52 protein-coding genes (2 of these 52 running past the window's edge) are annotated in these 57,671 nt (G+C 34.2%); 36 read left to right on the top strand and 16 right to left on the bottom strand.

Annotated features, from left to right (window positions below):
• The 14 genes from BUE22_RS08110 to BUE22_RS08045 all read right to left on the bottom strand — a co-directional run.
• Nucleotides 1-158, bottom strand: the start of a protein-coding gene (locus tag BUE22_RS08110) for an OsmC family protein (protein ID WP_073394525.1). 307 nt of this gene lie to the left of the window's left edge; 158 of the gene's 465 nt are visible here — the first part of the coding sequence; its start codon is at nt 156-158; its stop codon lies beyond the left edge, outside the window.
• An 81-nt stretch (nt 159-239) separates the two neighbouring features.
• Complete coding sequence (locus BUE22_RS08105; RefSeq protein ID WP_073394524.1) at nt 240-1,118, bottom strand: alpha/beta fold hydrolase; 879 nt, start codon at nt 1,116-1,118, stop codon at nt 240-242.
• Between the two features lie 173 nt (nt 1,119-1,291).
• Nucleotides 1,292-2,476, bottom strand: coding sequence for an aldose epimerase family protein (locus BUE22_RS08100; protein WP_073394523.1), 1,185 nt, complete (start codon nt 2,474-2,476; stop codon nt 1,292-1,294).
• 112 nt (nt 2,477-2,588) lie between these two features.
• Nucleotides 2,589-4,097 (bottom strand): L-arabinose isomerase, encoded by a 1,509-nt coding sequence (gene araA, locus BUE22_RS08095; protein WP_042564806.1) that lies wholly within the window; start codon nt 4,095-4,097, stop codon nt 2,589-2,591.
• 86 nt (nt 4,098-4,183) lie between these two features.
• Nucleotides 4,184-4,885 (bottom strand): L-ribulose-5-phosphate 4-epimerase, encoded by a 702-nt coding sequence (locus BUE22_RS08090; RefSeq protein ID WP_073394522.1) that lies wholly within the window; start codon nt 4,883-4,885, stop codon nt 4,184-4,186.
• Complete coding sequence (locus tag BUE22_RS08085; RefSeq protein ID WP_073394521.1) at nt 4,869-6,560, bottom strand: ribulokinase; 1,692 nt, start codon at nt 6,558-6,560, stop codon at nt 4,869-4,871. Before BUE22_RS08085 ends, BUE22_RS08090 begins: the two co-directional genes overlap by 17 nt.
• 167 nt (nt 6,561-6,727) lie before the next feature.
• The gene (locus BUE22_RS08080) at nt 6,728-8,713 is read right to left on the bottom strand and encodes an alpha-L-arabinofuranosidase C-terminal domain-containing protein (RefSeq protein ID WP_073394520.1); all 1,986 of its coding nucleotides are present in this window, start codon (nt 8,711-8,713) and stop codon (nt 6,728-6,730) included.
• Between the two features lie 312 nt (nt 8,714-9,025).
• Complete coding sequence (locus BUE22_RS08075) at nt 9,026-10,006, bottom strand: arabinan endo-1,5-alpha-L-arabinosidase (RefSeq protein WP_089075970.1); 981 nt, start codon at nt 10,004-10,006, stop codon at nt 9,026-9,028.
• Nucleotides 10,007-10,058: 52 nt separating this feature from the next.
• Nucleotides 10,059-11,027 carry a glycoside hydrolase family 43 protein gene (locus tag BUE22_RS08070; RefSeq protein WP_084540243.1) on the bottom strand — a complete coding sequence of 323 codons (969 nt, stop codon included), beginning with the start codon at nt 11,025-11,027 and terminating at the stop codon, nt 10,059-10,061.
• A gap of 341 nt (nt 11,028-11,368) precedes the next feature.
• On the bottom strand, nt 11,369-12,991 hold the full coding sequence (locus tag BUE22_RS08065) for an arabinan endo-1,5-alpha-L-arabinosidase (RefSeq protein WP_073394519.1): 1,623 nt from the start codon (nt 12,989-12,991) through the stop codon (nt 11,369-11,371).
• Between the two features lie 12 nt (nt 12,992-13,003).
• Nucleotides 13,004-14,551 (bottom strand): alpha-N-arabinofuranosidase, encoded by a 1,548-nt coding sequence (locus BUE22_RS08060; RefSeq protein WP_073394518.1) that lies wholly within the window; start codon nt 14,549-14,551, stop codon nt 13,004-13,006.
• Between the two features lie 66 nt (nt 14,552-14,617).
• The gene (locus BUE22_RS08055) at nt 14,618-15,619 is read right to left on the bottom strand and encodes an arabinan endo-1,5-alpha-L-arabinosidase (protein WP_084540236.1); all 1,002 of its coding nucleotides are present in this window, start codon (nt 15,617-15,619) and stop codon (nt 14,618-14,620) included.
• Nucleotides 15,620-15,702: 83 nt separating this feature from the next.
• Nucleotides 15,703-17,262: a RagB/SusD family nutrient uptake outer membrane protein gene (locus BUE22_RS08050; protein WP_073394517.1), complete on the bottom strand. Its 1,560-nt coding sequence runs from the start codon at nt 17,260-17,262 to the stop codon at nt 15,703-15,705.
• 30 nt (nt 17,263-17,292) lie between these two features.
• Nucleotides 17,293-20,346, bottom strand: coding sequence for a SusC/RagA family TonB-linked outer membrane protein (locus BUE22_RS08045; protein WP_073394516.1), 3,054 nt, complete (start codon nt 20,344-20,346; stop codon nt 17,293-17,295).
• A 571-nt stretch (nt 20,347-20,917) separates the two neighbouring features.
• Here BUE22_RS08045 and BUE22_RS08040 point away from each other — a divergent pair.
• On the top strand, nt 20,918-21,607 hold the full coding sequence (locus BUE22_RS08040) for an NUDIX hydrolase (RefSeq protein WP_042564814.1): 690 nt from the start codon (nt 20,918-20,920) through the stop codon (nt 21,605-21,607).
• Nucleotides 21,608-21,952: 345 nt separating this feature from the next.
• Here BUE22_RS08040 and BUE22_RS08035 read toward each other — a convergent pair whose 3' ends face one another.
• Nucleotides 21,953-22,951: a GntR family transcriptional regulator gene (locus BUE22_RS08035; protein WP_073394515.1), complete on the bottom strand. Its 999-nt coding sequence runs from the start codon at nt 22,949-22,951 to the stop codon at nt 21,953-21,955.
• Between the two features lie 101 nt (nt 22,952-23,052).
• Here BUE22_RS08035 and BUE22_RS08030 point away from each other — a divergent pair, with 101 nt between their 5' ends.
• The 5 genes from BUE22_RS08030 to BUE22_RS08010 all read left to right on the top strand — a co-directional run bounded on the left by BUE22_RS08030 (nt 23,053) and on the right by BUE22_RS08010 (nt 28,789).
• Nucleotides 23,053-24,108, top strand: a complete 1,056-nt coding sequence (locus BUE22_RS08030) for an aldose epimerase family protein (protein WP_073394514.1) — start codon at nt 23,053-23,055, stop codon at nt 24,106-24,108.
• A 34-nt stretch (nt 24,109-24,142) separates the two neighbouring features.
• Entirely contained in the window at nt 24,143-25,303 is a 1,161-nt protein-coding gene (gene galK / locus BUE22_RS08025) for a galactokinase (protein WP_073394513.1), read from the top strand.
• A 10-nt stretch (nt 25,304-25,313) separates the two neighbouring features.
• Entirely contained in the window at nt 25,314-26,387 is a 1,074-nt protein-coding gene (locus BUE22_RS08020; protein WP_073394512.1) for a UDP-glucose--hexose-1-phosphate uridylyltransferase, read from the top strand.
• A 252-nt stretch (nt 26,388-26,639) separates the two neighbouring features.
• Complete coding sequence (locus tag BUE22_RS08015; RefSeq protein WP_073394511.1) at nt 26,640-28,325, top strand: sodium/sugar symporter; 1,686 nt, start codon at nt 26,640-26,642, stop codon at nt 28,323-28,325.
• 125 nt (nt 28,326-28,450) lie between these two features.
• A complete protein-coding gene (locus tag BUE22_RS08010) occupies nt 28,451-28,789 on the top strand; it encodes an L-rhamnose mutarotase (protein WP_073394510.1) in 339 nt (112 codons plus the stop codon).
• Nucleotides 28,790-28,799: 10 nt separating this feature from the next.
• Here the strand turns inward: BUE22_RS08010 and BUE22_RS08005 are convergent, their stop codons facing one another.
• Nucleotides 28,800-30,062: an NAD(P)/FAD-dependent oxidoreductase gene (locus tag BUE22_RS08005; RefSeq protein ID WP_073394509.1), complete on the bottom strand. Its 1,263-nt coding sequence runs from the start codon at nt 30,060-30,062 to the stop codon at nt 28,800-28,802.
• 101 nt (nt 30,063-30,163) lie between these two features.
• On the opposite strand from BUE22_RS08005, the gene BUE22_RS08000 reads away from it, so the two are divergent.
• The 30 genes from BUE22_RS08000 to BUE22_RS07855 all read left to right on the top strand — a co-directional run.
• Entirely contained in the window at nt 30,164-31,684 is a 1,521-nt protein-coding gene (locus BUE22_RS08000; protein WP_073394508.1) for a flexirubin biosynthesis tyrosine ammonia-lyase FlxA, read from the top strand.
• Nucleotides 31,685-31,719: 35 nt separating this feature from the next.
• The gene (locus BUE22_RS07995; RefSeq protein WP_073394507.1) at nt 31,720-32,952 is read left to right on the top strand and encodes a WG repeat-containing protein; all 1,233 of its coding nucleotides are present in this window, start codon (nt 31,720-31,722) and stop codon (nt 32,950-32,952) included.
• A gap of 36 nt (nt 32,953-32,988) precedes the next feature.
• On the top strand, nt 32,989-33,720 hold the full coding sequence (gene fabG / locus BUE22_RS07990) for a flexirubin biosynthesis SDR family reductase FlxB (RefSeq protein WP_073394506.1): 732 nt from the start codon (nt 32,989-32,991) through the stop codon (nt 33,718-33,720).
• A gap of 190 nt (nt 33,721-33,910) precedes the next feature.
• Nucleotides 33,911-35,134 (top strand): beta-ketoacyl-[acyl-carrier-protein] synthase family protein, encoded by a 1,224-nt coding sequence (locus BUE22_RS07985; RefSeq protein WP_073394505.1) that lies wholly within the window; start codon nt 33,911-33,913, stop codon nt 35,132-35,134.
• 4 nt (nt 35,135-35,138) lie between these two features.
• Nucleotides 35,139-35,393, top strand: coding sequence for an acyl carrier protein (locus BUE22_RS07980; RefSeq protein ID WP_042564825.1), 255 nt, complete (start codon nt 35,139-35,141; stop codon nt 35,391-35,393).
• Nucleotides 35,393-36,277, top strand: a complete 885-nt coding sequence (locus BUE22_RS07975) for an LpxL/LpxP family acyltransferase (protein WP_073394504.1) — start codon at nt 35,393-35,395, stop codon at nt 36,275-36,277. The genes BUE22_RS07980 and BUE22_RS07975 overlap by 1 nt, the downstream gene beginning before the upstream one ends.
• Before the next feature lie 185 nt (nt 36,278-36,462).
• Nucleotides 36,463-38,106 carry a phytoene desaturase family protein gene (locus BUE22_RS07970; RefSeq protein WP_073394503.1) on the top strand — a complete coding sequence of 548 codons (1,644 nt, stop codon included), beginning with the start codon at nt 36,463-36,465 and terminating at the stop codon, nt 38,104-38,106.
• Nucleotides 38,107-38,151: 45 nt separating this feature from the next.
• Nucleotides 38,152-39,054 (top strand): NADPH-dependent FMN reductase family protein, encoded by a 903-nt coding sequence (locus BUE22_RS07965; RefSeq protein ID WP_073394502.1) that lies wholly within the window; start codon nt 38,152-38,154, stop codon nt 39,052-39,054.
• 16 nt (nt 39,055-39,070) lie between these two features.
• The gene (locus BUE22_RS07960) at nt 39,071-40,204 is read left to right on the top strand and encodes a dialkylresorcinol biosynthesis protein DarB (RefSeq protein WP_073394501.1); all 1,134 of its coding nucleotides are present in this window, start codon (nt 39,071-39,073) and stop codon (nt 40,202-40,204) included.
• Nucleotides 40,204-40,635: a hotdog family protein gene (locus tag BUE22_RS07955; RefSeq protein WP_073394500.1), complete on the top strand. Its 432-nt coding sequence runs from the start codon at nt 40,204-40,206 to the stop codon at nt 40,633-40,635. Before BUE22_RS07960 ends, BUE22_RS07955 begins: the two co-directional genes overlap by 1 nt.
• Before the next feature lie 7 nt (nt 40,636-40,642).
• The gene (locus BUE22_RS07950; RefSeq protein ID WP_073394499.1) at nt 40,643-41,104 is read left to right on the top strand and encodes a hotdog family protein; all 462 of its coding nucleotides are present in this window, start codon (nt 40,643-40,645) and stop codon (nt 41,102-41,104) included.
• Between the two features lie 188 nt (nt 41,105-41,292).
• Complete coding sequence (locus tag BUE22_RS07945) at nt 41,293-41,697, top strand: flexirubin biosynthesis protein DarG (RefSeq protein ID WP_042564833.1); 405 nt, start codon at nt 41,293-41,295, stop codon at nt 41,695-41,697.
• Nucleotides 41,697-42,695, top strand: a complete 999-nt coding sequence (locus tag BUE22_RS07940) for a BtrH-related acyltransferase DarH (RefSeq protein ID WP_073394498.1) — start codon at nt 41,697-41,699, stop codon at nt 42,693-42,695. Before BUE22_RS07945 ends, BUE22_RS07940 begins: the two co-directional genes overlap by 1 nt.
• A gap of 60 nt (nt 42,696-42,755) precedes the next feature.
• A complete protein-coding gene (locus BUE22_RS07935; protein WP_073395014.1) occupies nt 42,756-43,454 on the top strand; it encodes an ABC transporter ATP-binding protein in 699 nt (232 codons plus the stop codon).
• Entirely contained in the window at nt 43,444-44,727 is a 1,284-nt protein-coding gene (locus BUE22_RS07930) for an ABC transporter permease (RefSeq protein WP_073394497.1), read from the top strand. Before BUE22_RS07935 ends, BUE22_RS07930 begins: the two co-directional genes overlap by 11 nt.
• Nucleotides 44,702-45,151 (top strand): acyl-CoA thioesterase, encoded by a 450-nt coding sequence (locus BUE22_RS07925; protein WP_042564836.1) that lies wholly within the window; start codon nt 44,702-44,704, stop codon nt 45,149-45,151. The genes BUE22_RS07930 and BUE22_RS07925 overlap by 26 nt, the downstream gene beginning before the upstream one ends.
• A 108-nt stretch (nt 45,152-45,259) precedes the next feature.
• Entirely contained in the window at nt 45,260-46,399 is a 1,140-nt protein-coding gene (locus BUE22_RS07920) for a beta-ketoacyl synthase N-terminal-like domain-containing protein (protein ID WP_073394496.1), read from the top strand.
• A 147-nt stretch (nt 46,400-46,546) separates the two neighbouring features.
• The gene (locus BUE22_RS07915) at nt 46,547-47,158 is read left to right on the top strand and encodes a hypothetical protein (RefSeq protein ID WP_073394495.1); all 612 of its coding nucleotides are present in this window, start codon (nt 46,547-46,549) and stop codon (nt 47,156-47,158) included.
• Between the two features lie 68 nt (nt 47,159-47,226).
• Entirely contained in the window at nt 47,227-47,841 is a 615-nt protein-coding gene (locus BUE22_RS07910) for a 3-oxoacyl-ACP synthase (protein ID WP_073394494.1), read from the top strand.
• Nucleotides 47,842-47,843: 2 nt separating this feature from the next.
• Complete coding sequence (locus BUE22_RS07905; protein ID WP_042564839.1) at nt 47,844-48,101, top strand: phosphopantetheine-binding protein; 258 nt, start codon at nt 47,844-47,846, stop codon at nt 48,099-48,101.
• Between the two features lie 172 nt (nt 48,102-48,273).
• Nucleotides 48,274-49,476 carry a beta-ketoacyl-[acyl-carrier-protein] synthase family protein gene (locus BUE22_RS07900; protein ID WP_073394493.1) on the top strand — a complete coding sequence of 401 codons (1,203 nt, stop codon included), beginning with the start codon at nt 48,274-48,276 and terminating at the stop codon, nt 49,474-49,476.
• The gene (locus BUE22_RS07895; RefSeq protein ID WP_073394492.1) at nt 49,467-50,534 is read left to right on the top strand and encodes a beta-ketoacyl synthase N-terminal-like domain-containing protein; all 1,068 of its coding nucleotides are present in this window, start codon (nt 49,467-49,469) and stop codon (nt 50,532-50,534) included. The genes BUE22_RS07900 and BUE22_RS07895 overlap by 10 nt, the downstream gene beginning before the upstream one ends.
• The gene (locus tag BUE22_RS07890) at nt 50,531-51,316 is read left to right on the top strand and encodes a polysaccharide deacetylase family protein (RefSeq protein ID WP_073394491.1); all 786 of its coding nucleotides are present in this window, start codon (nt 50,531-50,533) and stop codon (nt 51,314-51,316) included. Before BUE22_RS07895 ends, BUE22_RS07890 begins: the two co-directional genes overlap by 4 nt.
• Before the next feature lie 260 nt (nt 51,317-51,576).
• Complete coding sequence (locus BUE22_RS07885) at nt 51,577-52,203, top strand: flexirubin biosynthesis/transport protein LolA2 (RefSeq protein WP_073394490.1); 627 nt, start codon at nt 51,577-51,579, stop codon at nt 52,201-52,203.
• The gene (locus tag BUE22_RS07880) at nt 52,169-52,804 is read left to right on the top strand and encodes a flexirubin biosynthesis protein LolB2 (RefSeq protein WP_073394489.1); all 636 of its coding nucleotides are present in this window, start codon (nt 52,169-52,171) and stop codon (nt 52,802-52,804) included. The genes BUE22_RS07885 and BUE22_RS07880 overlap by 35 nt, the downstream gene beginning before the upstream one ends.
• A gap of 20 nt (nt 52,805-52,824) precedes the next feature.
• Entirely contained in the window at nt 52,825-53,442 is a 618-nt protein-coding gene (locus BUE22_RS07875) for a porin family protein (RefSeq protein ID WP_073394488.1), read from the top strand.
• Nucleotides 53,443-53,451: 9 nt separating this feature from the next.
• Nucleotides 53,452-53,823, top strand: coding sequence for an ApeI family dehydratase (locus BUE22_RS07870; RefSeq protein ID WP_073394487.1), 372 nt, complete (start codon nt 53,452-53,454; stop codon nt 53,821-53,823).
• A 2-nt stretch (nt 53,824-53,825) separates the two neighbouring features.
• Entirely contained in the window at nt 53,826-54,311 is a 486-nt protein-coding gene (locus tag BUE22_RS07865) for a hypothetical protein (protein WP_073394486.1), read from the top strand.
• 18 nt (nt 54,312-54,329) lie between these two features.
• A complete protein-coding gene (locus tag BUE22_RS07860) occupies nt 54,330-55,511 on the top strand; it encodes a DUF2062 domain-containing protein (RefSeq protein ID WP_073394485.1) in 1,182 nt (393 codons plus the stop codon).
• Nucleotides 55,512-55,644: 133 nt separating this feature from the next.
• Nucleotides 55,645-57,671: the 5' portion of a 1-acyl-sn-glycerol-3-phosphate acyltransferase gene (locus BUE22_RS07855; protein ID WP_073394484.1), read on the top strand. Its footprint extends 1,651 nt past the window's final position; the window shows 2,027 of its 3,678 coding nt (coding positions 1-2,027); its start codon is at nt 55,645-55,647; the stop codon falls past the right edge of the window.

Raw genomic sequence — 57,671 nt, 5'->3', positions numbered from 1 at the left:
AATTCCGGATCGCCTTTGAACGCTTTTGCTGCCGAAACATTTAAAACTGGTTTACCTTCAATAACAATTTTATGGCTTTTACTATAGAATTTTGAAGCTGATTGTTCGGGATTTGGGCTTGAAGCCCAATTTAATTCTGCTTTGAATAGATGTTTCATTTTATTTTTGTTTTCTATGTTTTAATAAATGATCTAGCAAAGAGACACAGTTACCAGAAAAATAAAACTTTAAATCTGCTTTTATTTACCCCATTTAGTCCAATCTGAATCTGGTCTTTTAAACGGTTCTGATAAAAACTTATTTGCTAATGCATTAAATACTTCCGGACTTGAAGCCGGTGCAAAATGAGTTTCGCCAGGCATAATACATAACTGTGCCTTAGGTATATTTTCAAAAATTTCTACCGAATGTTCATTTTTAATAATGTCTTTATCTCCTGCTATTATAAGTACTTTTGCTTTAATTTTTGATAAATCTTTAGTTGCAATATTAGGCTGATCTACTAAAAGTCCGGCAAGCTGTTTTTGTAGATTCCAATTCTCACTAGTGTCTTTCGCTTTAATTTTTGACACAATCATTTTTCTCATGTTCTGCACATCATTTGTAGCCCATGAATTAACAGCTGTAGCATCAGGTCTTAAATTTGCCCCCATCGCCACAATTTTCTTTATTTTTGACTTACCAGAAATACCCATTTGTAAACCAACAATTCCACCATCACTCCATCCAATAATACTTATCGAATCTAGTTTTAAGCGATTAACTAATTCCTCTATATCATTTGTAATCTGAACGTATGTTAAAGAATCTGTTTTCAACTCCGATTTACCTTGGCCTCTATTATCAGCAACAATAACTCTGTATTTACTTTTAAAATAATCGATTTGATTTCCCATTGATTCAATACTTCCTCCATTTCCATGAATCAATAACAAAGGTTCACCTTTTCCATATTCTTCATAATAGATTTTAGCTCCATTAATTTCAGTAAATTTTCCAACAGCGGTATTTTTACCATAAGGCGTGTCAAATTTATAATTCATCTGAACCTGAGCACTTCCTATTGCACCTATAGAATAGATTAATAAAAGAAGTAATAATTTAATTGGTTTTTTCATAAGTAAGAGGTTTTTTTTAGATAGTTATCTCCCAAATGTAAGAAAAAATAGCACGAATTAACAAGGTCTATTTTATAGTTATTCATCTTCGTTATTTACAAATAAAAAAACCTCGAAAGCATAACTTTCGAGGTTTCTTAGAGAATTACTAACTAATTAACATAATTCCAAAACTATTTCTGAACAGAGAATTTGAAAGTAGTTTTAGTTTTATAATTTTCTCCCGGGTTTAAAACCGTTGTCGGGAAGTTTTTCTGGTTTGGAGAATCCGGATAATGTTCTGTTTCTAAACATAAACCGGTTCTGTGTGCGAATGTTCCGCCGTTTGGTATTGGCAGCGTTCCGTCAAGGAAATTTCCTGAGTAAAACTGAATTCCTGGTTCGTCTGTTGTCATTTCCAGAATTCTTCCGCTTGCTGCGTGATACACTTTTACTATGATTGTTTTTCCTTTTTCAGGATTGTTCAATACCCAACAGTGATCGTAACCTTTTCCTCTTTCTAACTGCTCATTTTTAGCATTGATATCTTTTCCAATTAATTTTGGTTTTCTGAAATCGAAAGGCGTATTGGCAACATCATCTAATTTTCCTGTCGGAATTAAAGTCGCATCAACCGGAACTAATTTATCTGCATTCAAAGTCAGTTCATGATCTAAGATTGTTTTTGTGAAATCTCCGGATAAGTTGAAATAAGAATGTTGCGTTAAATTCACAACCGTTTTCTTATCTGTCGTTGCTTCATATAATACTTCTAATTGATTATCATTTGTCAATGTATACGTTACAAAAACTTTTAAATTTCCAGGATAACCTTCTTCCATATCTTTACTTAAATAAGATAATTTCAAAGTTGCCGCATCTCCGGATTTTACCTCATCAGCTTTCCAAACCACATTAAAATATCCCTGCGGTCCACCGTGCAAAGCATTTGGAGCATTGTTGATTGCCAACTGATATTCCTTTTCGTCTAAAGTAAATTTTCCTTTAGCAATTCGGTTTCCGTATCTTCCGATTAAAGCTCCAAAAAAAGGATTCGCTTTTTCGTATTGAGCCAAATTATCAAATCCGATTACCACATTTTCCGAAACACCTTCTTTATTTGGCACTTTTAAATCTGTAATTCTTCCACCAAAAGTGATGATATCAACTTCCATCCCATTTTGGTTTTTCAATTTATAACTGTCGACTTTTTCTCCTTTTGCAGTTGTTCCGTAAGAAGATTTCTCAATTGTAACCGTCGCTTTTTTATCTGAAGAAACTGTAGTGTCATCCATTTTTTTATCGTTTTTGCATTGAACTGAAATAAAAGCCAAACTCAGTAGGCCAATTCCAAAAATATAACGTTTTAATACATTCATAAATGATATTTTTAATTGGTTAAATGTTAGATGTTAAAAGTTAAAAGTAGCAATTATAAATCAAAATAAAAACCTCTGAACCTTTGCCACTTTTAACCTTTGTACCTAGAAATTAAAGCCCATGTTGAAACAAATGATAGTAAGCTTCGTTGGCGTTAATTTTATCTTTGAAATCTCTAATTGTTGTTTTTTCATCAATAACCAATAATTCGATTCCGGCGATATCTGCAAAATCTTCCATATATTCTGTTGTTAGCGACTGGCTATAAACCGTGTGATGCGCTCCACCAGCCAAAATCCAAGCTGTTGCTGCGATATCAAGATTTGGTTTACAATCCCATAAAACTCTTGCAACTGGCAGTTTTGGCAATTCAGCCATTGGTTTTATCGCTTCAACTTCGTTTACAATTAAACGGAAACGAGTTCCCATATCAACCAAAGAAACATTAATTGCATCTCCGGCAGGTGAATTAAACACCAAACGAGCAGGATCTTCTTTTCCGCCAATTCCTAAAGGATGCACTTCACAAGAAGGTTTTCCATCTGCAATAGATGGACAAATTTCTAACATGTGAGATCCTAAAACGTATGATTTTTGCGGTGTAAAATGGTATGTGTAATCTTCCATGAAAGACGTTCCTCCCTCAAGACCAACGTTCATTACTTTTAAGGCACGAACCATTGCCGCTGTTTTCCAATCTCCTTCTCCACCAAAACCATAACCGTCGGCCATTAATCTTTGTGTTGCAATTCCTGGTAATTGTTTCCAAACACCCAAATTTTCAAACGTATCTGTAAAAGCTCCAAAACCTCCTTCTTCAAGGAAAGCTCTTAAACCTAATTCAATTTTTGCCGCTTCCGCTAATGAACTTCTTTGCGCTCCGCCTTCTTTTAAAGCATCAGTCAAAGTATATGATTGCTCGTAAACTGCCAATAAATCATTTAATTCTTTATCCGTCACTTTCTCAATATATTTGGTAACATCTGAAGAATCAAAACCGTTAACTGACATTCCGAAACGAATCTGAGCTTCTACTTTATCTCCTTCTGTTACGGCAACTTCACGCATATTGTCTCCAATACGGGCTACTTTTAAGTTTTGAAGTTCATCCCAACCCAAAGCTACTCTTGTCCAGATGCCTAATTTTTTCTGAACTCTTTCATCTTCCCAATGTCCAACAACCACTTTGCGTTTTTTTCGCATTCTTGACATGATAAATCCAAATTCACGATCTCCGTGAGCCGATTGATTCAGGTTCATGAAATCCATGTCGATTGTTCCCCACGGAATTTCAGCATTGTATTGTGTATGTAAATGGCATAATGGTTTTTTTAAAATGCTCAATCCGCCAATCCACATTTTTGCAGGCGAGAAAGTATGCATCCAGGCAATAATTCCGATACAGTTTTTAGCAGAATTTGCTGCTAAACAAACATCTAATATTTGTGCAGGCGATTTCACTACATCTTTATAAACTACTTTTACCGGAATACTAGATGTTGCATCTAATCCTTTTGCAATTATTTGCGAATGCTCTGCCACTTTTCTTAGTGTTTCTTCACCGTATAATTCCTGGCTTCCTACTACAAACCATACTTCTTTTTGAGAGATATCTATCATTGTTTAATCGTTATATTGTTGAACTGTTTAATCGTTTTTTCTTCTGATTTTAAATCTAAAATCTTTAATCTAAATTCTAAAATTATTTATTGTCCGTAATACGAATCTTTTCCGTGTTTGCGGTTATAATGTTTCTTTATTAGGGAATCTTTTAATCTTGGTGCGTTTGGGTTTATTTGTAAAGTCAGGTAGGCCATTTCGGCTACGACTTCAAGAACTTTGCTGTTGTAAACTGCTTTTGCTGCATTTTTCCCCCAGGCAAACGGACCGTGGTTTCCGATCAAAACCATTTCTACTTCTTCGTACGAAAGATTTTTTTCTTTGAAACAATCCAAAATCTGAATTCCGGTATTGTGTTCGTAATTTCCTTCAATAAGCGCATCTGCCATTGGTGGTGCACAGGGAATATCTGCCGTTAAATGATCGGCATGTGTAGTTCCAAAAATTGGAATATCTCTTTGTGATTGCGCCCAAGCCACAGAATAGGTTGCGTGCGTGTGTGCAACGCCACCAATATTTGGCCAGTTTTTGTATAAATAGGCATGTGTTTTTGTATCTGAAGACGGACGCATAGTTCCTTCAATAATGTTATTATCAAAATCGACAATAACAATATCTTCCGGTTTTAAATCTTCGTACGGAACTCCGCTTGGTTTTATGGCAAAAACACCATTTTTTCTGTCCACAGCACTTACATTCCCAAAAGTATAAACTACCAAATTCAATGCATTTAATTGCATATTTGCTTCGTAGCATTCTTGTTTTAAATCTTTATAAAGAGAACTCATTTTGTGTAATTTTAATAGATGGATCTGCGAAAGCACTTAATTGATCGTAAGCGATAAGCAGTTTGTTATAAGCTGCTACTTTGTCTAATTGAGGAAAATATTCTCCGTCAAAATCGCTTCCTATTTTTTGACTTGCTTCAATTACATTTGGATAAATTCCGGCGGCAACTGCTGCGTAAATCGCTGCTCCCAAAGCCGGAGTCTGATCTGAAGCTGCAATTTTAATTGGCTTGTTTAAAACGTTAGCCAAAGTCTGCATGATAAAAGGAGATTTACGGGCAACGCCACCAATTCCGATTACGCTGTCAATTTTTACACCTTCTTCTTCAAAACGATCCACGATTTTTTTCGCTCCAAAACAAATTGCGTTTACTAAAGCTTTAAAAATATGTGGTGCTTTTGTTCCTAAAGATAAATTCGAAATTGCACTTTTTAATTCTTGGTTTGCATCTGGAGTTCTTCTTCCGTTGATCCAGTCCAAAGCAATTGGAAGACTTTCTGAAACCGGAATTTTCTCTGCTTCTTTGGTCAGTTCCACAATTAATTTATCACTGAATTCTTCTCTTAATTGTTCTTTTTGAGCATCATTTAAAACGGTTGAAGCCGTTAATAAATGATCTGTTGGCCAAAGCAGTAATTCTTTGTACCAGGCCAATAAATCTCCAAAAGCAGATTGTCCCGCTTCTAAACCAATAAAACCTGGAATTACAGATCCATCAACTTGCCCGCAGATTCCGCGAACGGTTTTTGTTCCAACTTCATCATAAGAACCTACCAGAATATCACAGGTTGAAGTTCCCATAACGCGAACTAGAGTATTCTCTCCAATTTTTGCTCCAACAGCTCCAGAATGCGCGTCGAAAGTTCCAACAGCCACAATTGTTTCAGTTGAAAGTCCTAAACGGTCTGCCCATTCTTTGCTTAAATTTCCGGCAACTAAATCAGATGTATACGTTTCATCATATAAATTGCCTCGAAGTTGTGCCAAATATGGATGTAGTTTTTCTAAGAATTCAACCGGAGGCAAACCATTCCAGTCTTCGTGCCACATTGCTTTGTGGCCCGCTGCGCAACGGCTTCTCTTAAAGATTTTTAAATCTTTATCTTCAATTAACAAATACGTCATTAAATCGCAGTGTTCCATCCACGTGTGTGCTGCATTTCTAACCGCTTCATCTTCTCTGGCAATGTGCAGGATTTTTGCCCAAAACCATTCTGATGAATAAATTCCGCCAACATATTTTGTTACGTTTTCTCCGCCCCAGCTTACTGCCAATTCATTGATTTCATTTGCTTCGTTGATTGAAGTATGATCTTTCCAAAGAACCATCATTGCGTTTGGATTTTCCTCAAAACCTTTTGTCAAAGCAAGCGGAATTCCGTCTTTCGTAACCGGAACCGGTGATGATCCAGTCGTGTCAATGCAAATTCCTTTTATCAAAGAAGGATCAACTTTACTTTCTTTTATAACGGTTTGAATGGTAATTTCTAAACCTTCTATATGGTCCAAAGGATGCTGACGAAACTGATTTATCGATGCGTCACAATATTGTTTGTTTTTCCATCTTTTGTAATGAGAAACATTTGATGCTAACTCCTGCCCATTTTCAGTATCTATTAACATCGCTCGAACAGAATCTGTTCCGTAGTCCAATCCTATAACGTAATTTTTCATTCGAAATTAATTTTTAATAACGCAAATATAATTATAAATAATTTATAAGTGTATAAAAAACACTTAACAAAAATAAGCTCTTGATTTTTTTACAAATAATGCATCAAAACAGGCATTTAAGGTTAAAACAGAAAATAAACGTTGCTTATACATTTATTCTGTTGCGATTACTTCATCTTAATTTTTAAAACAGTAACCGAGTACGCCGGAAAATCATATTGAACCTGACTCCCTTTCAACTTAAATTCACTTTCTTTTGGACTAATTTTCGTCGGAGCATCAAAAGAATTTTCATCATTAAGTCCATCTCCTTTTAAAATTATTGCTGTTCCTTTTGTGTCTAATTTTGTTCCCTTTACATCAATTGAAACATTTTGAGCCGTTGCAGCAGTGTTCACAATTTTCAGAATTACTTCTTTAGAATTCACATCTTTTACTGCAGATGCAAACAAATCATTTTCACCAATTACAGGTTTTCCGTCTTTTGTAATCTTAATTAAATCCGTTCCTTTATTATTAGAAAATAATTTCTGAACATAATAATTTGGTGTTCCGTAAGATTGTAAATTATTGAACCAAATCATATCCGGTGTCCATTGCCAGCCTTCAACGTGAGCCAGCAAAGGTGCATAAGAAGTTAAATGAACGACCTCAGCATTGCGCTCCATTCCGGTCATGAAAGCGGCTTCAGAGAAAGCACATTCCCAATTGTTTTTGTTATCCGGACTTGCAATTTCTACACTTTGCGCTGCATATTCTCCGGCAAAAATCTTTGGTCCTTTACGATCGTAATTATCGTAACGGGTTACATTTTTTCGAAACCATGCCGGGTCTTTATAATAGTGCTCGTCAACGATTTCTGCGTTCAGTTTTTTAAGTGCTGCCATGCCATAATCAAAGAAATCTCCGTCAGGAAATGGCCCTGTTCCGGACACAATGGTAATGTTTGGATATTTTGATTTGATGGCTTTTTGAAACACTTTGAAACGCTCGATATAATCTGGTCCCCATTGCTCATTTCCAACTCCAATAAATTTTAAATTGAATGGTTTTGGGTGTCCCATATCAGCTCTCACTTTTCCCCAGGCTGTCGTTTGATCACCATTGGCAAATTCAATTAAATCTAAAGCATCCTGCACATAAGGATCGATTTGATCCATCGGAACCAATTCTCCTGTGTTGAACTGACAAGCCATTCCACAGCTTAAAATGGGCAATGGAGAAGCTCCAATATCTTCTGAAAGCTGGAAATATTCATAAAATCCTAAACCAAAACTCTGGAAATAATCCGGCGCCAATTTGTGTGCAAATTCCGTATTCCATCTGTTAATCATGGTTTCTCTGTCTTCAACATTTCCAATCGATTTTTTCCATTGGTAACGTAATGCCAATGTTTTTCCTTCAACAATACAACCTCCCGGAAAACGTAAAAATCCTGGTTTCAAATCGTATAATAATTGTACTAAATCAGCACGCATTCCATTTTTTCTGCCTTTCCAGGTGTCTTCCGGAAAAAGAGAAATCACATCTAAATCTATAACTCCGGTTCCTTCAAAAGTGAATCTAATTTGTGCTTTTGCTTCTGTTGCAGTTGCCGTTAATTGTGCTGTATAATTTGTCCAGTCTTTTGAGGTTGGTGCAATCGAAGTTTCACCTAAAACCTTTTTATTTTTATCTATGAATTGAATTTTAATCTTCGAAATGTCTCCGGATATTTTTGAAGCTTTCAGAGACAAATTATAATGCAAATCTTTTTTGATTCCCATTCCCCTAAAACCTTCATTTATCAATTCATAACCGCTGGCATCTTTTACAGTAACCCTGCAGTAATTATGATTTGTTCCTTTTTGAGAGTACTGAATAATATTTGCGATTCCGGATTGCTCATTTAGTTTATGTCGGTCGCTGTTTGGTTCTTTCCAACCCATCATCGGGGTTTCGAATTCAAACGATCTGTTTTTGATCATTTCAGCATACAAACCTCCATCGGCAGCAAAATTGATGTCTTCAAAAAACACTCCATACATCGTTGGTTGGATTTTCGTTATTGTTTTAGCAACATCAACCTGAAGATTATTTTTTTGCGCCGATGCATAAAAGCCGTTCAGCAATAAACCGCAAAGGGTAATTTTGGTAATTAAATTGTACTTCATTGTTATTCGTTTGTGTTTTATGGCACGCGGATGACGCGGGTTAAAACGGATTTTTGTTTTTTTTTAACTATATCTTTAATTTAAACACATAGAAACATAGTTTTTGGGCGCTAAAAAGGCATTTCATTTACTTGAAGACAAATAGATATGTATGTGTTTAAAAAATTTCTCACGCAGATCTGGCAGATTTAGCAGATTTTTTTCTAATCTTTTAATCCCTTAATCTTGGCAAAATCTTGATTCTTTCTTCTTGCCTCTATCTTCTATATTCCATGTTCTATATTCTTTGTTCTATATTCTTTGTTCTATATTCTATTTCAAAACGGGCCATAAATCAGCATCCCAAATCATTTCTCTAACTATTAATTTTGGTGTTCCATTGGTTTTCTTTTCGTAGCCGTGGTAAAAAATATAATCTTTACCGTCAAACGTATAAGCGCTGTTATGGCCTACGCCAAAGTAATTCTCATCGCCCTGAACTACTAAACTGCCTCCGCCTTCATTTAATGATTTTCCGTCTTTATCGATATAAGGTCCGGTGACATTTTTAGATCTTCCGACAACAACTTTATAGGTGCTTTTTTCTCCGCGACAGCATAAATCCCAAGAAAGAAATTGGTAATAATAACCGTTTTTATAAAAGATAAAAGGAGCTTCGAGCGCACCATCGCCGGGATCAGAATCTGGCAATTCAAAAGTTCTTTTACGTTTTGAAATAGTGTGCCATTCCTGTGGCTGTGCAATCGATTTTAAATCCGGATTTAGTTTTACCAATTTTAATCCTTCCCAAAAAGAACCAAATGATAACCAAGGCGTATTGTTTTCATCAAAAATTAAATTGGGATCAATTGCATTCCACATATCACGGTTGGGTTGCGATTGAATGACAATTCCCTGATCGACCCATTTGTAATTTTTATCTTTTGAATCTAAGGTTGTGTTGGTTGCAACGCCAATTGCCGATGTGTTTTTGGCAAAAGCCGAAACAGAATAATAGAGGTAATATGTATTGTTATGAAATGAAATATCCGGCGCCCAAATATGATTTTTAAAATCGGCTGCAACTCCATCTGCCCAAACTGGTTTTTCTGCAAAAACCGGTGCCTCTTTATTCCAGTTTTTTAAATCTTTCGAACTAAAAACACTAATTCCTTTTCCGGTACAAAACAAATAATAAGTATCTTTTTGTTTAATGACAACCGGATCGTGTACCACAATTTCCTGTGCAAATGAAGCCGAAACCATCAGCATCATTAAAACAGAAAGTATATATTTTATGTTTTTGTAAACCATATAAGTGATATAAGAAAATTTAAGTTTGGTCTGTTTTTATTCTGAAAACTTTTTACTGAATTCCTTCAGATGTCATCACCACTCTTTTCATTGTTCCGTCTTTATTATAAAACAATTTATCAACGCAGACAGATCTTCGAAAACTTCCCCCATTTGGCTGCGTTGCTCCGTTATGATAAATAAAATACGGTTGTCCTTTAAAATCAATTATCGATTGATGATTTGTGTTACTGTTTCCGGCTATTTCATTCAAAATGCCTTTAAATTCCCAAGGTCCTGTAATTGACTTGCTCATGGCGTAGGCAATTTTCTCAGGAAATTCATATGCATAAGACAAATAATACCAGCCTTTGTGTTTGTGAATCCAGGGTGCTTCGGTAAAATGCGGTAAATCTATTGTTTGAATTGGTCCGTCTAATTCGAGCATATTTTCTTTTAATTTAGCATAATGACAAACTGTGTTTCCCCAAATTAAATACGCCTGATTATCGTCGTCAATATAAACTGTCGGGTCAATATCATCCCAGCTTATTTTGGTATGCGTTGTCATATCATTTGTAATTAAAGCTTTTCCCAATGCATCTTTAAATGGTCCGGTTGGGTTGTCTGAAATGGCAATTCCAATTGATTTTCCCGAAATTGTTCCGTGCGAAACGGTTACATACCAATAAAACTTTCCGTTTCTTTCAATAACCTGCGAAGCCCATGCATCACCAGAAGCCCATTTAAACTCACTCGCCTTCAACGGCACGGGATGCGATTCCCACTTTTTCATATCTGATGAAGAATACACCACCCATTCGTTCATTTTATAAAAATGAAAATCATTTGGCGCTTCGTCATGACCCGCATATAAGTAGACTTTGTCTTTGTAAACCAATGCCGCGGGATCGCCTGTATATTGATCTTTAATGATAGGATTATTGAATTTTGCAGGGTCAATTTGAGTTGATTGCGCCACAGCTGTTTTGCTGGATGCAATCAAAACTAAAAGTGAAAGGCTTGTAATTAGGTTTTTCATTATGATTTCTTTTAAGACATATTTTCTATGCGTTAATTCTTTTTTCACGCAGTCCCGATAGCTATCGGGAGCAGATTTTTTTGATCTTTAATTCTTTTTAAGTTATTATAAAGTAAGTCCCAGCGGGGCGACATATTTATAGAAATCTATTTGTTTTTCACAAGAACCCCAGCGGGGTGACATATTTTCGTCAATTAAAAAACTTAGATATCGCTCCGCTGGAGCTAATAGAAAGAACATATTGTATTGGCTATAAACATTCTGCTCCGCTGGAGCTTTAAAAATACAAACCGCTTTTTTGAAATCTATGGCTATTATTTATTTTTGGGATTTGGAATTTTCTAATTCACTTTTTTACCCCAAACGGGTAATCCCGTTGTGGTTAATCCGGTATAACTTAGCGTTACTTTTCTGGTTGCCGATTCCCAATCCCAGGCATCAATTACATTGCATTTTACCCCATTTATCGTCAGGATTTTTTTGGTGCTTTCATAGGACCATGTTCCTGTAACATCTCCACTTACTTTTTTATCAGCGGTTAAATTAATTGTTATCGATTTTTGAATGGTTTTGTATTGATAATTCATTGTAATTTGTTCCCATGTTCCAATGATATTGGCTTCGGCAAAAGCGGTTGTTGGCACTCCTGCATAACGTTCCGGTTCTACTACCGGCCAGCCATCTTCTGTCCATTGAATACCGCGAACATGTCCCATCATTATAGCATTCGAAACATTAATTCCGGGAACTCCCTCTGGCAAACGGGCTTGCGAAGCGTAATACCATTGTTTACTTGTTGGGTTTTGAAAAATTCCGCAATGCGCAAAACCAACCCAACCCGTATGATTTTTAAAAGAATAGGGATGCGTCAACATCGGGAAACATTCTGCTCCTGTGGTAATACTCATTCCTGTATTGGTTAAATATGGCCCCAAAATATTTTTTGAACGTGCTACACGTGTGTTGTATGCAACTGATAATTCATCATAAGCCAAAAACAAATAATAATATTGTGTGTCGGGATTATAAATAATTTCCGGTCCTTCGAGTGCCTGCCAGCGGTTTGTATTTACGTTTCCGCGTCCTGCAATTCGCACTCCGTAATCATCGATTGTTTGTAATTTATCCGGTTTTCCTGTGGTTGGATTTAATTTTAAGGCTGCAATTCCGGAATGCCATGAACCGTAAATTAAATACTGATCACCTTCGGGTGTTTCGATAAAACTCGGATCAATGGCGTTGAATTTAAAATAAGCATCCCAATCGTTTCCTCCGTTTCTAACGTAACTTTTTACACCATCAGGTTCAGAACAAACGACCATTCCTTTATCTGTCCAATTATTTGAAGCCAAATCGTCCGTTTCGGCTAAGCCAATAAAAGCACGTTCTGACCAGGATGTATTAGTGTCTGATCCTACAATCGGATTCGTTACGACAATGCTATAGTACATTCTGAATTTGTTTCCCACTTTTCGAACGCACGGCGCCCAATATGCATAATTCGGGTTTTCGATAGGAGGAAGGGCAGGCGACATTCTTGCTCTTTTGTTGTTTAGGGAATCTTTTACCCAAGCCGGAGCCTGTGTCATTGAAGATCCCATAAATTCCCAATTGATTAAATCTTTTGATCTTCTGTAGAAAAAATGTCCGTTGCCTTCATGTGCATTTCCGTAAGAAGCATCAGTTTGATACATATAATAATACTCCCCTGATTTTTCTACGGATGGATCATGTACGTTGGCTAAATTCCATTGTGCTCTGCTTCCCCAACTTGAAATTGAAGTATAATTATCCGCATAAGCAGGTCCCGGAAAAACTGGTGTAACCACAGGCGGATCAACAACTACAGGCGGATCCGGATTTTCGGCAGCAGGATCATCATTAGAACAACTTACAACAATCGCTGCAAGCAAAAACAGTGCTAATTTGAATGCTTTTTTTATAATGGAATTTGATTTTTTCATCTTTTTAGATTTTTATTTTCCTTCTAAAACAACAACCGAAAAAGGAGGAATTGTAATTTCTAATTTTCCTTTTTTGTTTTCGAAACCTTTAAAAACTGTTGGTATAATTTTATTTGGCATATCAAATGAATTGTAATCCTGAAGTTTTGCCGATGTTAAAACGGTTCCTGTAAAGTTTTTAACCCCAAGATCTTTTAAGTCAATTTCGACTTTGTTTTTATTTTTTGCATCTACATTGACTAATGAAATATGAATTGCTCCATTTTTATCTTTTGAAACTGATGCCGAAATCGCAGGAATTGTTTCTCCATTAAAAGTATAATTTGGAGAATTAAAACTTATCGGCAACAATTTGGCATCCTGATGAACGCTATACATTTTCATAACATGATAGGTTGGCGTTGTAATCATTTTAGCTTTGTCTGTAAGGATCACGGCTTGCAAAACGTTTACACATTGTGCTAAATTGGCCATACGAACTCTGTCTGCATGATTGTTGAAAATATTTAAAGTTGATCCGGCTAAAACCGCATCTCTCATTGTATTTTGTTGGTATAAAAATCCGGGATTTGTTCCTTTTTCTACGTCATACCAGCCTCCCCATTCGTCAACCATCATGGCTACTTTTTTTTCAGGGTCGTATTTATCCATAATGGCAGAATGTTTTGTAACCAATTCTTCCATTTTTAAGGCTGATTTCATGGTTTTAAAATAACCTTCTTCGGTAAAATTAACGGCCTCTCCTTTTTTACCCCAATCGATTACAGCATAATGATGCACGCCTACTCCGCCCAACATATTTAGCGGAATATTTTTCATTAAAACTTCTGTCCAATTATAATCGGCGCTGTTTGATCCTGAAGCGATTCTGGTAATTCCGCCTGTATTTTCCCAATCAGACATGAATGTGGCAAACTTGCGGTATTCTCCGGCGTAATATTCTGCTGTCATATTTCCTCCACAACCCCAGGCTTCATTTCCAATTCCCCAGAATTTAACTTTCCATGGCTCGGTTCTTCCATTTTTTTTACGCAAATCACTCATTGGGCTTTTGCCGCTAAAATTGGCGTATTGAACCCAATCAGATAATTCCTGAACGGTTCCGCTTCCTACGTTTCCAGATAAATATGGTTCTGCACCAAGAAGTTCACACAAATTAAGAAAATCATGTGTTCCAAAACTGTTGTCTTCTGTAACGCCACCCCACCATTGGTTTACGATTGTTGGTCGTTGTTCTTTTGGTCCAATGCCATCTTTCCAGTGATACGTATCTGCAAAACAGCCTCCCGGCCATCTTAAATTCGGAATTTTTAAATCTTTTAGAGCAGCAATAATATCATTTCTTACACCCTTTGTATTTGGTATTTTTGAAGTATCTCCAACAAAAAATCCTCCGTAAATACAGCGTCCTAAATGTTCAGCAAAATGTCCGTAAATATTTTTATTGATGGTTGGTGCGTCTGCATTATTTTTTACGGTTACTACGGTAATTTCGCCTTGAGCGAAACTAAACTGACTACAAATACTAATAAGGAATGTGATTAAAAATGCTTTTTTCATGTGTGGATAATTATTTGTTATGTGATAAAGAGGAAAGTTTGTGAATCTTTCCTCTGATATTAAAATTTAATACGAAAGTGCCGGCCATCCTGATGACCATGTAAAATAGACAATTTCGAGTTTCGGATTTCCGTTATCGGCGCCATCATAATAATGAACAGCTCCTTTTTGTGTTCCAACTATTCTGGATAAATGTCCCGGACCAATATAATTCCCTTGTGTTGCCAAAACTGTTGTTCCGCCGCCGTTTCTTAAATTGACTCCATTTTTATCTGTAAAAGGCCCAAACGGACTTGTTGAACGACCTACTACAATATAATAAGTGCTGTTTACGCCATTGCAGCAAGATCCCCGGTTAACGAACATATAGTAATAATTTCCTTCTTTAATTAAGCAAGGAGCTTCCCACGAAGCACTATTTCCACCTGCTACAATGGTTCTTGTTCCTGTTGGTTTTCCTGTTGAAACATTAATTTGTACTACGCCAATACCTGCATGCCAGGAACCGTAAGCCATATAAACATTACTGCCATCTACTAAAATCGAAGGATCGATCGCATTTACATCTGACGCTGATGACGAAGAAACAACAACGCCTCTGTCTGTCCATTTTGTTCCTGCACTTTGTGAAATTGACGGAGCCGTTACCAACCCAATTGCTGAAGTTGCAGACCCAAAAGTAGAACAGGAATAATACATATTCCATCTGTTATTAAACCACGCCAGATCCGGCGCCCAAAATGTTTTGGTAAAACCCGGAACATATCCTGTTATCCAGCTTGGCGTTGAAGTAAACACTGAGGTTCCCCATGTCCAGTTGGTTAAATTTGTCGAATATGTCATTGGGATATTATCTCCTGTGGTGAAAACATAATAATTAACACCGCTTTTTATAATCGTACTCGGGTCATGTGACGGGACGTTTCCGCTGACTGTTTTTGCTGTTATATTTTTAACCTCTGAATTTTGAGTTGCAGCACTTGTTTCTTCTGTTGGAGAAACAATGTCTTCATTTTGACAACTTCCTAATAATATTGCGAATAAAACCAAACCTGTTATTGTTTTCATTGTGATATAATTTAAGTTAATGGTTAAATTTAGTTTTCAGTCTCAGTTTGCACGGTACTGAAAACTGAGACTGAAAACTTTTTTTAATAACTGTCGTTCTGAATTATTCCCGGATTGTTATCTTTTTCCAGTTGTGGAATTGGGAAATATTCTCTTCCTGGCAGGTACGAATTAAATTCTGCATCTCTTGATTTCAGCCATTCTAATTTTGTGGCATCCTGAAGCCATCCCCAACGACGAATATCATCAAAACGATGTCCTTCAAGAGGAAATTCTAAAAATCTTTCATGCCCAATCTGATCTCTCATTTGATCCTGTGTCATTCCCGGTTTTACAGTAGCCAAATCCGGCAAACCCACTCTGTTTCGTACCATTTGAATATATCCGTAGGCTCCGGGAGTGTCGCCTGTTTCGTTTAAACATTCTGCATACATTAAAAGAATATCGGCATAACGCAATAATCGCTCGTTGATACCGGAACGCCAATCGTATTCGTCTGCAAATTCTCCGTCTGAATTTTGGTATTTTCTACAGAATAAATCGTTTAAATCTGCCGGACTTGAAGCATAAAATACCGCAAAATCTTTACCATATAATTTGGTTCCCGGTTTGTTATAAAATATCGTAGCATCCAAACGCGGATCGATTGTATTTGCCGTTGTTTTTTCTTCCTGATATTCATTAAAAAGTGCCCATGTTGGCTGTACATCTGTCCACCCAAAAGCTCTTGGTGCATACGTTATGGCTCTTGCCGAAGTTTTCCCCCAACCAGAAGTCGGAGCGCCGCCCCAACCTAATTCAACACCACCGGCGTCTCTGCTAAATTGCACTTCAAAAAGAGATTCTGAATTGTTTTCGTTGGCAGTAGTAAAATTATCACGGTAGTTTGAAACCAATGAATAAATTCCAAGATCTATAACTTGTTTGAATGTTGTTCTGGCGTTTGTGAAATCTTTGGTAAACAAATAAGCTTTTCCTAAATATCCTAAAGCGGCACCTTTTGTGGCACGTCCTTTTTGACCCGCATCAAGACCTGAAACACCATCATATGAAGTTGGTAATAATTCGGAAGCCGTTTTAAAGTCAGAAATCACCTGCGCCCAGCCTTCTGCCTGTGTTTTTTGTGGATAATAAACCGCTAATTCTGTTGGTAAAGGAACATTTTTGAACAAGTTTACGGCATGAAACAAGTACAATCCTCTTAAAAAATAGGCTTGTCCTAATATTCTGTTTTTTAATGCTGCGTCTGTAAATGCAATATTCGGCACATTTGTTAAAACCTGATTGGCACGATAAATTCCCTGATAATAGGTTTCAAAAGCCCAGCCGTAAATTGCGGCATCAGCTACATTTGAATTGAAATGTCCCACATTATACATCGATGCCCACGGACTATTTGTACGGGCATCATCTGCTTTTGCATCTAATAAAAGCGGTGTACTGCGCATGTAAGTTCCGTCTGTTAGTAAACTTCCGTAAGCGGCGTTTACTCCTTCCAGCGCATCCTGATCTGTTTTCCAAAATGAATCTACTGCATCATTAGTTGGATCAAGCTGTACTAAATCTTCATTTTCAACACAGCTGGTTGTAAGCATAGCAAGTGAAAAGAAAACAGCTATATAGTTATATATATTATATTTCATTTTAATACGTTTTAAATTGGTTAAATCAGTTTAGAAACTTACCTCTACTCCTAAAGAAATTGTTCTCGGATTTGGAAAAGATCCTCCATCATATCCTCTTGACAGTAATCCTTCGCTATTAAAATCAGGATCATAACCTTTATATTTTGAAATGGTCAGCAAATTTTGACCGTTGATATAAACTTTGGCTTTTTGAATAAATTTATCATTCAAAGGAATGTTAAATCCAATTTCCATCGTTTGTAGTCTCACATAGTCACCACTTTCTATAAATCTGTTGGAGTCTCTGGCATTTCCGTTTGGGTCGCCAATTACAGGAGCGGGAATATTAGTATTGGTATTGGTAGGTGTCCAGTAATTTAATTCATCTACATGATGATTCGTGTATTGTCCTATCATTAAATTGCGGTACATGGCATTAAAAACCTTGTTTCCGCCACTTCCCTGCCAGAACATCGAGAAATCAAAGTTTGAATACGAAGCGCTAAAATTTAAACCGAAACCATATTTAGGAATTGATACTCCCTGAAAAGTTCTGTCAGCATCAGTAATAATTCCATCATTATTTACATCTCTAAATTTGATATCTCCGGGTGCTGCTCCGGTTTGGGTTGGAGAAGAGGTAACTTCGGCTGCATTTTGAAAAATTCCAATAGCTTCCCAGGCAAAAAGTTCTCCCACCGATCTTCCTACTTCTGTTTTTGAAACCGCTCCGTAAAGCGGGTTTCCATTAACTCCAATTTTGGTCACTTCATTTTTCAATGTTCCGAAATTGGCCGATATATCATATTTAAATTTATGGTGATGATTACTGTATGATGCTGTAAACTCCAAACCATGATTTTTCATATCTCCTGCATTGGTAAAAATATCTGCCGGAAAAGCTCCTGTAGAAAAAGGCAAAGGCACTCTAACTAAAATATCAGTAACCTTTTTTGTAAAATATTCTGCTGTAAATTGTAAATCGTTGTCAAGAAATCCTAACTCCAATGCAACGTTGGCGCTGCTTGTTTTTTCCCATTTTACATTCGGGTCTAGTGCTGCAACTACGGTTGTTCCCGGAGCAAGCTCATTATTAAAATCATAACCTGCAAAACTGTTTACTGTTGAAGCAAAAAAGTATTGCGGAATTGTATTGTTACCCAATGTTCCATAACCTCCTCTAAGTTTGATGTTACTGATCCAGTCTGGTAATTTTAAAAACTTTTCGTTGCTAATTTTCCATCCTCCTGAAAAGGAATAAAAATTTGCCGAATTATTTTTTTCGCTAAAAAGCGATGTTTTATCCTGTCTGAAATTTGCCTGAAGTAAATACCTGTCATCATAAGAATAATTTAATCTGCTGATATACGATATTCCGGTAATTGTAAATTTAGTTTCTCCCGCATCTCTCGAATCAGCATATTGAAGCATACTAATTTCACCAGGCTCGTATCCTACACCTTTTGACCAATGGTTGTAATTATCTCTTCTTTCCTGAATCCATCCTGCCAAAGCTTCGATTTTGTGCTTGCCAAGCGAAACTTCATACGTTAATATATTGTTCATGAAAGTTCTCAACTCATTTCCATTGGCAACATCTAAAGAAGCTTCATCATTTGTTGTAATATAATACCATCCTAAATCACTTGGCGGCATAAATTTTCTGTTTTGCCAATCGGTTCTGTCGTAACTTACATCGAGTTTGTATTTAAGTCCTTTTACAATTTCGACTTCACCCCAGATATCACCAATAAAACGATTTCTTTTTCCGGTATTTTCAATCAGATTATTATAACCAATTGGGTTCATCGAAATTGCTCTTTGTGTCAGGTTATCTGTACCTCCGTAACCACCCAGCCTGTTAGAATCATATACAGGCATTGTTGGTATAGCGCCTAATAAATCACTAATAGCTGTTTGGCCAACATTATATTCGTTAAAAATTTCTTTATCAGATTGAGTGTAAGCGATTTTTGCCCCGTATTTGAATTTTCCTTTTTTACCGTTTAGATTTAAATTGGTAGACAATCTTTCATAATCTTGCGGCGTTTTGAAGTAACTGGTGTTTTTAAAATAATCAACATTAAAGCTGTACATGATACTTTCTGCTCCTCCGCCAAATGTAAGAGTCTGATTTTGTACAACTCCGGTTTGTAAACCTTCTTTCTGCCAATCAGTATCAACATTTGAAATATAAGAAGGACTTGCCGGATTATTTCCCGGAGCAATACTTACCGGAACTCCGGCTCTAAGATCTCTGTTTCTTTCTGCTTCGTTAGTAATGGTTTGATATCCTACACGATCTGTTACATCCCATTTTTTAGCCACATCCTGAAGCCCGACAATAGATTTAAATTTGATATCCATTCTGCCGGCTTTTCCTTTTTTTGTTGTAATAATTACAACTCCGTTTGCTCCACGAACACCATAAATCGCAGCCGAAGAAGCATCTTTTAAAACCTGCATCGATTCTATTTCTCCCGGCGCAAAATCGTATGGAGCATCAACCATAATTCCGTCAATAACAAAAAGAGGGTTATTATTGGTGAATGAAGTTATACCTCTAATTTTTACATTGACAAAACCACCCGGTTCTCCTGATGATTGTACTGTAACTCCCGGTACCTGGCCCTGAAGCATTTTTGCAGCATCATAAGTTACCGTTTTTTTAGCCGATTCCAGGTTGACAACACTTACAGATCCCGTAAGATCTGATTTCTTTTGTGTTCCATACCCAATAACTACAACTTCGTTTAGTTTGTTGGTATCTTCAGTAAGCGCCGCATCAATTTTTGATTGACCGCCTACTGCTATCTCTTTGTTTTGAAATCCTATAAATGAAAAAACTAAAACATCATTTGGAGATGCCTTAATTATATATTCTCCATCAAATCCAGTTACGGCAACTGTTTTTGTTCCTTTTATCATAATGTTCACGCCCGGCAAAGGCAAATTGTCTTGTGCCGAAGTAACAATTCCTTTAATTTCTTTGCCTTGAGCAGACAATTGATTAGCAGAAAATAGCAGCATTAATACTGCTAAAAGCCATTCTTTTTTTGGCAATAAATAATTGCAATACAACAATAATTTGTGGTTTGACATACTGGTTAATTTTAAGGTTGGTTAGTGTGGTTATTATAAGTGTTAATCTTACATTTGTAAATTTAAATAAAAAAAAGAGTGAAAAACAAATTAATATCATAAAAAAAAGAGTGAAAAAAAATATATCTGATAATTTAAGTGTGAAATAAACATTTAAAAAATTAACATTATTTTTAAAAAAGAAACGTTTTTTGAATGTTAATTGTGTAAAATATACACTTTTTACTAAAAAGCGCTTTTTTAATCAAAAAAACGGTAGTAAAAAAAGATTTATAAATACGCTGTTTTTTAAGTATTTAAAATGAAAAAAATATTATTTTTGTAAATAAAAACTTATTTTAAATGTGTTGGTTTTTTCATTTTAATTGAATTTTTTTCAAAAAAGCGTCCTGTAACTATCCTGTTTTTGTTCTAAAAGAACCATAAAAGAGAAATTTGAATGCTCTTTTTTACTAAAAGTCAGTTTTTTAACTCTATTTTTGACTCATTGATTATGTAAGTGTAAAATCTACATTAATAAAATTATGAAACCTATGAGGAAGTTTATATATTTACCAATAAATTATAGAATATGCTAAACAGTTATAGCTCTGCAGATAAGGTTTTATTAGCAGTAGATTGTATCATTTTTGGATTTGATCACCAGGGATTGAAAATTCTTCTTATTCAAAGGGATTTTGAACCTGAAAAGGGAAAATGGTCCTTAATTGGTGGTTTTTTAAAACGCGATGAAGTATTAGATAACGCTGCCATCAGAATTTTGAATACTTATACGGGATTGAATGATATATATATGGAGCAGCTTTATGCCTATAGCGAAATCGATCGTGACCCGGTCGAAAGAACTATTTCAGTTTCTTATTATGCATTGATTAATATTGAAAATCACAATACTGAGCTTATTAAAAATTACCATGCAGAATGGTTTCCTATTGCTGAAGCACCAAATTTAATTTTCGACCACAATGAAATGGTAAAAAATGCCATTAGAAGATTACGTTACAGAACTTCGATTAAACCAATTGGATTTGAATTGCTGCCTGAAAAATTCACGATGCGACAATTACTGGAATTATATGAAGCCATTTTGAGCAAGGAATTAGATAAACGAAACTTCATCAGCAAAATTAATTCTCTGGAAATCCTGAATAAACTAGACGAAAAAGATATGCAGTCTTCCCGCAAGGGATCTTATCTCTACACTTTCAACAAAGAAAAATACGAGGAAAAATTATTGAACGATTTTGTTCTGAACTTATAAAAAAGTGAAAAAAATACTTTAAAAAAACAAACCCTGAAAGCTACAATCTTTCAGGGTTTTTTCCTTCAATAAAACTACTAATTAAAAAACTAACAAATTATTTTTCTTTTTAATCCACATTAATAAAAAATAAGTGTAGAATTTACATTTACAAATGTATATAAAATAATTCTATTAAAACAATAAATTGTTTTTTAATTAAAAGCTTACTGATTTATTAAACAAAACTTGTTTGTACTGTGAAATAAAACACGAATTTCACTAATTATCACGAATTTTGTTTGTGTAATTAATTTCACAAGCTTTACTGTTATATGAATTCGTGACAATTCGTGAAATCTGTGTTTATAACGAGTTTCGCATAATCAACGAAGATTTATTTTCTATTTGCTCTCTTTTTCCTTTTAAAACCATTTCTGCCAAAATTTTTCCCATGGCTTCAAAATGAGTTGAAATCGTGGTAATTCCGTTTGCTACAATTTTTTTAAGCGGGGTTTCATTATAGGAAATAATTCCGAAATCATTTCCCAATTTCAGGTTTTGGTCCCTGGCATTTTCGATTACACGAACCAAATCTCTGTCATTCGGAATAATGTAAAGATCCCCAATCGTAATTTCTCTGTTCGTAAATTCGGTTATTATTTCAGATTCAAAATCATATTCGGTACAAAAATCTTCAAAGCCAATTTTCATTCCCAACGGTTCTCTAAATCCCGGAAAAATCAAAATCAGTTTTTTGTATTTATTCAATCTTGATTTTCCTTTTACCAAACCTTCAAAAATATCTTTTTGATGATTTTGATAAATAGCAGGATATATTTTTAAATCAGGATTGGTTTGATCGAGTATAATTACGTCACCTACTGGTAGGGTTTTTATCGAATAAGCTATATCGTTTAAGTTGGTGGGCATGATAATGTATTTGGTGTAATTTCCGTTGCTGTCGTTTATAAGCTTTTGAAAAACGGGAACATTAAAATGATGAAAGAAAATATCGACCTGAACATTTTTTCCGATGTTCTTTAAAAACGAATTATAGATATCTTCCTTGAAACTGTTTAACTCATCAAAAAGCAAAAAAATCTTCTGTTTTATAGTGGTTTCGACGCTTTTAACGTAATAACCTTTTCCGGGAATGGCATAAATTATACCTCTTTTTTTGAGTTCATCATAACCTAACAAAACTGTATCACGAGATAAATTAAAAGCCAGACAAACTTTATTTACCGATGGCAGGCGGTCGCCTTTTACCAACTTTTCTTCTTCGATTGCTTTTTCAATTGAAAGAATAATCTGTTTATATTTTGGAAGGCCGAGATTATTTTGAATAGAAATTATATTCATAAAAAAAGAATTTTTGTGCAATATACTAAAAACTGGTAGGTACTGGTATGTAAAATTTTAAAATGTTTCTATTTTTGGATTTCATTTTTAATAATTTTTTGATGGAATTAAAACACATATCGCATTTAATCGATATATCTTCAGCTAAATTGTTTGGTTTAATGCCTGACGGAGAGAAGATTTATTCTTTTGAATTATCAAATGAAAACGGAATGAAAGTACAAATCATTAATTATGGTGCAACCGTTACTTCATTACAGATTCCTCTTGAAAACGGAAAACTCGCAGATGTGGTTTTGGGCTTTGATAATCTGGAGGCTTATCTTGAATCTTATAATTTGCCGAGCGCACCTTATTTTGGAACTACCGTTGGGCGCTATGCGGGAAGAATCAATAAAGGAAATTTTACTTTAAATGATACCACTTTTCAATTGGCCGGAAATAACAACGGCAATACTTTACACGGTGGAAATGAAGGTTTTGGAAAAAAAGTATGGTCTTTTACTAATTTAACACATGGTAAAAATCCATCTATAACGCTGCGTTTGTTAAGTGAAAATTTAGACGAAAATTTTCCCGGAGAATTACAAGTCGGCTTAACTTATACATTAACCGAAGAAAACGAATTACAATTAGAATATAAGGCAATAACTACAGAAGATACGATTATAAACCTGACACATCATAGTTATTTTAACCTCAACGGTCATGATTCTTCAGTTCTGGATCAGGAAATGTTTGTCAATTCTGATAAAATTTTAGAGACAAAACCTGATAATATTCCGTCTGGAAAATTCACTGCTCTTTCTGGTCATGCTTTTGATTTCAGATCTGCAAAAAATTGTCCGGCCGTTATTGATAATTCATTTGTAATTGAATCTAAAAATGAAATTGCTGCGACATTATTCAGTACAAAAAACAATCTAAAAATGAATGTGTTTACAGATCAGCCAAGTGTGCATGTGTATGTAGGCGGAAATTGTTTTGATACTTTGAAAGGAAAAGAAAACGCAGATTATCATCCGTCAAGCGGAATTTGTTTTGAAACGCAAAATTTTCCGGATGCGCCAAATCATGCTCATTTTCCGAATTCGATTTTGAAAAAAGGAGAACAATACCATCAAAAAACAGTTTATCAGTTTCAGAAAATAAGCTAGAAATCATAAAAAAATAATATTTATTTATTACCCAATGAATGACATTTTAATACAAAACACAACCGCATTTTTTGAGAAATCTTTTGGATCTGCTCCTCAAAAAATTGTACTTTCTCCAGGCAGAATTAATATTATCGGAGAACACGTAGATTATAATGACGGTTATGTTTTACCTGCCGCTATTGACAAAATAATTTGTTTTGCATTCGAAAAAAGCAATTCTTCAAAATCAAAAGTAATTGCCGTTGATTTAAACGAAGAATTCGAAATTGATTTAACTCAGGAAATTCAATTAACTGATGTAGTCTGGACCAATTATATTCGTGGTGTTATTAAACAATTGCAGGATAATGGTTTTTCTTTTGAAGGTTTTAATTGTGTTTTTAGCAGCAATATTCCTGTTGGTTCGGGCTTATCTTCTTCTGCGGCTTTAGAATGCGGAATGCTTTTCGGAATCAAAGAACTTTACAATCTTACTATTAATAAGGTTGATATTGCTTTGATGGGTCAAAAAGCAGAGCATTGGGTGGGAATCAATTGCGGAATTATGGATCAGTTTTCGAGCGTACACGGTCTTGAAAATAAGGTTATAAAACTAGATTGCAATACACTTGAATTTGAATATCACGATGCCAATTTTAAAGATTATTCTTTGGTTTTATTTGACAGTAATGTAAAACATTCGCTTTTTACATCTGAATATAATACAAGAAGAATTGAATGTGAAGAAGGTTTATCCATTATAAAAAATAATTTTCCTGAAGTAAAAAGTTTCAGGGATTGTACAGAAGAGCAGGTTTTAAGCATTCGCGACAAAATGAATGAAACTGTTTTTAAAAGAGTTCACTTTGTAGTTAAAGAAATTAAGCGTGTTACCAAAGCCTGCGAAGCGCTGGATAACGGAAATATAGAACTTTTAGGACAATTGCTTTTTGAAACGCATTATGGTCTGTCTCAGGAATATGCAGTAAGCTGTGAAGAGCTGGATATGCTTGTAGATACTGCAAAAGCAGATGATAACGTGATTGGTTCGAGGTTAATGGGAGGTGGTTTTGGTGGCTGTACTATAAATTTAATAAAAAAAGGTCACGAAAATGAGGTAAAAAATAAGTTTGCAAATCTTTATTTAGATATATTTGGTATCGAACTAAAATTTTACGATGTAAAAATCGCAAACGGAACAACACTACTTTAATACCACAACAATGAAAAATTTTGACATTAACGAAGACCCGCACAGACGTTACAACCCTTTAATTAATGAATGGGTTTTAGTTTCACCTCATCGCGCAAAACGTCCGTGGCAAGGACAAAATGAAACAGTAGCAACAGAAGCATTGCCAAAATACGATTCAACCTGTTATTTATGCCCCGGAAATGTTCGTGCAAACGGGGTGAGCAATCCAGACTACAAAGACAGTTTTGTATTTGAAAATGATTTTGCCGCAATGAAACAGGATGAAATTATTTTTGAAGAAGATATTAAACACACCTTTTTTAAAGCACAGCCTGAGCGCGGAATTTCGAGAGTGGTTTGTTTTTCACCAAGACACGACCTTACGTTGCCGGAAATGAGTATTAATGAAATTGAAAACATCATTAAAACATGGCAAAAAGAATACACAGATTTAGGAAATATCAAATACATTAATCACGTTCAGATTTTTGAAAATAAAGGAAGTGTTATGGGTTGCAGTAACCCGCACCCGCATGGACAAATTTGGGCGCAGTCATCATTGCCAACTCAGGTTGAAAAAACACATAACAGTTTAAAAGCATATTACGATAAAAATCAGAAAACATTACTCTCCGATTACCTTCAGGCCGAATTAAGATCCGGCGAAAGAATTGTTATTGAAAATGATCATTTTGTGGCTTTGGTACCGTTTTGGGCAATCTGGCCATATGAAACAATGATTATCAGCAAAAGATCTTTTGGTAAAATCACTGATCTTACAGAAGAGGAAACTCTTGCTTATGCTACAATTCTAAAAGAATTAACGACAAAATACGATAATCTATTCAATACTTCTTTTCCATATTCATCAGGAATCCATCAGGCACCAACCGATGGTTTTGAGCATCCTGAATGGCATTTTCACATGCATTTTTATCCGCCTTTGCTAAGATCTGCAAGTGTAAAAAAATTCATGGTTGGCTACGAAATGCTGGGTGAATCACAGCGAGATATTACTCCCGAAAAAAGTGCCGAAATTTTAAGAGAGCTATCAACTGTACATTATAAAAACAAAGAAAAAAGTCGCTTTGAAGAAGCATAAGTAAATAAGAAAAATAAATTTAACACAAATATGTCCTGTATAAATGTGAAAAACACATTTGTTTTTGGCGGATATATGGATTTTTATTTTACTTTTGGCTTTCGTTCTTTTTTTCATAAAAAAATAAGAGAATAAAAACACATATCATATTTAAACTTGATTTAAACAACAAAAAAACCAGTTTTAGAGATTAAACTTTTTAAAACAAATTAAACAAACACCCTATACTAATTTTTTAAAAGACTACTAACAATGAACCAGAACCTTGCTTTCGCAGATTATGCGGTATTTATTATCTACTTTATCGTAGTATCCGTCTACGGTTATACAATTTACCATAAACGTAAAAAAGACGAACAAGATGCTAAAGCTTATTTTTTGGCTGAAGGAAATTTAACCTGGTGGGCTATTGGTGCATCTTTAATCGCCTCAAATATTTCGGCAGAACAATTCATCGGGATGAGTGGTGAAGGTTTCTTTTTAGGAATTGCCGTTGCTGCTTATGAGTGGCTTGCTGCTGTTGCCTTAATTATCGTTGCCGTTTGGTTTATTCCTGTATATCTTAAAAATAAGATTTACACCATGCCTCAATTTTTAAAAACACGTTATAACGAATCGACTGCATTGATTATGGCCGTTTTCTGGTTGTTTTTGTATGTTTTTGTAAACTTAACTTCCATATTATATTTAGGAGCTGTTGCTATTAATGGTCTTGCCGGAGGAGAATATCTTCATGTTATTATGGTTGGATTGGCTTTATTTGCATTGCTTATTTCTCTTGGAGGAATGAAAGTTGTAGCTTATACTGATGTTATTCAGGTGGCCGTTTTAATTATCGGAGGTTTGGTAACTTCTTATATCGCACTTACAACTGTTGGACAATATTTTGGCGTAGGCGAAAATGCAATTGCAGGTTTCAAAGTTTTAATGAGAGAAGCTCCTGAGCATTTCAAAATGATAATTCCAAAACCAACTGCAACGTCATCTCAACTTGAAATAGACAAATATTTAACTTTCCCGGGGTTAATGTCATATGTTGCAGGTATCTGGATCATCAACTTAAACTATTGGGGATGTAACCAATATATTACGCAAAGAGCTCTTGGTGCCGATTTACAAACTGCACGTACAGGTATCTTATTTGCAGGTATGCTAAAATTATTAATGCCATTAATCGTAATGTTGCCTGGTATTGCTGCTTTCGTTTTATACCAAAACGGACATTTACCTCAATTGGTTGGAGGAAAAGACGGCGCTTATTCTGCTGTATTAACGTTCTTGCCAACAGGTTTAAAAGGACTTTCTGTTGCGGCTTTAACTGCTGCAATTGTGGCTTCATTGGCTGGAAAAGTAAACAGTATCTCTACAATTTATACATTAGATATTCATAAAAAATATATTCAAAAAGAAGCTGGCGAAAAACAACAGGTAAATATTGGTAGAATTGCCGTTTTTGCTGCAATGCTTTTAGCAGTATTATTTACATGGAATGATATTTTAGGAATTGGCGGAGTTGGTGGATTTACTTATATCCAAAAATACACCGGATTTATTAGCCCTGGAGTTTTTGCTATGTTTTTCCTTGGTATGTTCTGGAAAAGAACAACCGGAACTGCTGCAATTGTGGGTGTAATTTTAGGATTTGTTTTATCAGTATTATTCAACGAATATGCTCCAATGTTATTTGGAAACGAAACTTTATTATATACAGCTTATCCTAACGGAAAAGGTGCATTCGAAATTCCGTTCCATATCTGTATGGGATTATCATTCTTCTTTACCATGTTGGCGATGATTTTGATTAGTTTCGCTGGTCCAAAAGTAAATCCTAAAGCGTTTGAAATTGACTCTGAAATGTTTAAAGTAAAACCACAAACTACAGTTTTAATCGTAATAACATTATTGATTATTGTGGCTTTGTATGTTAAATTCTGGTAGTATAATTTTTTACTATATTATTTTTTGAAGTATAAAAAGACTGTCCATAAACGACAGTCTTTTTTTTTGTAAATTACCCCTTCAGATACCTTATTTGAATAATCTAACTTTTCTACTTATATATTATGACCACACAAAAATTCTGTCTAGCCCTAGACCTAAAAGACGATCCTAATTTAATTGAAGAATATAAAACCCTACACCAAAACATTTGGCCAGAAATAACAGAAAGCATCAAAAGCACCGGAATCTCTGTTCTCGATATTTATTGCACAGGAAACAGACTCTTTATGATCATAGAACCTGATGCTGATTTTTCGTTCGAAAAAAAATCAAAAGCAGATGCCGCAAACCCAAAAGTTCAGGAATGGGAAAAATTAATGTGGAAATTTCAGCAAGCTTTACCGTGGGCAAAACCGGGTGAGAAATGGGTTTTGATGGAGAAAATATTTGAGTTGAAATAAACAAAAAACCCTAGTTTGCACTAGGGTTTTCGTTTTGTTCTTTTTGCATATTCAGTAAATACGCCATATTCTGGATCACGTGATCGTGTTTCTTTACAAACGGATTTTCTTCGTTCCAGACATAACCTGCGAGAACCGAACATATTTTCTCTTTTACTTCAGGGTTTTCCGGTTGATGGAAGAATAAAGTCTGAAGATTTCCGGTGTACCATTCTTTTACATAAGTGGTAAAAACAGCAATTCCACGTTTCATATATTCAGTAAACTCAACTTCCCAATCCACTTCAATTCCTTGCGATTCTTTGATGTATAATTTTGCTGCCAGCATTCCGGATTCAGTCGCAAACGCAACCCCAGATGAAAACACAGGATCTAAAAATTCAGAACTATTTCCTGTTAAGGCAAAACCATCACCATACATTCTTTTTACGGCTCTTGAATAATTCTCCAGTTTTACCGGTTCAAACAAAAACTCTGTTCCTTTAAATCTTTTAATATAATAATCAGATTTTTGAATTGCATTTCTTAAAGCCTCAGCATTATCTTTATTTTCTGAAAGCGAATTAATAAAATCTGTTGGTCCAACAACTCCTAAACTTGTATTTCCGTTAGAAAAAGGAATTACCCATAACCAAACTTCGGTTTCCAGAATATCAAATGAAATCTGAGTTCCTTCCTCGCCTTCCGGTCTGTTGATGTCTTTTACGTGTGTAAATATCGAAGAATGCGGATCTAATTTTGATGGCGTATCGAGATCTAAAAGTCTTGGCAATACACGTCCGTATCCACTGGAATCGATAATGAATTTAGCGTGAATTTCTTTTAAATTTCCGTCCTTATCTTTTACAATTGTTTTCGAATTTTTTCCTTCAAAAGAAACTTCCAGAACTTCTGTTTCAAATTCTAAATCTATTCCTTTTCTAATAACTTCCTGAGCCATTGTGTTGTCAAAATCAGCTCTTGGCACCTGCCATGTCCAATCCCAGCCTTCTCCAAACTTCTGGCTAAAATCAAAAACACAAATTTCTTCTCCTCTGATAAAACGAGCTCCGAGTTTTTTTTCAAAATTCATTGCATCCAGGCATTCAAAAAGTTCTGCTTCCTCAAAATGATCCATTACTCTGGGAATAAGGCTTTCGCCAACAACCAGTCTTGGAAACTTTGTTTTTTCTACAACTTTTATCTTAATATTGTTTTTGTGTAGATAAGATGCCGAAACACATCCGGACGGTCCTGCACCTATTACTAAAACATCTACAAACTCCTTTATCATATTAAAAATGTTATCAATTATTAAACTACATTTGCCATCATCAAAATAACTACAATTATTTTGATAAATAAAATTAAATTAGCACAACCAAAAACAATTTAATGAATACAATTAATGAATATTTAAGTTTAGCAGAATTCGAGTCCATAATATTTGGAAATAACAAAGTTGTTGTGAGCGACGTTGTATTGAATCGAGTAAATGAAAGCTTTAATTTCCTGAAAGAATTTTCAGGAAACAAAGTTATTTATGGAGTGAATACTGGTTTTGGCCCAATGGCTCAATATCGAATTAAAGAATCAGATCAGATTCAGTTACAATATAATTTAATCAGAAGCCACTCATCAGGAACAGGAAAACCGTTAAGCCCGGTTTGTGCAAAAGCAGCAATCTTAGCGCGATTAAACACCTTATCACTAGGTAATTCAGGAGTTCACCCTTCTGTAATTCACTTAATGGCCGAATTAATTAACAGAGATATTACTCCGTTAATTTTTGAACACGGTGGTGTTGGAGCAAGTGGAGATTTAGTACAACTATCCCATTTAGCTTTAGTTTTAATTGGAGAAGGCGAAGTTTTTTATAAAGGAGACAGAAGACCAACTTCAGAAGTTTTTGAAATTGAAGGTTTAAAACCTATTCAGGTAGAAATCAGAGAAGGTCTTGCGTTAATTAACGGAACTTCTGTAATGACCGGAATTGGAGTTGTAAATGTGCATTATGCTAATAAATTATTAGACTGGTCATTAAAAGCTTCTTGCGCCATTAACGAATTGGTTCAGGCTTATGACGATCACTTTTCTGAAGAATTAAACCAAACAAAACGTCATAAAGGACAACAGGAAGTGGCTGCAAAAATGAGAGCCAACCTTTCTGACAGTACTTTAATCCGTAAAAGAGAAGACCATTTATATTCTGGAGAAAATACCGAAGAAATTTTCAAGGAAAAAGTACAGGAATATTATTCATTACGTTGCGTGCCTCAAATTTTAGGTCCCGTTTTAGAAACAATCAATAATGTTGCTTCTATTTTAGAAGACGAATTTAACTCGGCAAATGACAACCCGATTATCGACGTAAAAAACAAACACGTTTATCACGGAGGTAATTTCCACGGCGATTATATTTCGCTTGAAATGGATAAATTAAAAATTGTTATTACCAAATTAACGATGTTGGCAGAACGTCAGCTGAATTATTTGCTGAATTCAAAAATCAACGAAATTCTTCCTCCTTTTGTTAATTTAGGAACATTAGGATTTAATTTCGGAATGCAGGGAGTTCAGTTTGTTGCAACTTCAACAACTGCCGAAAGCCAGATGTTATCAAACCCAATGTACGTTCATAGTATCCCGAACAACAATGACAATCAGGATATTGTAAGTATGGGTACCAACTCGGCAGTAATTACATCAAAAGTAATCGAGAATTCTTTTGAAGTTTTGGCTATCGAATTAATTACAATTGTTCAGGCGATTGATTATTTACAGCAAAAAGATAAAATTTCATCGGTTACCAAAAAATGGTATGACGATGTTAGAAAAATAATTCCTGTATTTAAGGAAGATCAGGTAATGTATCCGTTTGTTCAGCAGGTAAAAGATTATCTAATCAATAGTTAATCGTTACTTTTTTATTAATATTGAATTTTAAAACCATGAAAAAACCACTTATTTTTTTGTTGCTATTCGTTATTCAATTTGTTAATAGTCAGGAATTGGCATTAGTTAAAAAGAATTCAAAAATTGGATATATTTCTAAAGATGGATCTTTTAAAATAGAACCTCAATACAAATCTGCAAAAAGCTTTTCTGATGGTTTAGCAGCTGTCGAAAATGGTGGAAAATGGGGATTTATTGATACCAAAGGAAGCTGGGTAATTCCTGCATCTTTTGAAAATGCCAAAGATTTTAACAGCGGAATTGCTATCGTGCAAAAAGATAAGGAATGGGTTTATATCAATACAAAAGGAGAAATTCTTAAAGCGCCTGCTTCCGAAAAATTATTTGATTTTAATAATGGTGTTGCCTTTATAAAACAAGCCAATAAAATTGGATTAATCAATTCAAAAATGGCTGTTGTTTTAGAGCCAAAATACGATCAGATAAAACCTTTTGAAAATGGTTTTGCAAGAGTTGAAAACAATAAAAAATGGGGAATCATTAATGCTTCGGGTAAGGAACTAATAGAACCTTCGTATGACGAAATAGGAAACTATTTTAAAAATACAACCTGGGCAAGAAAAGATAAGACGTTTGGAATTGTAAGTTCCGGAAATTTTATTGCTGTTGATGGCGCCGAAAAAATCTGGGACTTTGAAACACAAGATCTGACTTATGCCAAAAAGAACGGTAAAATTGGATTCATTGACCTTAAAGGAAATTGGGTAATTACTCCTATTTATGATAAAGCAAAAGCATTCTCTAAAAATTTAGCTCCGGTTTGTGTGGGGTCTAAATGGGGATATATAAACCCAAAAGCAGAATTTGTTATTCCGCCAACTTATAGTGATGCAGAAGTTTTCAGTTCAAACGGACTGGCTCCTATAAAAGAAAAAAATTGGGGTTTTATCAATGAAACAGGAAAATTAGTTATTCCAACGCAATATGGTATTACTTCAAACGGATTCGTCATTGCTTTATTTGTACAGCAAGACAAAGGATTTATTGATGGTCTTGCCAGAGTAAAAAACGAAGGAAAATGGGGATTTCTTAAACCAGATGGAACTGTTGTAGGTAATCAATGGTTTGAAAACGCTGAATTATTTTCTAAAACAGCAGAAAAAAATACCCCAAATGAAGTCGTAACTGAAAAAGCGAAACCAGAGACAAAAGCGGAAACAAAACCAGCTAAATCAGGATCAAAACCAGCAACTAAAAAGAAAAAATAACACACTTGTGTTCTATAAAAAATAAAATTTACATCAATGAAATGTGTATTAGTAACGGGTGGTTCAAGAGGAATTGGAAGTGCTATTTGCAAAAAATTAGCGGTTGAATCCAACTATCATATTCTGATTAATTATCATTCGAACAAGACTGCTGCAGAAGAAACTTTGCAGGAAATTCAAAAATTAGGGGCAACTGGAGAAATCTTAGGCTTTGATGTTTCTAATTTTGAACAGGTACAAGCAACTTTAACGCAATGGCAGGAAACAAATCCTGAAGCCATCGTTGAAGCAATTGTAAACAATGCCGGAATTACAAAAGATGGTCTTTTTATGTGGATGACTCCCGAAGACTGGAACGGCGTTGTAAACACAAGTCTTAACGGATTTTTTAATGTTACGCAGTTTTTTATTCAAAAAATGCTGCGCAATAAATATGGCCGAATTGTAAATATGGTTTCTGTTTCGGGAGTAAAAGGAACTGCCGGGCAAACCAATTATTCGGCGGCAAAAGGGGCTATTGTTGCAGCTACAAAAGCACTTGCCCAGGAAGTTGCAAAACGTAATATTACTGTTAATGCAGTTGCGCCTGGTTTTATACGAACTGACATGACAAGTCAATTAGACGAAAAAGAATTACTAAAACTAATTCCCGTAAATCGTTTTGGCGAAGCCGAAGAAGTCGCAGATTTGGTAAGCTTTTTGATTTCAAAAAAATCAAGCTATATTACCGGAGAAATTATTAACATCAACGGAGGAATATATTCTTAATATTTAAACACATAGTCCCGATAGCTATCGCGATATGTGCAAAATAGAATGCAAAGAGAAAAATATTTCTTTCACATAGATACTATTGTTTATTTTAAATAAAGTGAAACGCCTTTTTGAGTTTACAAAAGCTATGTTTCTATGTGTTAAAAAATATACTTAAAGGAAAAAAATTACTTATAAAAAGACCATGAATAAGAGAGTTGTAATTACCGGAATGGGAATTTATTCCTGTATAGGTACTTCTTTAGATGAAGTAAAGGAGTCTTTATATAACGGAAAATCTGGTATTCAGTTTGATTCTGAAAGAAAAGAATTTGGTTTTCAATCAGCCTTAACGGGTATGGTGCCTAAAACCGATTTAAAATCTTTATTGACCAGAAGACAACGTATGAGTATTGGTGAAGAAACCGAATATGCGTACATGGCTACCATCGAAGCACTAAAAAATGCCAATATTGATGATGCTTTTTTTGACGATCGCGAAGTAGGTATTATGTATGGAAATGATAGTGTCTCAAAAGCTATTATCGATGCTACAGATATTGTTCGTGAGAAAAAAGATACAGCCCTGATAGGTTCTGGTGCAATTTTTAAATCGATGAATTCTACAGTAACGATGAATTTGTCTACGATTTTTAAACTTCGTGGTATTAATCTTACCATCAGTGCCGCTTGTGCAAGTGGTTCACATTCTATTGGACTGGCTTATTTTTTAATAAAAAGCGGCTTTCAGGATATTATTATTTGTGGAGGCGCACAGGAAATCAACAAATATGCCATGTGCAGTTTTGATGGTTTAGGTGTTTTTTCTGCAAGAGAAGGCGAACCCCAAAAGGCGTCAAGACCTTTTGATGCTGATCGCGACGGGTTAATTCCGAGTGGCGGCGGCGCAACGTTAATATTAGAAAGCTACGAATCGGCAATTGCACGTGGCGCAACAATTATTGCAGAAGTTGCGGGCTACGGTTTCTCATCAAACGGTGGTCATATTTCGACCCCAAATGTTGAAGGCCCGGCAACCGCTATGCAAAGAGCGCTTGATGATGCACAATTAAAAGCTGCCGATATCGATTATATCAATGCGCATGCGACTTCAACCCCTGTTGGAGACAGCAATGAAGCAAAAGCTATTTTTGAAGTTTTTGGCGAAAGCAATCCTTATGTAAGCTCAACAAAATCAATGACCGGCCACGAATGCTGGATGGCCGGAGCAAGCGAAATTATCTATTCGACATTGATGATGCAGCACGATTTTATAGCTCCCAATATCAATTTGGAAAACACAGACGAAGACTCTGCTAAATTAAATTTAGTTAAAACTACGTTAAATAGAAAAATTGATATATTTTTGTCGAATTCCTTCGGATTTGGAGGAACCAATTCTGCACTGGTAGTTAAAAAGTTTAAATGAAGCAATGAATAAAGAAGAAATAATAAAAAAAATTAATGGTTTTTTGGTTGATGAATTTGAAGTAGACAATGATGACATTGAACCAGACGCAAATTTAAAAGATACACTAGGGTTAGATAGTTTAGACTATGTTGATTTAGTTGTTTCTATTGAAGCAACCTTTGGTGTAAAATTAGTTGAAGCTGATTTTGTTGGAATTTCCTCTTTTCAAACTTTCTACGACCTTATAGAAAACAAACTAAAAGCTAAAGCTGTTTAATGAGTCAATGGGATGGCAAATCAAAAGGAACAGTTTTAGGCTATAAAATATTCGTTTTTTTAATACAAAAAGCGGGTGTCAAGTCCGCTTATGTATTACTTTATTTTGTTGCCTCTTATTACTTTTTGTTCTTAAAGAAAAGCAACAGGGCAATTTCTTATTATTTTAAAGAAAGGCTAAAATATTCCAATTTCAAATCTAAAAAAATGGTTTTCAAAAGTTATTATACTTTTGGGCAAACTATTATTGATAAAATTTCTATTTCGGCAGGAATGCGAAATAAATTTACCTACGAATTTGACGGAATCGAAATTTTAAAAAACCTTTTAGCAGAAAAAAAAGGCGGCGTTTTAATTAGCGCGCACATTGGAAATTTTGAAATCGCCGAACATTTTTTAGGTGATATCGACATCGATTTTCAAATTAATCTGGTCACTACAGATTTAGAACATTCCGCTATTAAGAATTATCTGGAAAGCGTTACTCAAAAACCTACCGTAAAATTCATCATTATCAGAGAAGATTTATCCCATATTTTTGAGATAAATGCTGCTTTGGCCAATAATGAATTGGTTTGTTTTACTGGCGATCGTTATTTTGAAGGAACAAAATCGCTGTCAGAAAAAATATTAGGCGAAGAAGCTAATTTCCCGGCAGGTCCGTTTTTAATTGCATCGCGCTTAAAAGTTCCGGTTGTTTTTGTTTATGTAATGAAAGAGCCCAACTTACACTATCATTTGTACGCACGCGAGGCCGTTGTAAAACATCGTGATGAAAAAGCCCTTTTAAAATCATATATAGAAAGTGTAGAATCTATGCTTCAAAAATATCCGTTGCAATGGTTCAATTATTTTGATTTCTGGAATCAGTTAAAATCAAAGTAAACAATTGCTATTTAACCGCAAAGTTCGCAAAGTTTTTTACATATCGGATTTTATAAAAACACAAAGTTCGCAAAGCTTTGTATTGATTTAGCTTAGCGGTAATTACGCCAAACAATTTTTAATTTTTAATTCTCAATTTTTAATTAAAAAGTCATTCTTTCATACTTAAACGCTTAAAACAGAATATGCAGGAATTTGACACAATTATCATCGGTTCAGGAGTTGGAGGATTAGCAGCTGCAATATGTCTGGCAAGAGCAGGACAAAAAGTTTTAGTGCTCGAACAGCATTACGTTCCTGGTGGCTGGAGTCATAGTTTTACATTAAATGGTCAGCGTTTTAGTCCCGGTGTTCACTATGTAGGATTGATGGAAGAAGGTCAATCTACCAACGAATTATATCGCGGTTTGGGAATTGCCAACGACATGGTTTTTTTTCGAATGAACAAAAATGCCTATGAACATTGTTTGATCGGAGATGAAGTTTTTGACTTACCGGCAGGGATCGACAATCTTAAAAAAACACTTTCTTCCCATTTTCCACACGAAGAAAAAAACATAAACGAATATCTTACCGTTGTTCAAAAAGTATCGTATGAACTGCAATTGATTCCGAAATTAAAAGGTTTCTGGCAAAATATTACAGTTCCATTCCGAACCAAACATTTTGGAAAGTTTGCATTATTCCCACTTAAAAAAGTAATTGGCTGGCATGTAAAAGATGCAAAGTTAAAATCTGTTCTCAATATTCAATGCGGTGATCACGGACTTCCTCCAAACAGAGCGTGTTTTCCTGTTCATTGTTCTGTTATGAATCATTATTTTGATGGCGGTTTTTATCCAATGGGCGGCGGCGGTGGAATCGTTAAAGCCATGACAAACGGAATAAAAAGACATAACGGAGAAGTAAGGGTAAAACAAAATGTCAATAAAATTTTAATCGAAAATAAAAAAGCATTTGGCGTTGAGCTTGAAAACGGCGAAAGAATTTTTGCTAAAAATATTGTCTCAAATGCTGATCCCAGCATTACTTATTTAAATTTAATTGATAAAGAACATTTAAGTAAATCACTTATTAAGAAATTAGAGAAAACAAAATATTCTGTTACGTCTTTAATTTTATTTTTAACATTAGATATAGATGTTACTCAATTTCAAATAGATTCCGGAAATATCTGGATGATGAAAGACGAACATGACGACGAGAATTTTGAAAATTTAATGAGCAATAATATTGACGAAGGAGATTCATTTCCTGCCGTTTTTATAAGTTGTACAACACTTAAAGATCCTGCCAGTTATAACGGAAGATATCATAATTTCGAAATTGTTACTTACGTTAATTACGATCATTTAAAAGATTTTAACGGTTTACAAGATTATCATAATGAAGAGTATAAAATCTTCAAGGAAAAAATCACTAATAAATTAATGAATAATGTCGAGAAGATAATTCCGAAAGCAAAACAGCATATTATTCAGGCAGAATTAGGAACTCCAAAAACAAATGAATTTTACATTAATTCGACAAAAGGAAATGTTTACGGAACTGAAAAAACCTTAAATCAGGTTGGTCCTTTTGCTTATAAAAACAAAACCGAAATAGAGAATTTATTTCTTTGCGGTTCATGTACTTTATCTCACGGCGTTGCAGGCGCTTCATACTCGGGCGTTGCAGCTGCAGCAGCCATTTTAGAATGCACTTCAGACGATTTATTAATTGAAGATGAAAACCAAAAAATCAGAATTTATGATGCCGAAGATCCTGCTTCATGGCCAGATTGGGTTCATACAAAACGAAGCGATAAAATCAGGAAATTTGTCTCATAAAAATTAATTACTTTTGCAACTAAACCAAAAAGCCACCAATCTAAAATGAAAAATGTTCTTGTTGTTTATTACTCCCAATCTGGACAACTGGAAGAAATTGCACGAAATATTGCAAAGCCCTTCTTAAATTCAGAAGATATAAAAGTAACATTTCACGAAATTCAACTAGAAAAACCCTTCCCTTTTCCATGGGACAAGGATTCTTTTTTTGATGCTTTTCCGGAATCTTTTCTTCAAATTCCACGAGAACTAAAACCAGTATCAGAAGAAATTCTAAATACAAAATTTGACCTGGTTCTTTTTCATTATCAGGTTTGGTATTTGTCACCATCTATTCCAATAAACTCATTTCTAAAAAGTGCCGATGGAAAAAAGCTATTAAACGATACGCCGGTTATTACCATTAGCGGTTCTCGTAATATGTGGATTATGGCACAGGAAAAAATTAAAGTTTTACTAAAAGAAGCCAACGCACAATTAGTAGGAAATGTAGCTTTGGTTGACAGAGTTGGAAACCTGATTAGTGTTATTACTATTGTCGAATGGATGTTCTCCGGAGTAAAGAAAAAATATCTGGGAATTTTCCCACTACCGGGAGTTTCAGAAAAAGACATTCAGGAATCAGAAAAATTTGGAAAAGTGATGCTTTCTGAGTTTCAACAAGACAATCTTAAGAATTTACAGCCAAAATTAACAGGAATAGGTGCGGTAAAAATTAGCTCGTATCTTGTAACTGTTGACAAAACAGCAAATAAAATTTTCAATAAATGGTCAAATCTGATTTATAAAAATAAAAATAACAGAAAACTGCTTCTTAAAGTATTTAATGTTTATTTATTCCTCGCGATATGGTTAATCTCACCAATAGTGTATATATTGCACCTTATTACATACCCCATTAAGTTAAAAACCATAAAAAAAGAAACTCAATATTATAAAGGAGTTTAGAAGACGAAAGTAGATTATGTTTGAAGTATATATTACCAAAGCCGCAAAATTTTTGCCAAACGAAGCTGTTTCAAATGATGAAATGGAAAGTTATTTAGGTCTTATTAATGATACCGCTTCTAAAGCAAGACGTATTATTTTACGCAATAATAAAATTTTAAGCCGCTATTACGCTGTAGACAAAACGGGAAAAAGCACACACAGCAATGCCGAATTAACACGTAATGCAATTGTGCAGTTATTTGATGAAAATTTCACAGCTCAGGATTTAGAAGTACTTTCTTGTGGAACCTCAACACCAGATATTTTCCTTCCGTCACACGCCGCAATGGTTCATGGTTTACTTCAAAATAAATCGGTAGAATTAAACTCTTCAACAGGAGTTTGTTGCGCCGGAATGAATTCCTTAAAATTTGGTTTCCTGTCTGTAAGATCAGGAAATTCTAAAAATGCTGTTTGTACAGGATCCGAAAAAGTTTCGACCTGGCTAATTGCTAAAAAATACAGTCAGGAAGTAAGCAATTTAAAAACCCTTGAAGAGCAGCCAATTATTGCTTTCAAAAAAGATTTTTTGCGTTGGATGTTATCTGACGGTGCCGGAGCTTTTTTATTGGAAAATAAACCAAGCGGAGACATTTCTTTAAAAATCGAATGGATGGAAGCTTTTTCATACGCATTTGAATTAGAGACTTGTATGTATGCCGGTGGAGATAAATTAGAAAACGGAGAAATTAAATCGTGGAGCGATTATGAGCCGGAAGAATTGCTAAACGAATCTGTTTTTGCCATTAAACAAGACGTAAAATTATTGGACGAATTTATACTTTCTAAAGGAGCTGAGAGTATGTATGATGCCATGATTAAAAATAATATTACATCAGATCAGGTTGATTATTTTATTCCGCACGTTTCATCTAACTTTTTTGTCGAAGGATTAAAAAAAGGATTAAGCGAAAAAGGAATTGGAATGGCTGACGAGAAATGGTTTATGAATCTTTCAAGAGTAGGAAATGTAGGTTCTGCCTCTATTTATTTGGCTGTAGAAGAATTGATGAATTCTGGAAAACTAAAAAAAGGCGATCGTATTCTTTTATCTGTTCCTGAAAGTGGAAGATTTTCTTTTGCCTATGCTTATTTAACCGTTTGTTAATGGAAAGAACTTTACTTTTAGAAAAAAATGCTGTCGAAAATTTACTGCCTCAAAAGTTTCCTTTTGTAATGGTAGACAAAATGTATTCCTTTACCGAAACTTCATTGGTTTCGGGATTAAAGATTCAAAACGACAATATTTTTTTTGATAAGAATACTTTTTTAGAAGCTGGTTTAATCGAACACATGGCGCAATCTGTGGCTTTGCATACAGGTTACGAATATTTTTTAAGAAACGAAATTGCTCCAACGGGATACATTGGTTCTATTAAAGACATAGAAATAAAAAAATTACCCGAAATAAACGATACAATTCAGTCAACCGTAACTATTTTGCAGGAATTTGGCGGAATTACTTTGGTTGATATCGTTACGACTTTAAACAATGAAGAAATCGCTAAAGGGCAAATGAAAACCGTTTTAGCCAAATAATATAAGTATGAATATTGCTGCTGTCGACATTCAGAACTATTTACCACACCGGGCACCGTTGCTTATGGTGGATTTAATTTTGGAAATTGAATCAGATTTTGTAGAAACCATATTTTTGATAAAAGACGACAATATTTTTGTTGATAAAGGTACTTTTATTGAAGCCGGTTTAATCGAAAATACAGCACAAACCTGTTCGTCAATTGTAGGTAAAAAATATTTTTTTGAAGATGACGGAACCGAAAATGAAAACGTAAATGTTCTTGGTTTTATCAGCGCGATCAAAAATTTAAAAATACACGAATTACCAAAAGTTGGAGACACCATTATAACCAAAGCAAATTTGGTTTCGAAATTCGTAGGTGAAGATTATACTTTATGTACGATGAGCTGCGAGAGTTTATCAGACGATAAAAAACTTTTAGAATGCGAAATTAATTTGTTCATTCAAAAAACAATATCGGTGTAAAACATGATGGAGGTTTGGGAATGTTTATCATAATATTCCTGATAAGTCAAATGTTCTATGGGATTGCTCGTAGAAATGATTTATTTATAAAAAAAGAAAGAAATTTAGCGCTCGCTAATCTGGGATTTTTAATAATTAGTTTATGTATTGCATTGGCATTATATCTCTAAAAAATTAAATTACATGCTATGGAAAAAGAAAAAGTACCGCAGGACAAAAGCAACTTAACTAAAAACAACGTTAAAGAACTTTTGTATGCAACCGATGAAAACGGAAACTACACTACAACTTTAAGTACTGGCTGGGAGCCAAAAACAATTGCACTTTCCAACTCTATTGACGATATAAACGAACGAATCGCCGAAGCAAAAATGCAGGTCGAAACCGGCGAAGCCAGTCCGATTTGCTATTATATGGAACTTAACAAAATGGATTTGACTATTTTGGCCAGTTACGTAGGACTTTGGAAATGGCGTGTAAAAAGACATTTTAAACCCGAAGTTTTTGCCAAATTAAACGATAAAATTTTAAAAAAATATGCCGATGCTTTTGACATTTCGGTAGCAGAATTAAAAAATATTAAAACAGACTAATGCAAGTTAATTTCACACATCATCAATCTGCTCATTGCGAAAACGGAGTAGCTTCGAATTTGTTAAAAAACAACGGCCTTAACATTAGTGAACCGATGGTTTTTGGTATTGGTTCCGGACTTTTTTTTGTGTATTTGCCTTTTATAAAAGTAAATCATGCGCCGGCAATTAGTTACAGAACTTTGCCTGGACAAATTTTTAATAAACTGGCAAGTCGTTTAAACTTAAAAATTAAGAGACAAAAATTTTCATCGACAACAAATGCAAACAAAGCATTGGATGAAAATTTAAAAAATAATATTCCAACCGGATTACAAGTTGGTGTGTATCATTTAAGTTATTTTCCTGATGAATACCGCTTTCATTTTAACGCACACAATTTAGTCGTTTACGGAAAAACCGAAACCGATTATTTAGTGAGCGATCCTGTTATGGAAACTGTTACCACACTTACGCACGATGAACTTGATAAAGTACGTTTTGCCAAAGGTGCTTTTGCGCCAAGAGGGCAAATGTATTATCCAATTCACATTCCGGCAGCTGTCGATTTGAAAAGCGCGATCATTAAAGGAATCAAAAATACCTGTCGCGATATGCTGGCGCCAATGCCAATTGTTGGTGTACGCGGAATTAAATTTGTATCCAAACAAATTAGAAAATGGCCTATAAAACACGGTACTAAAAAAGCCAATCATTATTTGGCACAAATGGTGCGTATGCAGGAAGAAATAGGAACCGGAGGCGGTGGTTTTCGTTTTATATATGCTGCTTTTTTACAGGAAGCATCGGTTATTTTAAACAATGAAGAATTGAAAACGCTGTCAAAAGAAATGACTTTAATTGGAGATTCATGGCGCGATTTTGCTGTTGAAGCTTCTCGTATTTACAAAAACCGAAGTGCAAAAGAAGATGCCTACAACACCATCGCAGATGAACTTTTGGACATTGCCAACAGAGAAGAAATCTTTTTCAAAAAACTAAAACAAGCCATAAGTTAATATATTTTGCAGTCAATAATTAAAATAGAATCTCTTTCGAAAAAGTACAAAAATGCAGAAATGTATTCTTTGAACGAAGTCTCGCTGCATATAAATGAAGGCAGTATTTTTGGTTTGTTAGGTCCAAACGGTGCCGGAAAAACCACTTTAATTTCTATGCTTTGCGGATTGGTAAAACCAACTTCAGGACATTTTACAATTGATGGTTTAAACTACACTGACAATTCTTCACAAATAAAAAAAATCATTGGCGTTGTTCCTCAGGAATATGCTTTATATCCGACTTTGACGGCCAGAGAAAATTTGCATTATTTTGGAAGTATGTACGGTTTAAAAGGTTCTGATTTAAAAGATAAAGTAATAGAAACTTTAGACCTTTTAGGATTATTAAAGTTCGCAGACAAACGAATCGAAACTTTTTCGGGCGGAATGAAACGAAGAGTTAATTTAATTGCCGGAATTCTGCACAATCCAAAAGTTTTATTTTTAGATGAACCAACCGTTGGTGTTGACGTTCAATCGAAAAATGCTATTATAGATTATTTAAAATTATTAAACCAAAACGGAACAACCATTATTTATACCTCACATCATTTGGCTGAAGCCGAAGATTTTTGCACCAATATTGCCATTTTAGACCGAGGCAAAATTTATGCACAAGGCACGCCTTCGAGCTTAATTTCTTCTACTGAAAAAGCAAGAAACCTTGAAGAAGTTTTTATTTCATTAACCGGTAAAGACTTTAGAGATGAGCTATAAAATTTGGATGTCTGTAGTAAAAGAATTCTTGTTGTTAAGACGGGATTTGGGCGGTTTAATTATTCTGTTTGTGATGCCGCTGGTGCTTGTTATCACCGTTACATTGATACAAGACAGTACTTTTAAAACCGTAAGCGATTCTAAAATTGAAATTTTACTAATCGATAATGATAAAGGTGATGTTTCTAAAACTGTTTTTGAAAATCTTGAAAAAAGCAGTTTGTTTACTGTCGTAACGCAAATCGACAATCAGCCTATTACAGAAGAGATTGCTAAAGAAGCTGTTTACAGAGGAAAATATAAACTTGCCATTGTAATTCCTTCCAAATTAAGCGTTGATTTACAAGCCAAAATTGATCAGAATGTAGACAACATTTTGAGCAATATGGGTTTAACAGATAGTGTTGCAAAACCTGCTACTCCAAAAATAATCAAAGAAAAAGAAGTAAAACTCTATTTTGATCCGGCGGTTCAGTTAAGTTTTAAAAATGCGGTAATGAGTTCGATTGATAAAATGATTTCTCAAATCGAATCAAAATCAATTTACAAAACATTTCAAAATCAATTGGGAGAAGGAAATGCAGATTTCGAGCAAAAAAGTTTTATCTCTTTCAAAGAAATAATTCCAACAATAAACAACAAAGAAGTTCGACCAAATTCGGTGCAACATAACGTTCCGGCCTGGACTCTTTTTGCCATATTTTTTATTGTAATTCCGTTGTCTATTAATATAGTAAAAGAAAAAACACAAGGAACATTTGTTCGTTTAAGAACCAATCCGTCTTCTAATCTTATTGTGATTATCGGAAAAACAATTACTTATTCCGCCATTTGTATGATCCAGTTTTATATGATGGTTGCTGTGGCAGTTTTTCTATTTCCTCATATTGGTTTGCCGTCATTAAACATCGAAGGTCATTTATTTTTAATGAGTATTGTGGCTTTATTTTCAGGATTTGCAGCAATTGGTTTTGGGATTTTATTGGGAACAGTTGCCAGTACACAAGAACAATCTGCTCCTTTTGGCGCAACAAGTGTTATCATTTTAGCTGCTATTGGCGGTGTTTGGGTTCCTGTTTTTGCAATGCCAAAAATCATGCAGATCGTTGCCAAATCTTCACCAATGAATTGGGCATTAGAAGCTTTTTATGATGTTTTATTACGCAACATCTCTTTCTTAGAAATCATACCAAAAATAAGTTTATTGTTTTTGTTTTTTATTATCACAACATCCATCGCATTATTTTATGACAAAAAGAAAAGAACAGTATAACGAAGCCACTTCCCTAACCGTTTCTCATGAAATCAGAATTCGTTTTAACGAAACTGATCCACTTGGAATCGTTTGGCACGGCAATTATATTACATACTTTGAAGATGGACGTGAAGCATTTGGCCGCGAACACGGACTTACATATCTTGATATTGCAGAAACCGGTTACACTACTCCAATCGTAAAATCAAAATGCGAACATAAATTATCTTTGCGCTACGGCGATGTTGTAACAATCGAAACTACGGTTGTTGATACGCCTGCTGCAAAAATGATTTATCGTTTTAAAATTATTGATGCAAAAGGAGACGTTGCCTGTACTGGAGAAACGGTTCAGGTATTTTTAGATAAAGATGGAAATTTAATGTTGACGAATCCTGAGTTTTACGAAAACTGGAAACGAAAAGTTGGATTATTAAAATAAAAACACGGATTACACTAATTTTCACGAATTAAGAAATAAAAAAAACTGTGTAAATCTGTTTAATCCGCACAATCTGTGGCTAATTTTAAGCCATGAAAAAAAGAGAAAATGATAAGAGAAATATACATCACCGAAACCAATTGTATCACACCTTTAGGATTTGATATTGAATCAAACGTTGAAGCTATTTTGCGTGGTGAATCCGGAATTCAATTGCATGGAGATGTTTCTTTAATGCCAAATTCATTTTACGCCTCTATTATTTCTACTGAAAAAATAAACAATGCTTTTGAAAAAATCAGCACTGACAAAAAATATTCCCGTTTAGAGAAAATGATGATTTTGGCTTTAGAGCCGATTATCAAAAATTCAGGAGTTGAATTAAATTCAAAAACCGCTTTTATACTTTCAACTACAAAAGGGAATATTACGGCATTAAAAGAAGATTCTGAAGCAAGTTTCAACAACGCACATTTAGATGTTTTGGCAAAAAATGTTGCTGATTTCTTCGGATTCAAAACACAACCAATTGTAGTTTCAAACGCTTGTGTTTCTGGAATTTTAGTCGTTTCCATTGCCAAAAGAATGATTCAGTCTGAATTGTACGACAACATTTTTGTTGTTGCCGGCGACGAAGTTTCTGAGTTTGTTTTATCGGGATTTAATGCTTTCCAGGCGATGAGTGATTTGCCTTGTAAACCTTATTCTAAAAACAGAACCGGCGTAAGTTTAGGTGAAGCAACGGCAGCAGTTTTGATTTCGGCGGAAGCCAAAGACGCTAAAATAAAAGTTATTGGAGATAGTTCGATAAACGATGCGAATCATATTTCGGGTCCGTCAAGAACAGGCGAAGGTTTGTTTAGAAGTATCCAGAATGCTTTGAAAGAAGCTCAGATTGATGCTGATAAATTAGATTATATTTCAGCTCACGGAACCGCAACTCCGTTTAACGACGAAATGGAAGCGATTGCATTAAGTCGTTTGAATTTGCAAAATGCTCCCATAAATAGTTTAAAAGGATTTTACGGTCATACATTAGGCGCTTCGGGATTATTAGAAACCGTAATAGCCATTGAATCGGCGAATAAAAATATGCTTTTTGAATCGAAAGGTTTTGACGAAATCGGTGTAAGCGAAACGATTAATATTATTGAGAAAAATGAAGATGCCACTATTAATTATTTCCTAAAAACCGCTTCTGGATTTGGAGGTTGTAATACGGCAGTGGTTTTTGAGAAGATAAATTAAAACACGAATTACACTAATTTTCACGGATTAAATTCTTTGAATTTTTGTTTATCTAATATAGTTTGAACTGTTCGGAAATTCCGAACAGTTCAAAGAAAAGCCATCTTTCAAAGAAATCTTGCAAGTTCAAAATAATTGAATTAAGAAATGAAATTATCAAAATGCATATTTATAACTCTAGTTCTTCTTTCATCTTTTGGATGTAAAAAGAAAGAAGTGTCTGAATCTGATTTTGAAAAAGTGGTGATGAATAGTGTTTTTATCGAAATCGTAGATTCCATTTATATGGATCGAAGAACAATGGAGCCACCACCAATGCCACGGCTAGATTTTAAAAGTAATAAAGAAGACACGATTGGATATCATGAAAAATTAAAAAGATATCAGATTGAGCAAGACAGTATTAAAAATGATAAAAACAGAATTTTAATTGGTGTTTATGATTTTGTAGTAAACAATAAAATTAGGAATGATAAATTTGATTTAACGCCTTTTCAAAACAATAAAAAATTTGATTTTCAATATGCCTCCAAATTCCCCGAAGAACGATTTTGGAATATAGAAGATAAAAAAAGTGGAATGCCAGTTGGTACGATTGAGATTTCCAATATTAAGTTTAATAAAAATAAAACTTTGGGAACTATAATTGCCAGCGCTTCATGCGGAGGTGGAAAATGTGGAAGGGGATTTGAAATTACAATTGAAAATAAATCCGGTAAATGGCATATTACAAATATTAATCAAACTTGGGTTTCTTAAATTAATTTGTGGAATTTAAACCCAAAAGAATCTGTGCCAATTCGTGGAATTAGTGTTAAATAAAAACAATGACTCAAAATACCTACATACAATCCTACATCACAATCCAAAACAACGAAATTGTTTTGAACGGAACTTCTGTATTCAAAATTGAACCAACAGATTTTGCTGATTTCTCCAAACAAGCCTATCGCAATTTTGACATCCAATATCCGAAGTTTTTTAAAATGGATGCTTTGAGCAAATTGGCTTTTTTAGGATCTGAATTGCTTTTGAGCCCGATAATTTCAGCAGAAAAAGAAAATAATATTGCTTTGGTTTTAGCCAATAAATCGTCGAGTTTAGATACAGATGTTAAGTATCAGGAATCTATTTCTGATAAAGAAAACTATTTTCCGAGTCCGGCAGTTTTCGTTTATACGCTGCCAAATATTTGTCTGGGCGAAATAAGTATTCGTCATCAGCTGAAAAGTGAAAATTCTTTCTTTATATTTGAGGCCTTCAATCCTGAATTTATGTCGAATTATTCCAACATTCTGCTGAATTCAAACAAAGCAGAAACAGTGCTTTGCGGCTGGGTTGAATTTTTTAATGACAATTATAAAGCATTTCTTTGCACCATTAGTAAAGAAGAAAACGAAAAATATAAAAACGAAACTATCAATACATTATATAATAAATAATCATGGAAGCATTAAAAGAAGAATTAAAAAACAAAATCATTACTACTCTTAACCTTGAAGATATTGCAATTGAAGATATTGCTGATAACGATCCTTTGTTTGGAGACGGTTTAGGTTTAGACTCGATTGATGCGCTTGAATTGATCGTGATTTTAGATAAAGATTATGGTATCAAATTGGTTGACCCAAAAGAAGGAAAAACCATTTTTCAATCTATAGAAAGTATGGCTGCTTATATTAGCGCTAACAGAACTAAATAGTATTGTAGATTTTAGACTTTAGATTTCTTAAAGCGAAATATTCAAAATCTAATGGGTTTCATTTTTTTGCAAACCTAAACAATAGTCTAAATTTAAAATTCAGGAATCTTTGTCAAAGTTTAAAACTTTGACAAAGATTGAATAATCTACAATCTAAAATCAGAAATCTAAAATGAATAAAGGTGTTGCTATAACAGGAATGGGAATTATCTCTTCGATTGGAAATTCAGTCGAAGAAAATTATATTTCGTTAATTGAAAATAAAATTGGCGTTACCCGTATCGAAAATATTTCGACTGTTCACGCCAATATTATTAAAGTAGGTGAAATTAAAAAAACCAATGACGAATTGGTCAACGAATTGAAACTTACCGAAGATAATAATTTTTCGAGAACGGCTATGATTGGTACTATTGCTGCCAAACAAGCTGTTGAAAATGCAGGAATTACATCTATAAATGAATTCAGAACCGGACTTATTTCGGCTACAAGTGTAGGCGGAATGGATATGACCGAAAAACATTATTACGATTATTTCACACATCCTGAACTTGTGAAATACATTACTTGTCATGATGGCGGAGATGTCGCTGATAAGATTGCTGAAGAATTAGGATTAAAAGGAATTGTTACTACAATAAGTACCGCTTGCTCCTCTGCAGCAAATGCAATTATGCTGGGTGCTCGTTTAATCAAAACCGGAAAACTGGATCGCGTTATCGTGGGCGGAACCGATGGTTTGGCGAAATTTACCATAAACGGATTTAAGACCTTAATGATTTTATCTGACGATTATAACAAACCTTTTGACAATAACCGTAAAGGATTAAATCTTGGTGAAGCCGCAGCTTATTTAGTTTTAGAATCTGATGAAGTTGTTGCTAAACAAAATAAAAAAGTATTGGCCCGTGTTTCCGGTTACGGAAATGCAAACGATGCTTTTCACCAAACTGCTTCTTCAGAAAATGGAGATGGAGCTTATTTAGCAATGAAAAAAGCTTTTGAAGTTTCGGGTTTAAAACCGTCACAAATTGATTACATCAACGTGCACGGAACCGCAACTCCAAATAATGATTTATCTGAAGGAAGAGCTATAAAAAGAATTTATGAGGATGAAAAAGTTCCTGATTTTAGCTCGACAAAACCTTTTACCGGACATACCCTTGCAGCAGCAGCAGCAATTGAAGCTGTTTATAGTGTATTGGCAATTCAAAATAGTGTGGTTTACCCAAATTTGAATTTTGAAACTCCAATGGAAGAATTTGATTTGAAACCACAGACTTCTTTAAAAAATAAAAATATCGAACATGTTTTATCCAACTCATTTGGTTTTGGAGGAAATTGTTCTACTCTTATATTTTCAAAATGCAATTAAAAAAAACATATATAAATGGAATCGGCTGTATTTCGACTCAAAAAACATTTGATACTGTTTTTTTAGAAGAAGCGGTACACAATCATGACGAGAACGTGCTTAAAATCGTTCCGCCAATTTACAAAGATTTTATTTCTCCAGCTGCAGCCAGAAGAATGGCAAAAGGAGTAAAAAACGGAATTGTAGCTTCGGCAATAGCCATGAAAGATGCAAATATTGAAAACGTAGACGCCATTATTACCGGAACAGGTTTAGGATGTATCGAAGATTCTGAAAAATTCCTGAAAAACATCTTAGATAATAACGAAGAGTTTTTAACGCCGACATCATTTATTCAATCTACACACAATACTGTTGGTGCGCAAATTGCACTTTTACAGCAATGTAAAGGGTATAATTTTACGTATGTAAACGGAGCTGTTTCTTTTGAATCTGCTCTTATTGATGCTAAAATGCAAATTGAAGAAGACGAAGCGCAATCGGTTTTGGTTGGCGGAGTTGACGAAAATGGTGATTATACTACGGCGCTTTTTAAATTGTCAGGAAGAATAAAACCAGATAATCAACAGCCTTACAATCTTTTAGATTCTGATACAAGCGGAGCGGTTTATGGAGAAGGCGCCAGTTTTTTTGTTTTAGAAAATGAAAGAAAAAAAACTACTTATGCAGAAATTTTGGATGTTACGATTCTAAATACTTTGGAAGAAAACGAAGTTGAAGCGGAAACGTTATCTTTTCTAAAAGCAAATAACCTGGAAATTTCAGATATTGACGCTTTGGTTTTAGGTTTTGACGGAAATGTTGATTTTGAAAATTATTACAGGAATCTTGGCGAAAACTCTTTTGCAAATACACCTCAATTGTATTACAAACATTTAAGCGGCGAATACGATACGGCTTCGGCTTTTGCTTTATGGATGGCGGCGAAAGTATTGAAAACTCAGGAAATTCCGGAAATTATAAAAGTAAATTCGGTTGAAAAACTAGCTTACAAAACCATTTTACTGTACAATCAGTTAAACGGAAAAAATCATAGTTTTACGTTAATCTCAAAATGATAACGCACAAAAACATATCACTATTTTTTGCCCTTTTATTGCTTTTATTGTTTCTTTTGAATTTTTATACAGCAATAAATATTTGGTGGTTTGTTCTAATTATTTTGATTTGGTTAGGAATTAATGCTGTTGGTTCTGCCCGAATATCTTCTGATTATCATGTAAAAGCATACTGCAATAATCCATCTGAAACAGAAAAAAAAATTGCCATCACTTTTGATGATGGTCCGAGTGTTTTTACTTTGGAAATTTTAGAACTTCTAAAAAAATACAATGTAAAAGCGACATTTTTCTGCATCGGAAAAAACATTGAAGCCCATCCTGAAATTCTAAAACAAATTATTACCGAAGGACATTTAGTTGGAAATCATTCGTACAATCATTCACCTTTTTTTGATTTTTATAATGCTGCAACAATCAGGGAAGAAATTGAAAAAACGGATGCGCTTTTAGAAAAATATACTTCAAAAAAAATAAATTTCTTTCGTCCGCCTTACGGAGTTACAACACCTTCGATTCGAAGAGCTCTTAAAAAAACCGGACATACAGTTATTGGCTGGAATATTCGTTCGCTCGACGGGGGAACAAAAAATCAAAATTTAATTTTCAATCGCATAATAAAACGTGTTTCTCCCGGCGGAATTGTACTTTTGCATGATACGGCGTCACACTCTGTTTTAGTATTGGAACAGTTTTTGCAATTTTTACAGCAAAACAATTATAAAGTGATTTCGACGGAAGAACTTTTGAATCTTAAAGCTTATAATATGGAACGCGGATGAAACGGATTTTAATTCAAGCTGACGGTTGTAATGCATAAAAATTAATTAAACACATAGAAACATAGATTTTATGCTTTTGAAAAAAGTAATCAAAAAAGAAGCTAGTTTCTCACACATAGTCCCGAAGCATCGGGATTTGTTGATGCAAGTGAAACGCCTTTTTTAAGTTCAATGATTCTATGTTTCTATGTGTTAAAATAATTATACCAAATGGATTTTAATTTGTGGCAAAATATTTTTAAGCACAATTTTTACAAAATATGAAAACTAAAATAGCTCTACTTATTCTGTTTATTTCAGGCAATTTGTTTGCTCAGGAACAAAAAATGACGGCTGCAGAAATTGCCTCTTTTAAGGAAGATGTAAATATTGTTTCTAAAAAAATCAAAACTTTAAGCACTGATTTTGTTCAGTACAAACATTTGGATTTTTTATCTAAGGACATTGAAACATCAGGAAAAATGATTTTTAAGGAACCAAATCTGCTTCAATGGCAATATAAAAAACCCTACAATTATAGTGTCGTTTTCAAAAACGGTAAAATCCTTATTAATGACGAAGGCAAAAAAAGTGCAGTCGATATTGGCAATAGCAAAATTTTTAGCCGCATCAATAAATTAATTATCGGAAGCGTTAGCGGAAACATGTTTGACGACAAAGAATTTACCATTTCATATTTTAAATTGAAAGGACAAAACATTGCGAAATTTGTACCCAAAGATGCTACTTTAAAAAAATACATCAAACAAATTGAACTAACTTTTGACAAAGAAGAGGCTACGGTAGAACAAGTAAAACTACTGGAATCATCTGAAGATTATACCAGAATTGTACTTAAAAATAAAGTGATCAATGCAAAAATCGACGATTCAGTTTTTACTAATTAATTGCTTTCTGGCAATTATCTTGATTTCTTGTGGCTCAGTCACAAAAAATTATACTCCCAAAAAATTAGATAAAACATCTTACGAGGTTCCCTATTTTAAAGATTCTAAAACCGATTATGTTTATAAAACAAATATTACGGTTTATGGTCACGACTTATCCGGAATTTTCATTGCCAAGAAAATAAACGACACCACACATCGCGTTGTGTTTACCACAGAGTTTGGTAACAAATTGCTGGATTTTGAAATTTCTGAAAAAACTTTTAAAGTCAACTCAATTGTATCAGAGTTAGACCGCAAAATTTTAGTCAATACTTTAAGAGATGATTTTCGACTGCTTTTAAAGAAAGAATATCAAATTCAGGAGCAATTTGAAAACGAGTCAGACGATATTTACAAATCTGCTTACGGAAAACGAGATAATTATCTTTTTATATCAAAAAAAGATCGTAAATTAGAGAAAGTCATTAATTCGTCGAAAACAAAAGAAAAAATAACGCTTCTTTTTAATTCGGAAAACGATATTTTTGCCGAAAAAATTGAGATTATCCATCAGAATATCAAATTGAAAATTGAATTAAATTATTTTAAATCAGAGTAGAAATTTAAACCAAATTAAAAATGAGAAAAATAACTACACTTGCTTTTATTTTATTTATCGGAATTGTAACGTCTCAAGCTCAGGTAACGGTTAGTCCGGGTTTGCGAGGAGGTTTAAATCTTTCAAGATTAACAAATATTGATGACAATGGTTTAAAATCTGATTTTTATGCCGGCGGTTTAGTCGCTATAAAATTCAATAGATATTTCACACTTCAACCTGAATTAACGTATTCGCGACAAGGTTCTGAAGGTCGATATTATAGTGAACAAAATCCTGACTTTGGAACGAGAACAAAATATGAATTAAACTATCTTTCATTAGATGCGGTGGCTAAATTTCACTTTGGCGGGCAAGGTTTTCATATTTTAGCCGGTCCATCTGCAGATTTTAAAACAAGTGATAATTTTGGAAGATATGGTTTTGATCCTATCGATTTTGATTTTTCTATAATCGCCGGGGTGGGTTATTCTTTGCCAAACGGATTAACATTTGAAGCAAGATTTAAGCAAGGCTTTATTGATATTTATGGTTATGATGGCATTGAATATGATAATGACGATAATTATTATTACGAAGATTTAATTTTAAATCAGGTTTTCCAGATTGGTATTAGTTATACCTTTAAAGTAAAATAAAAAATAAATATGGTTTTAAAAGACTTTTATAAAGTTCTCTCAGAAGAAAAAATAAACGATTCTAAATATACAATTACGATTTTGGTCAATGAAAAACACGATGTTTTTAAAGGCCATTTTCCTGGAAATCCTATCATGCCCGGCGTTTGCATGATTCAGATTATCAAAGAACTTACAGAGAAAATTACTGAAAGCACTTTGATGATTCAAACGCTGTCGAATGTAAAATTCATGGCGCTTATTAATCCTGAGGCGACTCCGGAATTGCGCTTGGAACTTGACATTGTTACAACCGAAGATGATTTGGTTAAAGTGAAAAACACGACTTATTTTAACGACACCGTTGCTTTGAAATTAAGCAATGTGTACAAAAAATTATAATTATGAAATTACTATTCTCACTACTTTTATGGATTAATTTTGCCGTAAATCCAGATTTGGCAGCTATCCGAAAAATGTATCCTGATGTTGCTAAATCAGAAGCTAATGCGAAAGAATTTACAGAGAAACTTGCCGGAATTGCAAACAGCGACGAGAAAATTTTAGTGGCCTACAAAGCGGCTTCAATTTTGGTTGATTCTAAGTTTGAAAGTTTAATTGGAAGTAAAATTTCGCGTTTTAAAGAAGGCGCAAAACTTCTTGAGGCAACTTTAAAAAGCGATCCAAACAATATCGAAATCAGAATGATTCGCTTGAGTATTCAGGAAGATGTGCCAGGGATTACGGGATATAAAAAGAATATCAAAGAAGACAAAAAATTCATTACAACGCATTACGCAGAACAAAGCGGTGCCTTGAAAGAATATCTAAAAGACTTTGTTTTACAATCGAAAAGTTTCTCTGAAAAAGAGAAGCAATTTGTGAAGTAGATAAAGAAAAAAATCCCGATGCAGTCAACTTTATCTCAGCAGGAATTACTTAATTCGACCAATTTTTGTGTTATTGTGCCAACGTACAATAATCAGAAAACTTTGAAAAAAGTGCTGGATTCTATTTTAGATTTCACTCAAAATATCATTATTGTCAATGACGGATCTACCGATGAAACCAGTGAAATATTAAAACAATATTCGCAATTCACGCAAATTCACCATCCAAAAAATATAGGAAAAGGAAGGGCGTTAAGAAATGGTTTTAGAAAAGCAATCGAAATGCATTTCGAATATGCTATCACAATCGATTCTGACGGACAGCATTTTGCTTCTGACATTCCGAATTTTATTGCCGAAATTCAAAAAGAACCCAATTCTTTATTGATTGGAAGCCGTAATATGACGCAGGAAAATGTGCCAAAGAAAAGTAGTTTTGGAAATAAATTTTCGAATTTTTGGTTCCAATTTGAAACTGGAATTAAACTCGAAGATACGCAGTCTGGTTTTAGATTGTATCCATTAAAATTAATTCCAAAGCAATTTTATACCAATAAATTTGAATTTGAAATTGAAGTCATTGTAAGATCTGCGTGGAAAGGAATTGTGGTAAAAAACATTCCGATCCAGATTTTATACGATCCTGCAGAACGGGTTTCGCATTTTCGTCCGTTTAAGGATTTTACCAGAATCAGTATTTTAAATACGGTTTTGGTTTTAAACGCTTTGTTGTACATCAAGCCCAGGGATTTTTTTAGAAGAGCAAAAAAAAAAGGCTTTAAAAAATTCTTTCTTGAAGACATTTTAGAAAGCGGTGATTCTAATTTTAAAAAATCGGCTGCAATTGCGTTGGGGGTTTTTATAGGAATTTCCCCATTTTGGGGGTTTCAGACCGTTTTGCTTTTATTTTTTGCAACAATTTTTAAGCTCAATAAAGTCATCGCTTATATGGCATCCAATGTAAGCTTTCCCCCTTTTATCCCTTTTGTAATCTATGGTTCACTAAAAATGGGAAGTTTTTTTGTGACTGCAGATGCTCCATTAATTTTAGATAGTACAATTACGCTCGACGATATTCAAAAAAATGCTACGCAATATATCGTCGGAAGTCTTACTTTAGCATCCGTTTTAGCGCTAACATCAGGGCTTTTAAGTTATATACTTTTAGCCGCTTTTAGCTCTAAGAAAAAACAACAATAATTAAAGTTTTTGCCACAGATTACAAGTATTAAAATGATTTTACAATCTGTGTCGAGTTGCCACGAATTTCACAAATTAGCACGAATTAATTAGTGGAAATTCGCGAAATTCGTGGCGGAAAAAAATAACAATCATGCATCACTATTTCTACGCCATTCATTTATTTGTAAACCGAAGAAAATCCTTGTCGGTTTTTCTGGCCATTTTGATGCTTTTTGCTTTCGGTTTTTTTGCTTCTCAAATTAAATTTGAAGAAGATATTACCAAACTTATCCCAACAAACGATAAGGCTGACGTTACGGCAAAAGTGCTTAAACAACTTAATTTTGCTGATAAAATCACCGTTATTTTCAAACTCGAAAAAAACGGAACCGACGAAGATTTAAAACAAATGGCAACTGCATTTTCAGACAGCGTTGCCAAATCCTGCAAACCTTACGTAACCGGAATTCAGGGAAAAGTTGACGAAGAAAATATTCAGGAAACTATTGATTTTGTATACAATAATCTGCCGCTTTTTTTAGATAATAAAGATTATGCGGCGATTCAGAATAAACTACAGAAAGACAGTATTGCGGCAACAGTTCAGGGAAATTACAAATCTATTATTTCACCTTCAGGATTTATCACCAAAGATTTTATTCTTCAGGATCCGCTTGGGATTTCTTTTATTGCTTTAAAAAAATTACAACAATTAAATGTTGGCGACGATTTTACACTCGACAATGGTTTTGTAATGACCAAAGACAAAAAGAAATTATTGCTTTTTATTACGTCAAATCTTCCGTCGAGTGAAACAGAAAAAAACACCATTTTTGCGGCTAAATTAAAATTGATTCAGGATAATTTAAATCAGCAATATAAAACCAAAACTTCTATTAGTTATTTTGGTTCGGCTTTGATTGCCGTTGCCAACGCCAATCAAATTAAAAGCGATATTATTTTAACGACATCAATCGCGATGTTTACGCTGATGTTGATTTTGATTTTATTTTATCGAAAGATATTCATTCCGCTTATTATTTTTCTTCCCACGGTTTTTGGCGCTTTGTTTGCCGTTGCGTTTTTATATTTCGTAAAAGAAACTATTTCAGCGATTTCATTGGGAATTGGTTCTATTTTATTAGGAATTACGATTGATTATTCCATTCATATTCTTACTCATTACAAACATAACAGCGATGTAAAAACACTTTACAAAGACATTACGATGCCCGTAATTATGAGTAGTTCAACAACTGCCGTTGCGTTTTTGTGTCTGCTATTTGTAAAATCTGATGCATTGAACGACTTGGGAATTTTTGCCGCCGTGATTGTTATGGCTTCGGCATTTTTCTCTCTTTTAATTGTACCGCATTTGTACAAACCAAAAGAAAATAATTTTGATCATAAGAAAAATGTCATCGATAAACTGGCACATTTTTCGTTTCACAACAATAAATTCCTGATTGGTTTTTGCGTTCTAATTACCATTGTTTGCTTTTTTACTTATAATAATGTTGGTTTCAATAACGATTTGTCGCAATTAAATTTTGTTCCGAAGGAAATTAAAGCTGCCGAAAAAGATCTGGAAGAAAGTACGAGTTTAACTTCAAAAACCATTTATGTTGCCGCGTACGGAAACAGCATGGAAGAAGTTTTGCAAAACAACAACCAGCTTTTTTCATCTTTATCGAAAGAAAAACAGCAAAATAAAATTTTAAATTTCAGTTCGGTTGGCGGAATTATGCTTTCGCAGGCAGCACAAAAACAAAAAATCGAAAAATGGAATTCATTTTGGGATGCTAATAAAAAAGAACTTTTAAAATCTCAATTAATTGCCGAAGGTTCAAAATTAGGTTTCAAACCAACAACATATACGAACTTTTTTGAGCATTTAGATTTTGATTTCAAACCCATTTCTGCAAACGATTATTTAAAAATTCAGGCGTTGCAACTGAAAGAATTTGTGACGGAAAAAAATGGTTTTTATACAATTTCAACTTTAGTAAAAGTAAAACCGGACCAACGCGATACTTTTGTAAAATCGGCTACAGCCAAAAATAACATTATTGCGATCGACCGCCAGCAAATGAATGAAACGTTTTTTAGTACTTTAAAAACCGATTTTAATTCGCTGGTCAATTATTCTTTTGTTGCCGTAATTCTGATCTTGTTTTT

The organism is Flavobacterium pectinovorum, from assembly GCF_900142715.1.
Lineage (GTDB): Bacteria > Bacteroidota > Bacteroidia > Flavobacteriales > Flavobacteriaceae > Flavobacterium > Flavobacterium pectinovorum.
Note: the sequence above shows the minus strand (reverse complement) of the source record. Positions and strands in the feature narration are given on the sequence as shown.

Excerpts from the sequence above, each read along its gene's own strand:
- BUE22_RS08090 (WP_073394522.1), bottom strand. The coding sequence starts at position 4,885 with ATGAGTTCTCTTTATAAAGATTTAAAACAAGAATGCTACGAAGCAAAT.
- BUE22_RS08035 (WP_073394515.1), bottom strand. The coding sequence starts at position 22,951 with ATGAATATAATTTCTATTCAAAATAATCTCGGCCTTCCAAAATATAAA.
- BUE22_RS07900 (WP_073394493.1), top strand. The coding sequence starts at position 48,274 with ATGAATAAAGGTGTTGCTATAACAGGAATGGGAATTATCTCTTCGATT.
- BUE22_RS08100 (WP_073394523.1), bottom strand. The coding sequence starts at position 2,476 with ATGAATGTATTAAAACGTTATATTTTTGGAATTGGCCTACTGAGTTTG.
- BUE22_RS08005 (WP_073394509.1), bottom strand. The coding sequence starts at position 30,062 with ATGATAAAGGAGTTTGTAGATGTTTTAGTAATAGGTGCAGGACCGTCC.
- BUE22_RS08020 (WP_073394512.1), top strand. The coding sequence starts at position 25,314 with ATGAAAAATTTTGACATTAACGAAGACCCGCACAGACGTTACAACCCT.
- BUE22_RS07980 (WP_042564825.1), top strand. The coding sequence starts at position 35,139 with ATGAATAAAGAAGAAATAATAAAAAAAATTAATGGTTTTTTGGTTGAT.
- BUE22_RS07880 (WP_073394489.1), top strand. The coding sequence starts at position 52,169 with ATGCAAAAATCGACGATTCAGTTTTTACTAATTAATTGCTTTCTGGCA.
- BUE22_RS08000 (WP_073394508.1), top strand. The coding sequence starts at position 30,164 with ATGAATACAATTAATGAATATTTAAGTTTAGCAGAATTCGAGTCCATA.
- BUE22_RS07970 (WP_073394503.1), top strand. The coding sequence starts at position 36,463 with ATGCAGGAATTTGACACAATTATCATCGGTTCAGGAGTTGGAGGATTA.
- BUE22_RS07860 (WP_073394485.1), top strand. The coding sequence starts at position 54,330 with ATGCAGTCAACTTTATCTCAGCAGGAATTACTTAATTCGACCAATTTT.
- BUE22_RS08105 (WP_073394524.1), bottom strand. The coding sequence starts at position 1,118 with ATGAAAAAACCAATTAAATTATTACTTCTTTTATTAATCTATTCTATA.
- BUE22_RS07875 (WP_073394488.1), top strand. The coding sequence starts at position 52,825 with ATGAGAAAAATAACTACACTTGCTTTTATTTTATTTATCGGAATTGTA.
- BUE22_RS08010 (WP_073394510.1), top strand. The coding sequence starts at position 28,451 with ATGACCACACAAAAATTCTGTCTAGCCCTAGACCTAAAAGACGATCCT.
- BUE22_RS07995 (WP_073394507.1), top strand. The coding sequence starts at position 31,720 with ATGAAAAAACCACTTATTTTTTTGTTGCTATTCGTTATTCAATTTGTT.
- BUE22_RS08075 (WP_089075970.1), bottom strand. The coding sequence starts at position 10,006 with ATGGTTTACAAAAACATAAAATATATACTTTCTGTTTTAATGATGCTG.
- BUE22_RS08080 (WP_073394520.1), bottom strand. The coding sequence starts at position 8,713 with ATGAAGTACAATTTAATTACCAAAATTACCCTTTGCGGTTTATTGCTG.
- BUE22_RS07920 (WP_073394496.1), top strand. The coding sequence starts at position 45,260 with ATGATAAGAGAAATATACATCACCGAAACCAATTGTATCACACCTTTA.
- BUE22_RS08060 (WP_073394518.1), bottom strand. The coding sequence starts at position 14,551 with ATGAAAAAAGCATTTTTAATCACATTCCTTATTAGTATTTGTAGTCAG.
- BUE22_RS08040 (WP_042564814.1), top strand. The coding sequence starts at position 20,918 with ATGCTAAACAGTTATAGCTCTGCAGATAAGGTTTTATTAGCAGTAGAT.
- BUE22_RS07960 (WP_073394501.1), top strand. The coding sequence starts at position 39,071 with ATGTTTGAAGTATATATTACCAAAGCCGCAAAATTTTTGCCAAACGAA.
- BUE22_RS07955 (WP_073394500.1), top strand. The coding sequence starts at position 40,204 with ATGGAAAGAACTTTACTTTTAGAAAAAAATGCTGTCGAAAATTTACTG.
- BUE22_RS07930 (WP_073394497.1), top strand. The coding sequence starts at position 43,444 with ATGAGCTATAAAATTTGGATGTCTGTAGTAAAAGAATTCTTGTTGTTA.
- fabG (WP_073394506.1), top strand. The coding sequence starts at position 32,989 with ATGAAATGTGTATTAGTAACGGGTGGTTCAAGAGGAATTGGAAGTGCT.
- BUE22_RS08055 (WP_084540236.1), bottom strand. The coding sequence starts at position 15,619 with ATGAAAACAATAACAGGTTTGGTTTTATTCGCAATATTATTAGGAAGT.
- BUE22_RS08050 (WP_073394517.1), bottom strand. The coding sequence starts at position 17,262 with ATGAAATATAATATATATAACTATATAGCTGTTTTCTTTTCACTTGCT.
- BUE22_RS07965 (WP_073394502.1), top strand. The coding sequence starts at position 38,152 with ATGAAAAATGTTCTTGTTGTTTATTACTCCCAATCTGGACAACTGGAA.
- BUE22_RS08045 (WP_073394516.1), bottom strand. The coding sequence starts at position 20,346 with ATGTCAAACCACAAATTATTGTTGTATTGCAATTATTTATTGCCAAAA.
- BUE22_RS08070 (WP_084540243.1), bottom strand. The coding sequence starts at position 11,027 with ATGAAAAACCTAATTACAAGCCTTTCACTTTTAGTTTTGATTGCATCC.
- BUE22_RS07940 (WP_073394498.1), top strand. The coding sequence starts at position 41,697 with ATGCAAGTTAATTTCACACATCATCAATCTGCTCATTGCGAAAACGGA.
- BUE22_RS08015 (WP_073394511.1), top strand. The coding sequence starts at position 26,640 with ATGAACCAGAACCTTGCTTTCGCAGATTATGCGGTATTTATTATCTAC.
- BUE22_RS07865 (WP_073394486.1), top strand. The coding sequence starts at position 53,826 with ATGAAATTACTATTCTCACTACTTTTATGGATTAATTTTGCCGTAAAT.
- BUE22_RS07895 (WP_073394492.1), top strand. The coding sequence starts at position 49,467 with ATGCAATTAAAAAAAACATATATAAATGGAATCGGCTGTATTTCGACT.
- BUE22_RS07885 (WP_073394490.1), top strand. The coding sequence starts at position 51,577 with ATGAAAACTAAAATAGCTCTACTTATTCTGTTTATTTCAGGCAATTTG.
- BUE22_RS07950 (WP_073394499.1), top strand. The coding sequence starts at position 40,643 with ATGAATATTGCTGCTGTCGACATTCAGAACTATTTACCACACCGGGCA.
- BUE22_RS08065 (WP_073394519.1), bottom strand. The coding sequence starts at position 12,991 with ATGAAAAAATCAAATTCCATTATAAAAAAAGCATTCAAATTAGCACTG.
- BUE22_RS08030 (WP_073394514.1), top strand. The coding sequence starts at position 23,053 with ATGGAATTAAAACACATATCGCATTTAATCGATATATCTTCAGCTAAA.
- BUE22_RS07910 (WP_073394494.1), top strand. The coding sequence starts at position 47,227 with ATGACTCAAAATACCTACATACAATCCTACATCACAATCCAAAACAAC.
- BUE22_RS07870 (WP_073394487.1), top strand. The coding sequence starts at position 53,452 with ATGGTTTTAAAAGACTTTTATAAAGTTCTCTCAGAAGAAAAAATAAAC.
- BUE22_RS07915 (WP_073394495.1), top strand. The coding sequence starts at position 46,547 with ATGAAATTATCAAAATGCATATTTATAACTCTAGTTCTTCTTTCATCT.
- BUE22_RS07945 (WP_042564833.1), top strand. The coding sequence starts at position 41,293 with ATGGAAAAAGAAAAAGTACCGCAGGACAAAAGCAACTTAACTAAAAAC.
- galK (WP_073394513.1), top strand. The coding sequence starts at position 24,143 with ATGAATGACATTTTAATACAAAACACAACCGCATTTTTTGAGAAATCT.
- BUE22_RS07975 (WP_073394504.1), top strand. The coding sequence starts at position 35,393 with ATGAGTCAATGGGATGGCAAATCAAAAGGAACAGTTTTAGGCTATAAA.
- araA (WP_042564806.1), bottom strand. The coding sequence starts at position 4,097 with ATGATAGATATCTCTCAAAAAGAAGTATGGTTTGTAGTAGGAAGCCAG.
- BUE22_RS07925 (WP_042564836.1), top strand. The coding sequence starts at position 44,702 with ATGACAAAAAGAAAAGAACAGTATAACGAAGCCACTTCCCTAACCGTT.
- BUE22_RS07985 (WP_073394505.1), top strand. The coding sequence starts at position 33,911 with ATGAATAAGAGAGTTGTAATTACCGGAATGGGAATTTATTCCTGTATA.
- BUE22_RS07905 (WP_042564839.1), top strand. The coding sequence starts at position 47,844 with ATGGAAGCATTAAAAGAAGAATTAAAAAACAAAATCATTACTACTCTT.
- BUE22_RS07935 (WP_073395014.1), top strand. The coding sequence starts at position 42,756 with ATGTATTCTTTGAACGAAGTCTCGCTGCATATAAATGAAGGCAGTATT.
- BUE22_RS07890 (WP_073394491.1), top strand. The coding sequence starts at position 50,531 with ATGATAACGCACAAAAACATATCACTATTTTTTGCCCTTTTATTGCTT.
- BUE22_RS08085 (WP_073394521.1), bottom strand. The coding sequence starts at position 6,560 with ATGAAAAATTACGTTATAGGATTGGACTACGGAACAGATTCTGTTCGA.